The sequence below is a fragment of the Cryobacterium tepidiphilum genome (assembly GCF_003716325.1).
Taxonomy (GTDB): Bacteria; Actinomycetota; Actinomycetes; order Actinomycetales; family Microbacteriaceae; genus Cryobacterium; species Cryobacterium tepidiphilum.
The window spans coordinates 57672-108932 of record NZ_RDSR01000009.1; the positions used below are offsets into that span (position 1 = coordinate 57672).

The 51261-nt window shown below is 70.1% G+C and carries 43 protein-coding genes, 1 tRNA gene and 2 riboswitches; of the genes, 31 read left to right on the top strand and 13 right to left on the bottom strand.

The annotated features are described in order from the left end of the window. Window positions 1-131: 131 nt before the first annotated feature. Window positions 132-1118 (bottom strand): metallophosphoesterase, encoded by a 987-nt coding sequence (locus EEJ31_RS07200; RefSeq protein ID WP_199727300.1) that lies wholly within the window; start codon window positions 1116-1118, stop codon window positions 132-134. Continuing rightward, on the bottom strand, window positions 1115-3733 hold the full coding sequence (locus EEJ31_RS07205; RefSeq protein WP_233563783.1) for a transglycosylase domain-containing protein: 2619 nt from the start codon (window positions 3731-3733) through the stop codon (window positions 1115-1117). The genes EEJ31_RS07200 and EEJ31_RS07205 overlap by 4 nt, the downstream gene beginning before the upstream one ends. Window positions 3734-3837: 104 nt before the next feature. Here EEJ31_RS07205 and EEJ31_RS07210 point away from each other — a divergent pair, with 104 nt between their 5' ends. The 3 genes from EEJ31_RS07210 to EEJ31_RS07220 all read left to right on the top strand — a co-directional run bounded on the left by EEJ31_RS07210 (window position 3838) and on the right by EEJ31_RS07220 (window position 5302). After that, on the top strand, window positions 3838-3996 hold the full coding sequence (locus EEJ31_RS07210) for a DUF4177 domain-containing protein (protein WP_233563784.1): 159 nt from the start codon (window positions 3838-3840) through the stop codon (window positions 3994-3996). A gap of 1 nt (window position 3997) precedes the next feature. Beyond that, entirely contained in the window at window positions 3998-4468 is a 471-nt protein-coding gene (locus tag EEJ31_RS07215) for a RidA family protein (RefSeq protein ID WP_123045628.1), read from the top strand. 96 nt (window positions 4469-4564) lie between these two features. Beyond that, on the top strand, window positions 4565-5302 hold the full coding sequence (locus EEJ31_RS07220) for a sulfite exporter TauE/SafE family protein (RefSeq protein WP_233563785.1): 738 nt from the start codon (window positions 4565-4567) through the stop codon (window positions 5300-5302). 51 nt (window positions 5303-5353) lie between these two features. Here EEJ31_RS07220 and EEJ31_RS07225 read toward each other — a convergent pair whose 3' ends face one another. Both EEJ31_RS07225 and acs read right to left on the bottom strand, forming a co-directional pair. Continuing rightward, on the bottom strand, window positions 5354-6604 hold the full coding sequence (locus EEJ31_RS07225; protein ID WP_123045629.1) for an acyltransferase family protein: 1251 nt from the start codon (window positions 6602-6604) through the stop codon (window positions 5354-5356). Window positions 6605-6982: 378 nt separating this feature from the next. After that, a complete protein-coding gene (gene acs / locus EEJ31_RS07230; RefSeq protein WP_123045630.1) occupies window positions 6983-8932 on the bottom strand; it encodes an acetate--CoA ligase in 1950 nt (649 codons plus the stop codon). A 655-nt stretch (window positions 8933-9587) separates the two neighbouring features. Here acs and EEJ31_RS07235 point away from each other — a divergent pair. The 5 genes from EEJ31_RS07235 (at window position 9588) to EEJ31_RS07255 (ending at window position 12898) form a co-directional block, all read left to right on the top strand. Then, a complete protein-coding gene (locus EEJ31_RS07235; RefSeq protein ID WP_233563786.1) occupies window positions 9588-10772 on the top strand; it encodes a TadA family conjugal transfer-associated ATPase in 1185 nt (394 codons plus the stop codon). Further along, entirely contained in the window at window positions 10769-11797 is a 1029-nt protein-coding gene (locus EEJ31_RS07240) for a type II secretion system F family protein (RefSeq protein ID WP_123045631.1), read from the top strand. Before EEJ31_RS07235 ends, EEJ31_RS07240 begins: the two co-directional genes overlap by 4 nt. Before the next feature lie 135 nt (window positions 11798-11932). Next, complete coding sequence (locus tag EEJ31_RS07245; RefSeq protein ID WP_123045632.1) at window positions 11933-12133, top strand: DUF4244 domain-containing protein; 201 nt, start codon at window positions 11933-11935, stop codon at window positions 12131-12133. Then, on the top strand, window positions 12114-12479 hold the full coding sequence (locus EEJ31_RS07250) for a TadE family type IV pilus minor pilin (RefSeq protein WP_267897610.1): 366 nt from the start codon (window positions 12114-12116) through the stop codon (window positions 12477-12479). Before EEJ31_RS07245 ends, EEJ31_RS07250 begins: the two co-directional genes overlap by 20 nt. Further along, window positions 12455-12898, top strand: coding sequence for an Rv3654c family TadE-like protein (locus EEJ31_RS07255; protein ID WP_233563787.1), 444 nt, complete (start codon window positions 12455-12457; stop codon window positions 12896-12898). Before EEJ31_RS07250 ends, EEJ31_RS07255 begins: the two co-directional genes overlap by 25 nt. 32 nt (window positions 12899-12930) lie before the next feature. Here the strand turns inward: EEJ31_RS07255 and EEJ31_RS07260 are convergent, their stop codons facing one another. Beyond that, window positions 12931-13176 (bottom strand): hypothetical protein, encoded by a 246-nt coding sequence (locus EEJ31_RS07260; RefSeq protein WP_123045635.1) that lies wholly within the window; start codon window positions 13174-13176, stop codon window positions 12931-12933. 168 nt (window positions 13177-13344) lie between these two features. Between EEJ31_RS07260 and topA the strand changes: the two genes are divergently transcribed. The 16 genes from topA (at window position 13345) to EEJ31_RS07340 (ending at window position 30608) form a co-directional block, all read left to right on the top strand. After that, a complete protein-coding gene (gene topA, locus EEJ31_RS07265; RefSeq protein WP_123045636.1) occupies window positions 13345-16302 on the top strand; it encodes a type I DNA topoisomerase in 2958 nt (985 codons plus the stop codon). Next, entirely contained in the window at window positions 16299-16916 is a 618-nt protein-coding gene (tmk, locus tag EEJ31_RS07270; protein ID WP_123045637.1) for a dTMP kinase, read from the top strand. Before topA ends, tmk begins: the two co-directional genes overlap by 4 nt. Window positions 16917-16975: 59 nt before the next feature. Next, a riboswitch (TPP riboswitch) is annotated at window positions 16976-17083 on the top strand. Continuing rightward, window positions 17083-18447, top strand: a complete 1365-nt coding sequence (locus EEJ31_RS07275; protein WP_123045638.1) for an MFS transporter — start codon at window positions 17083-17085, stop codon at window positions 18445-18447. (Overlaps the previous riboswitch by 1 nt.) 110 nt (window positions 18448-18557) lie before the next feature. Next, window positions 18558-19337, top strand: a complete 780-nt coding sequence (locus EEJ31_RS07280) for an SDR family NAD(P)-dependent oxidoreductase (RefSeq protein ID WP_158603922.1) — start codon at window positions 18558-18560, stop codon at window positions 19335-19337. Between the two features lie 60 nt (window positions 19338-19397). Next, window positions 19398-20609, top strand: coding sequence for a DNA polymerase III subunit delta' (locus EEJ31_RS07285; protein ID WP_123045640.1), 1212 nt, complete (start codon window positions 19398-19400; stop codon window positions 20607-20609). Window positions 20610-20646: 37 nt separating this feature from the next. Next, complete coding sequence (locus EEJ31_RS07290; RefSeq protein ID WP_123045641.1) at window positions 20647-22182, top strand: alpha/beta hydrolase; 1536 nt, start codon at window positions 20647-20649, stop codon at window positions 22180-22182. Window positions 22183-22295: 113 nt separating this feature from the next. Then, window positions 22296-22371, top strand: a tRNA-Thr gene (locus tag EEJ31_RS07295). Between the two features lie 99 nt (window positions 22372-22470). Then, window positions 22471-23454 (top strand): Gfo/Idh/MocA family protein, encoded by a 984-nt coding sequence (locus tag EEJ31_RS07300; RefSeq protein WP_123045642.1) that lies wholly within the window; start codon window positions 22471-22473, stop codon window positions 23452-23454. Between the two features lie 50 nt (window positions 23455-23504). Then, window positions 23505-25307 carry a D-alanyl-D-alanine carboxypeptidase gene (locus tag EEJ31_RS07305; RefSeq protein WP_233563788.1) on the top strand — a complete coding sequence of 601 codons (1803 nt, stop codon included), beginning with the start codon at window positions 23505-23507 and terminating at the stop codon, window positions 25305-25307. Between the two features lie 45 nt (window positions 25308-25352). Continuing rightward, entirely contained in the window at window positions 25353-25964 is a 612-nt protein-coding gene (locus EEJ31_RS07310) for an isochorismatase family protein (RefSeq protein ID WP_123045643.1), read from the top strand. Window positions 25965-26068: 104 nt separating this feature from the next. Beyond that, the gene (locus EEJ31_RS07315) at window positions 26069-26419 is read left to right on the top strand and encodes a hypothetical protein (protein ID WP_123045644.1); all 351 of its coding nucleotides are present in this window, start codon (window positions 26069-26071) and stop codon (window positions 26417-26419) included. A gap of 48 nt (window positions 26420-26467) precedes the next feature. Beyond that, on the top strand, window positions 26468-26776 hold the full coding sequence (locus tag EEJ31_RS07320) for a DUF7882 family protein (RefSeq protein WP_123045645.1): 309 nt from the start codon (window positions 26468-26470) through the stop codon (window positions 26774-26776). A 49-nt stretch (window positions 26777-26825) separates the two neighbouring features. After that, window positions 26826-27623, top strand: a complete 798-nt coding sequence (locus EEJ31_RS07325) for a TrmH family RNA methyltransferase (protein ID WP_123045646.1) — start codon at window positions 26826-26828, stop codon at window positions 27621-27623. Window positions 27624-27837: 214 nt separating this feature from the next. Then, window positions 27838-29022: a thiolase family protein gene (locus EEJ31_RS07330; RefSeq protein WP_123045647.1), complete on the top strand. Its 1185-nt coding sequence runs from the start codon at window positions 27838-27840 to the stop codon at window positions 29020-29022. 1 nt (window position 29023) lies between these two features. Next, window positions 29024-29791 carry a 3-hydroxyacyl-CoA dehydrogenase gene (locus EEJ31_RS07335; protein WP_123045648.1) on the top strand — a complete coding sequence of 256 codons (768 nt, stop codon included), beginning with the start codon at window positions 29024-29026 and terminating at the stop codon, window positions 29789-29791. 151 nt (window positions 29792-29942) lie between these two features. Continuing rightward, the gene (locus EEJ31_RS07340; RefSeq protein WP_123045649.1) at window positions 29943-30608 is read left to right on the top strand and encodes a hypothetical protein; all 666 of its coding nucleotides are present in this window, start codon (window positions 29943-29945) and stop codon (window positions 30606-30608) included. 108 nt (window positions 30609-30716) lie between these two features. On the opposite strand, the gene EEJ31_RS07345 is transcribed toward EEJ31_RS07340, so the two are convergent. Continuing rightward, complete coding sequence (locus EEJ31_RS07345) at window positions 30717-32159, bottom strand: XRE family transcriptional regulator (RefSeq protein WP_123045650.1); 1443 nt, start codon at window positions 32157-32159, stop codon at window positions 30717-30719. Window positions 32160-32409: 250 nt separating this feature from the next. Between EEJ31_RS07345 and EEJ31_RS07350 the strand changes: the two genes are divergently transcribed. Both EEJ31_RS07350 and EEJ31_RS07355 read left to right on the top strand, forming a co-directional pair. After that, complete coding sequence (locus EEJ31_RS07350; RefSeq protein ID WP_123045670.1) at window positions 32410-34242, top strand: phosphoenolpyruvate carboxykinase (GTP); 1833 nt, start codon at window positions 32410-32412, stop codon at window positions 34240-34242. 70 nt (window positions 34243-34312) lie between these two features. Then, window positions 34313-37426, top strand: a complete 3114-nt coding sequence (locus EEJ31_RS07355) for an alpha-mannosidase (protein ID WP_123045671.1) — start codon at window positions 34313-34315, stop codon at window positions 37424-37426. Between the two features lie 165 nt (window positions 37427-37591). Here the strand turns inward: EEJ31_RS07355 and EEJ31_RS07360 are convergent, their stop codons facing one another. Then, window positions 37592-39658, bottom strand: coding sequence for an ABC transporter ATP-binding protein (locus tag EEJ31_RS07360; RefSeq protein ID WP_123045651.1), 2067 nt, complete (start codon window positions 39656-39658; stop codon window positions 37592-37594). Window positions 39659-39779: 121 nt separating this feature from the next. Then, entirely contained in the window at window positions 39780-41147 is a 1368-nt protein-coding gene (locus EEJ31_RS07365) for an MFS transporter (RefSeq protein WP_123045652.1), read from the bottom strand. 188 nt (window positions 41148-41335) lie between these two features. Here EEJ31_RS07365 and EEJ31_RS07370 point away from each other — a divergent pair, with 188 nt between their 5' ends. Next, on the top strand, window positions 41336-41773 hold the full coding sequence (locus EEJ31_RS07370) for a DUF2269 family protein (protein ID WP_123045653.1): 438 nt from the start codon (window positions 41336-41338) through the stop codon (window positions 41771-41773). Window positions 41774-41890: 117 nt separating this feature from the next. On the opposite strand, the gene ribH is transcribed toward EEJ31_RS07370, so the two are convergent. From ribH to ribD, 4 genes are read right to left on the bottom strand one after another with little or no spacing between them, the layout of a single operon-like run. Next, on the bottom strand, window positions 41891-42367 hold the full coding sequence (gene ribH, locus EEJ31_RS07375) for a 6,7-dimethyl-8-ribityllumazine synthase (protein WP_123045654.1): 477 nt from the start codon (window positions 42365-42367) through the stop codon (window positions 41891-41893). Continuing rightward, a complete protein-coding gene (gene ribA / locus EEJ31_RS07380; protein WP_123045655.1) occupies window positions 42364-43626 on the bottom strand; it encodes a GTP cyclohydrolase II in 1263 nt (420 codons plus the stop codon). The genes ribH and ribA overlap by 4 nt, the downstream gene beginning before the upstream one ends. Continuing rightward, complete coding sequence (locus tag EEJ31_RS07385) at window positions 43623-44399, bottom strand: riboflavin synthase (protein ID WP_407643215.1); 777 nt, start codon at window positions 44397-44399, stop codon at window positions 43623-43625. The genes ribA and EEJ31_RS07385 overlap by 4 nt, the downstream gene beginning before the upstream one ends. Then, a complete protein-coding gene (gene ribD / locus EEJ31_RS07390; RefSeq protein ID WP_123045656.1) occupies window positions 44400-45431 on the bottom strand; it encodes a bifunctional diaminohydroxyphosphoribosylaminopyrimidine deaminase/5-amino-6-(5-phosphoribosylamino)uracil reductase RibD in 1032 nt (343 codons plus the stop codon). An 80-nt stretch (window positions 45432-45511) separates the two neighbouring features. Continuing rightward, window positions 45512-45642: riboswitch (FMN riboswitch) on the bottom strand. Between the two features lie 461 nt (window positions 45643-46103). On the opposite strand from ribD, the gene EEJ31_RS07395 reads away from it, so the two are divergent. Beyond that, window positions 46104-46994 carry an endonuclease domain-containing protein gene (locus tag EEJ31_RS07395; protein WP_123045657.1) on the top strand — a complete coding sequence of 297 codons (891 nt, stop codon included), beginning with the start codon at window positions 46104-46106 and terminating at the stop codon, window positions 46992-46994. 179 nt (window positions 46995-47173) lie between these two features. Here EEJ31_RS07395 and EEJ31_RS07400 read toward each other — a convergent pair whose 3' ends face one another. Continuing rightward, complete coding sequence (locus EEJ31_RS07400) at window positions 47174-48148, bottom strand: sugar-binding transcriptional regulator (protein WP_123045658.1); 975 nt, start codon at window positions 48146-48148, stop codon at window positions 47174-47176. A gap of 107 nt (window positions 48149-48255) precedes the next feature. Here EEJ31_RS07400 and EEJ31_RS07405 point away from each other — a divergent pair, with 107 nt between their 5' ends. The 3 genes from EEJ31_RS07405 to EEJ31_RS07415 form a co-directional block, all read left to right on the top strand. Next, the gene (locus tag EEJ31_RS07405) at window positions 48256-49959 is read left to right on the top strand and encodes a glycerol-3-phosphate dehydrogenase/oxidase (protein WP_199727301.1); all 1704 of its coding nucleotides are present in this window, start codon (window positions 48256-48258) and stop codon (window positions 49957-49959) included. Between the two features lie 149 nt (window positions 49960-50108). Further along, window positions 50109-50849 carry an MIP/aquaporin family protein gene (locus tag EEJ31_RS07410; protein ID WP_267897611.1) on the top strand — a complete coding sequence of 247 codons (741 nt, stop codon included), beginning with the start codon at window positions 50109-50111 and terminating at the stop codon, window positions 50847-50849. Between the two features lie 63 nt (window positions 50850-50912). Then, window positions 50913-51261: FGGY family carbohydrate kinase (locus EEJ31_RS07415; RefSeq protein ID WP_267897612.1), on the top strand; the 349-nt coding region annotated here is incomplete at its 3' end.

The following is a 51261-nucleotide window of genomic DNA, read 5'->3' on the forward strand; positions in this document are numbered from 1 at the left end:
GCCAGTGCTGACAGCATCCGTTGGCCCTAAGCCTCGACCGGCAGTTGCGCGGGTTGAACGCCGCTACGCTCGTTGAATTCAGCCCGCGAAGCGGCGTTCAACCCGCGCACCGCGAATTCGCGGACGACGGGTCAGAACGAGCCGGCGGTGAGGGTGAGGAGCGTCGCCTCGGGCGGGCAGGCGAAGCGCACCGGCGCGTAGATCGACGTGCCGAGGCCGGCCGAGACGTTCAGGTACGCGGTGCGCAGGCCCTGGTGCCAGAGGCTCAGCCCCTTCACCTGCTTGCGCGGGATGTCGCAATTGGTCACGAGCGCGCCGAAGCCGGGAACGCAGACCTGGCCGCCGTGCGTGTGCCCGGCGAAGATCAGCTGCGCGCCGTGGTTCACGAACGAGTTCAGCACCCGCTGGTACGGCGCGTGTGCGACGCCGACGGTCACCGTGGGGCGCGGTTCGGCCGCAACGGATGGGTCGGGCCAGGTCTCGTCGGAGAGCGGGTCGTTCGCGCGCAGGTCGTCGATCGCGCCCGTGATCACCTCGAGGCGGTCACGCCCCACGTGCGGGTCGTCGACCCCGAAGAACTCGAAGTGCGTGCCGCCCAGGTCGAGGGCGCCAGCCTTGTTGTTCAGGTCGACCCAGCCGAGGTTCTCGAACACGCCGAGCAGGCGGTCGATGTCGAGCCGCTCCACCTCGGGATGCACCACCGAGGGGCCGCCGAAGTACTTCAGCGGGTTCTTCGGCTGCGGTCCGACGTAGTCGTTCGAGCCGTTCACGAACACGCCCGGCACGCCCTCGAACGGGGCGAGGGCGTAGGCGATGCCACGGATGCCGTCGGCATGGCCCAGGTTGTCGCCCGTGTTCACGATGAGGTCGGGTTTCAGGTCGGCCAGCGCGCGGATCCAGTCCTGCTTGTCGGTCTGCCAGGGCGCCATGTGCAGGTCGGACAGATGCAGCACGCGGATGCTCTCCGCCCCCGGCGGCAGCACCGGCACCGTCACCTCGCGCAGCGTGAAGTCGTTGCGCTCCACGAGTGCTCCCCAGGCGAAGGCGCCGAGGCCGGCCGCGCCGACTGCGCCTGCAGTCAGCGCGGCCACCTTGCCGCCGAGGCGGAGGGCGCTCAACCCTTCTTGTCCTTCGGCTTCGTGGGCTCCTTGGTCGGCTCCGGAGCCTTGGTCGCCGTCGGCTTGGGCTCCTCCTTCGGCGGGGCGACGTAGTGACCGATGGTGATGGTCACGTTGCTGCCGGGCCTGGCCTCGTTCCCGCCGCCGGGCGACTGCGAGATGACGACGCCGTCCTGCGACTTGTCGCTGGTGTCCTTCGTCTCGGTCGAGACGCCGAACCCACTGAGAACGCCGCGAGCGGCCTGCTCATTCTGCCCGGTGACATCCGGAACGACGGTCAGCGAGCCGTTGCTGGTGTAGATCGTGACGGTCGAACCGCGGCCCGTGATGCCCGACGGGTCGGTGCCCGTGACGGTGCCCTTCGGCAGCGAGGAGTCGACGTCGCCGCCCACCATCGGGTTGAAGCCGGCCTTGTTCAGCGCGGACTGGGCCTCGGAGACGGACATGCCGCGAACGTCGGGGATCGAGACCTGCGGGGCCTGGATGACGTCCGGTGCCGGCTCGGGGAAGTCGTCTCCGCCGTACTTGGCGTTGGCGACCGACATGATGTCGGGCCACATGCGGTGACGAGCCTCTGCGGCGCGGCCGCTGTCGAAGAACACTTCGCGTTGGTTGAGCACGTGGTGGCCCTCGCCCTTCAGGCCCACGAGACCCACGACGGTGGCAACCTTGGTGCTGGCGCCGTTCATCCACGTGTCCACGTTGCCGTCGGTGGTACCGGTCTTGCCGATCATCGGCACCTTGGGCTCGGTGGCGTAGTACGACGACGTCGCGGTTCCGGCGTCATCCGTCATGACCTTGCCCATGGCGTAGGTGAGGCCGGCATTGAGCTTCTTGTCGATGGCCTGGTGGCACTCGGACTTCGGAATCGGCAGCTCCTTGCCCTCCGGGCCGATGATCTTGTCGATCGCGATCGGAGTGCAGACCTTGCCCTTGTTGGCGATGCCCGCGTAGGCGGTGACCATCGTCAGCGGCGCGATCTCGTTGGTGCCGAGCACGGTGCCAGCCGACTGCTTCAACGGGTCGCCGTCGGCGCGGTGCACTCCGAAGTCCTTCGCCGTGTTGGCGATACCGCAGAGGTCTAGCTCCTTCGCCATGCCGATGAAGGCGGTGTTGATCGACCGCTCGGTGGCGTACAGGGCTGTGTAGTCCGAGCCGGTCTCGCCGTCTTCATCGTTCTGCGGGCTGAAGCCCTGGGCATCATAGTTCTGGGTGCCATGGCAGCTGTCGCGGAAGTCGCCCCAGTTGTCGCGGTACGCGGAATCGGTGTGCTCCTTCAGCGTGTGGCCTTCTTTCAGCCACTCCGCGAGAGTGAAGACCTTGTACGTCGATCCGGGCTGGAACCCGCTCGAGCCGCCGAAGCCGACATCCGTGTTGTAGTTGATCGGCGAGTACTTGTCGCTCTTCGCCAGCACGTCGGGGTCCTGGCTGTAGATCTTGTTCTGCGCCATCGCGAGGATGCGACCGGTTCCGACCTGCACGCTGGTGGCGAGGGCGGCCTCGTTCCAGCCGTCGTAAGTCATCGGAACGTTCTTTTTGATGGTCTTGACGGCCGCGTTCTGCACGTCGAGGTCGAGCGTCGTGTACACGTCGAAGCCGCCGCGGCGGAAGTTCTGCTGGCGGGTCTCTTCGTCTTTGCCGAAGGTCGGGTCGGTGCGGAGGATGTGGGTCACGTAGTCGCAGAAGTAGGCGTTCGCCTTGGCCGAGGCGCAGCCGGTGCTCGGCGGCGTGATCTTCGGCTCGATCTTGGTGGCGATCGCCTCGTCGTGCTGCTTCTCGGTGATCTTCCCGTACTTGAGCATCTCGTCAAGGATGTAGTCCCGGCGCGACTTGTTGTCGGCGTATCCGTTGGCCTTGCCGTTGGTCGGGCTGTCGGGGTTGTCGAGCTGGAACTTGACGGGGTTGTTCACGATGGCCACGAGGCTTGCCGCCTGCGGCAGCGTCAGCTTGGACGCGCTCGTGTTGTAGTAGTAGTTCGCCGCCGACTCGATGCCGTAGACGGTGCCGCCGAAGAGGGCGATGTTGAGGTACCCGTTGAGGATCTCGTCCTTCGAGTACTCCTTCTCAACGCCGATCGCGTAGCGCATCTCCTGGAGCTTGCGCTCAGCGGATGTCTCGGTCGCGTCGGTGTAGCAGGCGTTGCGCTTCTCTTCGTTGCTGATGAGCTCGCACTTCTGCACCAGCACGTTCTTCACGTACTGCTGGGTGATGGAGGAGCCGCCACGGGTGCGGCCGGTGGCGACCGTCTGCACAGCGCCCTTGATCGTGCCGCCGATGTCGATGCCGCCGTGCTCATAGAAGTGCGGGTCCTCGCCGGCGACCGCAGCATCCTTCACGAACTGGTTGATCTGGTCCCAGCCGACCTCGACGCGGTTCTGGTCGTAGAAGGAGGCAAGCAGCACTTTGCCGCCGTCGTCTTTCTTCGCGTAGATGTTGCTCTTCTGCGAGAGCTGGTCGATCTTGAGGTACTCGGGCAGGTTCTCGAAGACGTTCATCGTGTTCGTCGCAGCCATGCCGGACACGGCCAGGGCAGGGGTGACAGCGACGGTGACGAGCACGCCGGCGATGGCGCTCATGCCGACGAAGCCAAGAAGCCCCCCGACCCAACGACCCATCGAACGATTTTTGGCAGACATAGGATTGAGCGTAAGGGACGAAGCTGAAAATCCACCTGAATGGGAGAGCCATGCCTGCCTGGGAATACCTCACGACGCCGTTGATGATTCATAACACTGCGGCCATCCTCAACAACTGGGGAGCCGACGGCTGGGAGCTGGTGCAGGTCGTCACCGGTCCCGAGGGCGGACTGGTCGCCTATCTGAAGCGCCCGCTGGCGTCGGCGACGACGGATGTCGACGCATCCGCTGTGGGGGCCTGACATGTCGATGATCGAAACCCGCCTGGCGGAGCTGGGCATCGAATTACCCGAGGTCGTGCCGCCCGTGGCCGCCTACGTGCCGGCGATCGTCTCGGGCACGCTCGTCTTCACCGCGGGTCAGCTGCCGATGGTGGCGGGCAAGCTGCCCGCGACCGGCAAGGTCGGCGACGGCGAGGGTCTCGTGCCGGCCGATGACGCGCGCCAGTATGCGCGCCAGTCGGCGCTCAACGCCCTCGCGGCCATCAAGGCGGTGATCGGGTCGCTCGACCGGGTGACGCAAGTGGTCAAGGTGACGGGCTTCGTCGCATCCGACCCGTCGTTCACCGGGCAGCCGGGTGTCATCAACGGCGCCTCCGAGCTGCTCGGCGAGGTCTTCGGCGACATCGGCGTGCACGCGCGGTCGGCCGTGGGGGTTTCGGTGCTGCCGCTCGATGCGCCCGTCGAGGTCGAGCTCATCGTCTCGTTCGCGTGACCAGCCCGCGAACTGAGCGTTGCCTCGACCGTACGACGTTGACCCCCGCCGCGTGTCGCAACTCACCGTTCGCGGCGGGGGAACGCCGGTGATCTCGTGCTGATCGCGCTCGTGGTCGTCGCCGTGATCTTCGGTGCCGGCGCACAGCGCATTGCAGGCATGGGATTCGGGTTGGTCAGCTCGCCGTTTCTGGTGCTGCTGCTCGGTCCCTTCGACGGGATTCTTGTGATCAACGCCTGTGCCCTGGTGATGGCGGCGCTCGTGCTGGCCCGGGTCTGGCGGCATGTGGAGTGGCGGCGGTACGTGCTGCTGGTGGTGCCGGCCTTGATCGGCGTGCTGCCCGGGTCGTGGCTGGCCGCGACGCTGCCGGGACCGATTCTGTCGGTGTCGATCGGGGTGCTGCTGATCCTCGGGCTGATCGCGTCGCTCGTGGCGTCGCGGTTCAACGTCACGGTGACGGGCGTCGTGCCCGCCGTGGTGGCCGGCCTCACCTCTGGGGCGATGAACTCGGCGGCGGCCGTCGGCGGCCCGGCCATCGGCATCTACGCGGTGCTCACCCGCTGGCACCAGCGGCCGTTTGCGGCAACGCTGCAGCCGTACTTCTTTACGGTGGGCTTCACGTCGCTGGCCACGAAGCTGTGGTTCTCGGGCGAGAGCGTCACGTCGCTCCTGGCCTGGTGGGAGTGGCTGACCATCCTCACGGCACTTCTGGTCGGCCTTACCGTCGGCGACCGGCTGAGCAAGCGCATCAGTCACGACGCCGCGCGCACCGCGGTGATCGTGATCGCGTTCGGGGGCGCGATTGTCACGATCATCCACGGGCTGCTGGCCTGAGCTCGGGTCGGCGGAATCGCAGTGACGAGAAGCAGTGACCGGTAGCAGGGCCTAAAGGCCGGGCGCGGGGCGGTTCTGCTCGGGGTGGGAGCGGCCGAAGGCGCCGCTGACGGCCTCGCCGGCGCGCACGCCCAGGCGCTGCGCCGGCTGCTCCACCCAGCGCGTCATCAGCTGAGCGAAAACCAGGCTGAGCGGCACCGAGCACAGCGCCCCCAGCCACCACCGCTCCGGCCCGAACAGCGTGGCGAACGTCACCACGATCGGGAAGTGCACCAGGTAAAGGCTGAAGCTCACCCGGCCCAGCCAGAGCAGCGGCCGGGTTGTCAACGGATGCTGCAGCACCGGCCACAACGCGACGCACGCGACCACAAGGAAGGCGCCGGGCACTCGGAGCGAGAGTGTCACGTCGCCCCAGAACCCCGTGAGCACCTGGCGTAGCAGCCAGTGCAGGATGAGGAGGAGCGGGCCGAGCAGCGTGAGGCCGATCCACGCGGCCGTGCCGGCAGGGCGACGGGCGAGCGCGGCGCCGCGCTCGCGGAGCTCGTCGTAGTGGGCGGCGAGGAGCCCGCCGAGCGCGAACGCCGGGAGGAACATGAGCGGCTCGATGCCGGTGACGTAACCGGTGGTCGCGACGGCGGTGAGCAGCAGGGCCCAGAAGGCAACCCGGCGGCGGCCGCGCATCGCCAGGGCCAGCACCACGAACAGCGGCAGCAGCAACGAGAACCACATCTCCCAGACCAGCGACCACAACGGCGGGTTCACGTCGGGACGTTCCGCGAGGCCCACGATGCTCGCCTCCCGCAGGAAGTTCCCGAGGCTCAGGTCGGCATCGGCCTGCCGGGCCAGCCACGGCCCGGCGGACGGGTCGCCGGTGCGCGGCACCAGCGCGATCCAGAGTCCCGCGAGCAGGATCGAGACGAGCACGGGAAGGGCCAACCGGATCACGCGGCGCGGGTAATAGGCGAGCCAGGCGTATCCGTTGCCGCGGATGACCGCCCCGAGGGGCGAGCGCACCAGCACGAAGCCGCTCAGCACGAAGAAGACCAGCACGAACTCCGGGCCGGCGACGACGATCTTGAGCGGCGAGAGGGTGGCCCACCAGCCGACGGAGGCGAACTCCACACCCCGGCTGGACCGGTATGCCTCAGAGATGGCCGGCACCGTCATCGAGACGTGGTGCACGAGCACGACGGCGGCGGCGACCCCGCGCAGCGCGTCGAGGGCGTGCAGTCGCCCGACGGAGCCGCTCGGGCGCTGGCCCGCGCCCGTGCCGGCCGCTGCACCTGCCCTCGTGCCTGCCACGCTTCCACCCTAGGCGTGCACTGCTCGCCCCGGCACGTCGCGCCCCCCGCCCCCCTCTCCCCGTCGATAACTCCGGGGATCCGCCGCGCGGGCGCGGCAGGGCCGCGCGTCTACGGGCATCCCGACCGTCCGTCCGCAATTCCTCCGGAGTTAGCAGCGCCGGTCCTCCGGAGTTAGCAGCGCCGGGCGGGCGGGCGGGAGCGCCGGGTCGGGGTCGGGCCGCTCCAATGCTCCCGCCGATCCCCGTCGCTAACTCCGGGGATCGGCCGCGCGGGCGCACGTGTGCCCGCGTGTCTATGCGGCAGCCTGTCGGTCCGTCCGCGATTCCTCCGGAGTTAGCGGCGCCGAGCGGGCGGGGGTAAGCGTCGCGGCCCCCGCCTACTTCATCGCGTCGGTGATGACCTGCATGATCGCGGTGTCGGCGAGCGTCGTGGTGTCGCCCACCTCGCGGCCCTCGGCGACGTCCCGCAGCAGCCGCCGCATGATCTTGCCCGAGCGGGTCTTCGGCAGCTCGTTGACGACGAAGATCTGCCGCGGCCGCGCGATCGCGCCGATCTGCTGCGCCACGTGGGCCCGCAGGATCTCGGCCACGTCGCCGGCGGAGGCGGCATCCGTTTGGCTGGCCTTGATGATCACGAACGCCACCACCGCCTGCCCGGTCGTCTCGTCGGACGCCCCGACGACGGCCGCCTCGGCGGTCAGCGGATGCGCCACCAGCGACGACTCGATCTCTGCCGTCGAGAGGCGGTGGCCCGAGACGTTCATGACGTCGTCGACGCGTCCGAGCAGCCAGAGGTCGCCGTCGTCGTCGAGGCGCGCGCCGTCGCCGGCGAAGTACTTGTCGCCGAACTTCTCCCAGTAGGTCTCCTTGAAGCGATCCGGGTCGCCCCAGATGCCGCGCAGCATCGACGGCCACGGCTCTGTGACGACGAGCAGGCCACCGTTGCCCTCGCCGACGGGCGTGCCGCTGTCGTCGAGCACGTCGATCGAGATGCCCGGGATGGGCACCTGCGCCGACCCGGGCTTCAGCGACGTGATGCCCGGCAGGGCGGAGACCATGATGGCGCCGGTCTCGGTCTGCCACCAGGTGTCGACCACCGGCGTCTTGCCTGCGCCGATGACCTCGCGGTACCAGACCCAGGCCTCGGGGTTGATCGGCTCGCCCACCGAGCCCAGCACGCGGAGGCTCGAGAGGTCGAACTTCTGCGGAATCTGCCGGCCGAGCTTCATGAAGGTGCGGATGGCGGTGGGTGCGGTGTAGAGGATCGAGACCTTGTACTTCTCGATGAGTTCCCACCAGCGGCCGGGGTGCGGGGTGTCGGGGGTGCCCTCGTAGAGCACCTGGGTGGCGCCGCTGGCGAGGGGACCGTAGACCACGTAGCTGTGCCCGGTGACCCAGCCGACGTCGGCCGTGCACCAGTAGACATCCGTTTCGGGGTGCAGGTCGAACACGGCCTGGGTGGTGAACGCGGTCTGCGTGAGGTAGCCGCCGCTCGTGTGCAGGATGCCCTTCGGCTTACCCGTCGTGCCGGAGGTGTAGAGGATGAACAGCGGGTTCTCGGCCGGGAACGGCTGCGCCTCGTGCTCGGCGGGTGCGGCGGCCATCTCGTCGTGCCACCAGAGGTCGCGGTCGGTCCAGTCCACGTCCTGGCCGGTGCGCTTGACGACGAGCACGTGCTCGACGGATGTCCCGTCGCCGCCGGTGAGGGCCGCGTCGACGGCTGGCTTCAGGCTCGAGGCCTTGCCCTTGCGGTAGCCGCCGTCGGCGGTGATGACGAGCTTGGCGTTCGCGTCGTCGATGCGCGAGCGGATGCTGTCGGCGCTGAATCCGCCGAAGACCACCGAGTGCACGGCGCCGATGCGGGCGACCGCGAGCATGGCGATCACGGCCTCGGGGATCATGGGCAGGTAGATCGCGACCCGGTCGCCGGCGCTGATGCCGAGTTTCGTGAGCACGTTCGCGGCCTTCTTGACCTCGGCGGTGAGCTCCGCGTAGGTGAGCGTGCGGGTGTCGCCGGGCTCACCCTCGAAGTGGAAGGCGACGCGGTCGCCGTTGCCGGCCTCGACGTGACGGTCGAGGCAGTTGTACGCGACGTTGAGCTCTCCGTCGTCGAACCACTTCGCGAACGGCGGGTTGGACCAGTCGAGGGTGCGCGTGAACGGGGTGTGCCAGTGCAGGAGCTCGCGAGACCGGTCGGCCCAGAAGGCCAGGCGGTCGGCCGCGGCATCCGTGTAGAGCTGCTCGGTGGCCACCGCCTGCGCGGCGAACTCGGGGGAGGGCGGGAATCGGCGCGATTCGTCGAGCAGGTGATCGATCTGGGTGCTCATATATCTACTGTCGCTCCTTTGCGAGGCGATGGGCGGATGCGCGGGGCTTGTCACGCGACGGACAAAACCTTACTCTCGTCGGCGCCGGGGCATTCTTCGGGTGACGTGGGAGGTCATCTTCGGACAATCTCCCGCGAGTTTTCGGCTCGCGGCGGCGCCTTTTCCGCGTCTTTTCGGGGCGTTTCGAGGGGTGCCCATGCCCCCCAAGCAGTTGCCCTCGAAAATGGGGGCAAATGACCTTGGTTTTGACGACGCGTCGGCATACACTGATCCGAGTCGGACGAAAGTCCAGACCCGTGACGCGCTTTTTCCCCCCAATTCGCGCGTTGCCGAGGCGGTACCCGTTCCCCCCAATGGGTACCGCCCCCTTCTCTTTAAAGCCACCGTCGCCGGACGTGCCGCCGTCGCCCGCCCGACGCTCGCGCGCCCCGCGCCCGACGCTCGCGCGCGCCGCGTGTGAGGGGCCAGCTTTACCTAGTCCGGGCCGGCTGGCACTAGGTAAACGCGACCCCTCACGGGCTGAGTGGGCCACGAGTGGATGTGACGTTGGGTCGCGTTCTCGTCGGCGTCCTCCACAGGCGAGCGGGTGGCGGTGGCTGTCCCGAGGTCAGCGGGACGAGAAGAAGCGGTGCCCGTGCGCCCGTACGGTGTGCGCATGACCATGCCGTTCGTCGCCGTTCCGTCGTTCGCGACGGCGAGGTCCCCGGCCGACGCGGACGGCACCGGGAGGATCGTGCCTGCCAGCGCCGACGAACGCATCGCCCCCTGGGATACCGACGATGACCGGGCGCAAACGGACAGTTCGCTCGACGGCGTGGCGCTCCACGGAGCTGACCACGGAACCCCTGCGCTCGCCGGCAATCAGTGCGACGTGTCCGCGCTCGGGCCGCTCGCGCCGTTCGCCGCCGAGCCCGGCGTGACCGACCTGTTCGTGAACGGGGAGTCCGGCCTGTGGGTCGACGACGGGCGCGAGCTGCGGCACCGGAACGAGTGGGAGGCCGACGAGCGGCAGGCGCGCGAGCTCGCGGTGGGGCTCATCGCGCGGGGCGGCCGCCACATCGACGAGGCCAGCCCGTGTGTGGATGTGAGGCTGGCCGGCGGCATCCGTGTGCATGCGGTGTTGCCGCCGGTCTCGAGCACCGGCACGCTCATCTCGATCCGGCTGCCGCGCGCGGCCGGCCTCAGCCTGAACCGGCTGGTCGACGCCGGGTTGTGCGGAGACGGAGAGCGGCGCGAGGCGCTGCGCGAACGGCTCCGCACGACGGTGATGCGCCGCGAAAACCTGCTGATCACGGGCGCCGCCGGCACCGGCAAGACGACCCTGCTGGCGGCGCTGCTCGGGGAGGCGCCCGCCCACGAGCGCATCGTCGTCATCGAGGACGTGGCGGAGCTGCACATCGCGCACCCGCACGTCGTGGCACTCGAGGCCCGGCAGCCGAACCTTGAGGGGGCGGGACGCATCGGCGTCGAGTCGCTGGTGCGCGAGGCATTGCGGATGCGCCCGGACCGGCTCGTGGTGGGGGAGTGCCGGGGTGCGGAGATCCGGGAGCTGCTCGGCGCGCTCAACACCGGGCACGACGGCGGCGCGGGAACGATGCACGCCAACTCGCTCACCGACGTGCCGGCCCGCCTCGAAGCGCTGGGCGCGCTCGCCGGGCTGGGCCCGGAGGCCGTGGCGCGGCAGACGGTCAGCGCGTTCGACCTCGTGCTGCACCTCGAGCGCCGCGACGGGCTGCGTCGTCTTGCGGCCGTGGGCCGGTTCGCTGTGGGGGAGCGCGGAACGCTCACGGTGGAGGAGGCCGACGCGCTGACCGACGACGCTTCGGGGCCGGGCTGGTGATTCGGTTCCGCCGGCGGCAGAGTGCCCCTGACCCGCCGGTCGACGAGGTGGCCGCTGTCACGCAGCGTCTCGCAGTTCTGCTCTCGGCCGGGGTGTCGCCGGCGTCGGCCTGGACGTACCTGCTGCCGGCGGAAGCCGCACCCGACGCTGCGGACGGGGCGGGAAGCGCCGCCAATCCGGAGGTGGGCCGGCGGGATTCGGGAAGGGAGGCCGCGCGCGGGGCATCTCCGGTTGTTCATGCTGCCGCGCTCGCCGGCGCGGCAGGCGGGAACGTGGCCGACGCCGTGGCCGCGGCGGCGCATCCGTTGCCCGGCGCGGAGCGGCACGCCTGGCTCGCGCTCGCCGCGGCCTGGGCGGTGGCGACGGAGGCGGGGGCGCCGCTGGCGGGATCCCTGCGGGAGCTTGCCGCCTCGTTTCGGCAGCTCGGCCAGCTGCAGCGCGATGTGGGCGTCGCCCTCGCCGGCCCGGCGGCGACAGCCCGTGTCGTGCTCACCCTGCCCGTGGTCGGCCTGGGCTTCGGCATTCTGATGGGGTTCGACACCGTGCACGCGCTCGTCGCGACCCTGCCCGGCCTGTTCTGCCTCGCCGCCGGTGCGGCACTCATCGCGATTGGCGCGCGATGGAACCGGCGTCTGGTGCGGCGGGCGCAGGCGACGGATGCCGCACCCGGCCTGGCGCTCGACCTCACCGCGATCGGCATGGCCGGCGGCGCATCCGTTGCCCGGGCCCGTGAGCTGGTGGCGACGGCCATCGACCGTTACGAGCTGTCCGCAGGCGACGCGGAGGTGACGGTCGCGGCCGTGCTCGACCTCGCCACCCGCGCCGGTGTGCCCGCCGCCGAGCTGCTGCGGAGCGAGGCGGAGCAAGTGCGGAGGGCCGCGCGCAGCGAGGGGCAGCGGCGGGCTGAGACCCTCGCCGTGGCGCTGATGCTTCCGCTGGGGCTGTGCGTGCTGCCGGCGTTCATGCTCGTGGGTGTGGCGCCGCTGCTGCTCGGCGTCCTGGCCTCCACGTTCGCGGTGCTGTAGCCGTCCTCCACAGCCGCCAGGCCGCGCGGGTTGTGCACCGAACCCGTGGGCTCGGGGCCGGGCTGGCGCGGGCGGGGCAGGCTGGACCTGCTCGCGCCACCACGATCGCGTCGACGGACGCAGAAGGAGTGAACCATGCTGAGAAGACTGGTGAGGCGCGTGCTCGAGCGGCTGAGACTCCGCACGCCGAGCGAGGAGGGTGCCGCGACGGCCGAGTACGCCGTTGCGACGATGGCGGCGGTCGGGTTCGCCGGCCTCCTCATTGTCATCCTGCGGAGTGACGAGGTGCGGGGGATCCTCACCGACCTGGTGCGCAGTGCGCTCACGGTGGGGTAGGCCACTCCGGCGCGGGGAGACGGGCAGTGTCACGGCTGAGTTCGCGACCGTCATGCCCGCGGTCATGCTCGTGCTGGCCGCCTGCCTCGGTGCCGTGCAGGTCGCCGGCCAGCACGTGCGCATGACGGATGCCGCCGCCAGCGCCGCCCGGTCGTTGGCGCGCGGCGACGGGGTGGACGCGGCGACCGCGATCGCCCGGCAGAGCGTCGGCAGCGTGACGCTGGGCAGCGACCATCAGGGGCAGTTCGTGTGCGCGCGCCTGAATGCGCCGAGCGCGTTCCTGCCGTTCGCGGCCGCGGGCCTGCGATTGGAGGCGTCCTCGTGCGCGCTCGCCGGCGTCCCGTGAACGACCTCGGCTCGGGATCGGTCCTCGCGGTCGCCATCCTCGGCGCCTGCCTGCTCCTGACAGCGGTCTTGGTGCCGGCGCTCGCGATGCTCGCGCTCGGGCAAGGCGTGCAGGGCGCAGCGGATGCCGCGGCACTCGCCGCCGCCGACACTGCCTCCGGGGCGGTACCCGGGATCCCCTGCGAGGCCGCCGCGGCGGCGGCGGCGCTCAACGGGGCAACCGTTGCCGCCTGCAGGGTCGACGACCTGATAGCCACCGTCGCGGTCGAGCGCAGGGTTGCCGGCTTCCGGCTCGGCGCCGAGGCGCGCGCGGGGCCACCCCGCGCGAACCCGGAACGCGCGAACCGGGAACGCGCGTTCAAGGGACCGCGGGTGGAAACTAACGCGAGCTGCGACTCCTGCGAGCTGCGACTCCTGTGAGCTGCGACTCCTCTATAGAGAAAGGAGCAGTACTATTCGAAGACGGCCTCAAGGAAGCGGTAGGCAACCGCCGTCGGTTGCTCGGAGCCCTCCCCGTCGAACTCGAGGTCGGCGCCTCGCACATACAGGTACCGTTTTCCACTGGTACCGGTGGGGATCTCGATCCTCGGTTGCGGATCGCCGGACTCCAGGAACTCGGTCCTGATCGTCTTACCCTCGAGCGGGCCGTTCATCAGCTTCGCCGTGTAGGTTCCGTAGGTTTGCTCCGTTGCAGCCATACCCCCATTGTCCTCAGCAAACGGCAAGAGGCAAGGGTTTGCGCCGTGAGGGCGTCGGTGCGCGCTGCACGCGGAAACCGGCGGCCACGAATTAGGCGGGTACTCCATTCGTATGTGTATGGTGTGCCTTGGTCCTCGAACGGGACCTTGACATTTAAGAGGAGTCTGGTGCCAGGCACGAAGAAGCTGGTCATCGTCGAGTCACCGACGAAGATGAAGTCGATCGCAGGATATTTGGGCGACGGCTACGAGGTGCTGTCCTCGGTGGGCCACATTCGGGACCTGATCGAACCCAAGAACCTGCCGCCGGAGCTCAAGAAGGGCCCGCTAGGCAAGTTCTCCGTCGACGTCGAGAACGGCTTCGAGCCGTATTACGTGGTGTCCGACTCCAAGAAGAAGACGGTCGCCGAGCTCAAGCGCGCGCTGAAGAACGCCGACGAACTCCTCCTCGCAACTGATGAGGATCGCGAGGGTGAGGCCATCGCCTGGCACCTCCTGCAGGTGCTCGCCCCGAAGGTGCCCGTGCGCCGCATGGTGTTCCACGAGATCACCAAAGACGCGATCCTCCAGGCCAAGGACCACACCCGCGACCTCGACACCTCGCTCGTCGACGCACAGGAGACCCGTCGCATCCTCGACCGCCTTTACGGCTACGAGGTCTCCCCGGTGCTGTGGCGCAAGGTGGGCCCCGGGCTTTCGGCCGGCCGCGTGCAGTCGGCGGCGACGCGCCTCGTGGTCGACCGGGAGCGTGAACGCCTGGCCTTCGTCTCGGCGAGCTACTGGGACCTCACGGCCCTGCTCGCGGCATCCGTCGGCGACAGCGCCGGCGCCGACGACACGTTCGACGCCCGTCTGGTTCGCCTGAACGGGGAGCGCATCGCCACGGGCAGCGACTTCGACGACCTGGGCCAGCTCAAGCCGAAGGTGAGCGCGGCGACGCTCGACGAGGCATCCGCCCTCGCCCTCGCCGACGCCCTCAAGGCGCCCGAGGTCGCCGTGACGGTGACCAAGGTCAGCTCCAAGCCGTACCGTCGCAGCCCGGCCGCGCCGTTCACCACCTCCACGCTGCAGCAGGAGGCCGCGCGGAAGCTCCGGTTCACCGCCCGCCAGACCATGAGCGTGGCGCAGTCGTTGTACGAGAACGGCTACATCACCTATATGCGCACCGACTCTCCGTCGCTGTCGCAGCAGGCGATCACCGCGGCCCGCACACAGGCGGCCGCGCTCTACGGGCCCGAGACGGTGCCCGACAAGCCGCGCCTGTACAAGGGCAAGAGCAAGAACGCGCAGGAGGCCCACGAGGCGATCCGCCCCTCCGGCGACACCTTCCGCACGCCGGCGTCGCTGTCGTCGAGCCTGCGCGGCAACGACTTCAAGCTCTACGACCTGATCTGGAAGCGCACGGTGGCCTCCCAGATGGCGGATGCGACGGGGTCGACCGCGTCGGTCACCATCGAGGCCGGCCCCACGGGCGACGCCGCTCACCCGAAGGCCTCCGGCGCGCTCGCCGAGTTCGCCGCCAGCGGCACGGTCATCACGTTCCGCGGCTTCATGCTCGCCTACGAGGAGTCCCGCGACGAGGAGCGCAACGCGCCGCAGGACGCCAAGGAATCCAAGCTGCCGCCGCTGACGGAAGGCCAGAAGCTGGGGATGCGCGAGGTGGAGGCCAAGGGCCACGAGACCACGCCCGCCGCCCGGTACACCGAGGCGAGCCTCGTGAAGAAGCTGGAAGAGCTCGGCATCGGCCGGCCGTCCACCTACGCGTCGATCATCTCCACCATCACCGACCGCGGCTACGTGCGGCTGCGGGGCCAGGCGCTCGTGCCCAACTGGATCGCGTTCTCGGTGGTGCGCCTGCTGGAGGACTACTTCGGCGACCTCGTGCAGTACGACTTCACCGCCGAGATGGAGAACGACCTCGACCGCATCGCCGACGGCGAGGCGGAGCGGGTCGACTGGCTGAACAGCTTCTACTTCGGCTCCGCCAAGCACCGGGGACTCCGCCAGGTGATCGACAACCTCGGCGAGATCGACGCGCGCGCCGTCAACTCGGTGCGCATCGACGACGACATCACGCTCCGCATCGGCAAGTACGGCCCCTACCTCGAGGTCGTCGATCCGCAGGCCGCCGCGGATGCCACCCCGCGCCGGGTGAACATCCCCGAGGACCTCGCCCCCGACGAGCTCACCCCCGCCAAGGCGCGCGAACTCGTCGACGCGCCCGTGCTGACCGACCGCGTCGTGGGTGTGAACCCGGAGAACGGCAAGAACATCGTGGCCAAGGACGGCCGGTTCGGCCCCTACGTCACCGAGCTCGATCCGGAACCCGAGGCGACCGAGGCGGAAACCGGCGAGACCGTGAACCCGGCCACCGGCGAGGTGACGAGCGCGGACGCCGACAGCGCCGACGCCAAGCCGAAGAAGAAGGCCGCCGCGAAGAAGGCGCCGGCCGCGCCGAAGCCGCGCACGGCATCCCTGTTCAAATCGATGGACCTCGCGACCATCGACCTCGACACCGCCCTGGCGCTGCTGAACCTGCCGCGCGTCGTCGGCCTCGACCCGGAATCGGGCGAGGAGATCACCGCGCAGGGTGGCCGCTTCGGCCCGTACCTGAAGAAGGGCACCGACACCCGCTCGCTCACGAGCGAGGACCAGATCTTCGAGATCGACCTGCCCGGTGCCCTCGAACTGTTCGCGCAGCCCAAGTACGGCGCCCGCCGCGCCTCCAGCGCGCTCAAGGAGTTCGAGAAGCCCGACCCCGACAGCGGTAAGGCCATCAAGATCAAGGACGGCCGCTTCGGCGCCTACGTGACCGACGGCGTCACCAACGCCACGATTCCCAAGGCCGAGTCGATCGAGGACGTCGACTACGAGCGGGCCGTGCAGCTGCTCGCCGACAAGCGTGCCAAGGGTCCGGCGACCAAGAAGGCTCCCGCGAAGAAGGCCGCCGCCAAGAAGGCGCCGGCCAAGAAGACAGCGACCAAGAAGGCGCCCGCCAAGAAGACAGCGACCGGCACGGCGAAGAAGGCGACGGCCAAGAAGACGAATGCGTCGGCAGCGGATGCGAAACCCGCCGCCAAGAAGACCACGGCCCCCGCCACGAAGAAGGCGACCGCGACGGAGTGAGCGGTCTTTTCATCACGTTCGAGGGCGGCGACGGCTCGGGCAAGTCGACGCAGGCCGCGCTGCTCACCACCTGGCTTGAGGGCCAGGGGCGCAGTGTGGTGCGCACCCGTGAGCCGGGCGGCACGGATGTCGGCACCCGGATCCGCGAGATCGTGTTGCATCACCGCGGCGAAGTCTCGCCCCGGGCCGAGGCGCTGCTCTACGCGGCCGACCGCGCCCAGCACATCGCCACCAAGGTGCGCCCGGCCCTCGATCGGGGCGCCGTGGTGATCCAGGACCGGTACCTCGACTCCTCCGTCGCATACCAGGGCGCGGGCCGGGTGCTCGGCGCCACCGAGGTGCGCGACCTGTCGCTCTGGGCGGTCGAGGGACTGCTTCCCGACCTCACGATCCTGCTCGACCTCGACGAGTCCGTCGCGCGCACCCGGCTGGACGCCGCCGACAAGGTGTTCGACCGGCTCGAGGCTGAGAAACAGGAGTTCCACGGCCGGGTCCGGGCGGCGTTCCTCGACCTCGCCGCCGCCGAACCCGACCGCTTCCTCGTGCTCGACGCCGCGGCATCCGTCGAGAGCCTGGCCGACAGCATCCGTTCGCGGGTCGCCGCCCTGCTCTAAGAAAGGCGTCATATAAGGCCATGAAGGCCGCCGCGACGACACGCTACTGCTACGGTTTTCCTGATCCACACGGGGGCCCCGGCAGGGGCTGAGATCGGGCTGGTGCTGCCTGCGACCGTTGAACCTGTCTGGGTAATGCCGACGAAGGAAGCAGGGCAAGACGTCCATGGAATCTGTCGAAGTGTTGAACGCGCCCACGGTGAGTCGAGCCGACCGCCTGGACCGCCTGCCGTTCACGAAACGCCACACCCGGCTGCTGTTCGGCTCCGGGGTCGGCTGGGCTCTCGATGCGCTCGACGTCGGCCTGATCTCGTTCGTCATCGCCCAGTTGTCGATCACCTGGAGCACGGACGCCTCGGCGCTCTCCTGGGTCGCCTCGGCCGGCTTCGCCGGCATGGCCATCGGCGCCGCTCTCGGCGGCCTCCTCGCCGACCGCCTCGGGCGCCGCAACGTGTTCGCCCTCACCCTGCTCATCTACGGGATCGCCACCGGACTCTCCGCGCTGTCGTGGTCGGTGGGTGTGCTGCTGGTGCTGCGGTTCATCGTGGGCCTCGGGCTCGGCGCCGAACTGCCGGTCGCGTCGACGCTCGTCAGCGAATTCGCGCCCCGGCGCATCCGTGGTCGCGTCGTCGTCATCCTCGAAGCGTTCTGGGCGGTCGGCTGGATCGGGGCGGCCGTGCTCGGCTACCTGGTCATCCCGACGAGCGAGAACGGATGGCGCTGGGCGCTTCTGATCGGCGCCGCGCCCGCCGTCTGGGCGGTGCTGGTTCGCCTGCGGCTCCCGGAGTCCGTGCGATTCCTGGAAGGTGCGGGGCGCCACGACGAGGCCGAGACGATCGTGCGGGAGTTCGAGACGGAGGCCGGCGTCGCCTCTCCACCTGCGGAAGGCGGTGCCGGCACGCACGCCGGCGCCGCCCCGGCTGCACTGCGTAGCCGCCTCGCGGGCTTGTTCGCGCCTGAACTGCGGCGGCGCACCCTCGCCGTGTGGCTGGTGTGGGCGGCCGTCAACTTCGCCTACTACGGGGCCTTCATCTGGCTCCCGAGCATTCTCGTCGCCGCTGGATTCCCCCTGGTGCGATCCTTCGAATACACCCTCATCATCACGCTGGCGCAGTTGCCGGGATATGCGGCATCCGCTTATCTGGTCGAGAAATGGGGCCGCCGGCTCACCCTCGCGGTGTTCCTCCTCGGCTCCGCAGGGTCGGCCGTGCTCTTCGGGTTCGGCGCGGTGAGCGGCTCGGTCGCGCAGATCATCGCGGCCGGAATGCTGCTGTCGTTCTTCAACCTGGGCGCGTGGGGCGCCCTCTACGCGGTCACGCCCGAGATCTACCCGACCGCGCTGCGGGGCACGGGAGCCGGCTGGGCGGCCAGCGTCGGACGGATCGCGTCGATCGCGGCGCCGCTCTCCGTGCCGCCGCTCCTCGCCCTGGGCGGAGCGCCGGTTCTGTTCCTCGTCTTCGGCGTGGTCTTCGTGATCGCGGCAGTCGGCGCGTTTCTGCTTCCCGAGCTCAAAGGCGCCGCGCTGTCGTAACTTCCGCCGCGGATGCCTTGGCGGGCGGCTCGATCCGGACTTGACTGGCGACGGTAAGCCGGGACCGTGACGAGTGGGAGCAGACGATGGATCTAAGGAATCGCCGAGGCGTGATCACCGGGGCCGGAAGCGGCATCGGACGAGAGCTCGCCGTCGAGTTCGGCAGGCGAGGCGGGGATCTCCTGCTGGTCGGTCGTCGTCAGGAGACGCTCGATGAGACGGCGGAACTCGTTCGGAGCGCCGGTGGCGCCGCCTCCATCCTGGAGCTGGACGTCACGGCGCCGGGCGCCGCCGAACGCATCCAGGCGGCGGCGGCCTCGCCGGACCTTCTGGTCAACAACGCCGGCAACGTGCGGGCCGGGCGGTTGGATGAGCTGCCGGAGTCGGACATCCACGCGATGATCGACCTCAATCTCACGGCCCCGATCCTGCTCACGCGGTCGCTCCTTGGCCCGTTGCGTGCCGCCGGCAGCGATCGCGGCAGCATCATCCTGAACATCTCCAGCGGCATCGCCCTCGTCGGGATGCCGTTCTATACCGTCTATGCCGCGACGAAGTCGGGCATTGCGCACTTCGGTGAGGCGCTTCGGCGCGAGCTGCACGGCACCGGCGTGCATGTGGCGACCGCCTACCCCGGGGCGACGGCGACGCCCATGATGGACAGTTCTACGGCGGGGGAGGATCTCGGGTTCGGCCGGCGTCCTGTCGAGGATGTCGTGGCCGATGTGCTCGCCGCACTGGAGTCGGGGGCGCACGAGATCAATACCGCATTGCCCACCCGGCGGAAGATGCAGGACCTGAACGTCACCGATCCGCTCGCGGTCGATGCGGCACTCGCGCCTCGCCTCGGCGCGTTGGAGGAGGCGACGCGCGAGCACCGCAGCATGTAGCGGGCCCGCCTCCCGCAGAAGTGTCAGGGCTGTGTCAGGGGCGACCGGTAGCCTTGCATCATGACGGTGTGGGACGACCTGACGGGCCAGGCGGAGGCTATCGCGGTGTTCCGCGCGGCCGCCGAGCGCCCCGGCGTCGCCGTCGCCATGGCCGACTCGTCAGCGTCTGACGGGCAGGTCCTGACCGCCCCGCCGGCCACCGACGACCACTCCTCCATGACCCACGCCTGGCTCATCACCGGGCCGCCCGGGTCGGGGCGCTCCAACCTGGCGTTCGCGTTCGCGACGGCGCTGCTCGGCCCCGGCACGCCCGAGGGCGACGAGGCCGCGAGACGACAGGTCGAGGCGCGCACGCACCCCGACCTCATCCTGCTCTCCACCGAAGGCGTCATCATCAAGATGGACGCGGTCAAAGAGGCGGTCGCGCGCTCGCAGTACTCGCCGTCGGTCGGCCGCTACCGGGTCGTCGTCGTCGAAGACGCCGACCGCATGGTCGAGCGCACCTCCAACGTGCTGCTCAAGGCGCTGGAGGAACCGCCGGAGCGCACGGTGTGGATACTCTGCGCGCCCAGCGAAGCGGACCTGCTGCCCACCATCCGGTCGCGCGTGCGCACCGTTCGCCTGCGGGTTCCGTCGGTCGACGACGTAGCGGAGCTGCTGCAGCGCCGCGACGGCGTCGACGCGGTCACCGCTGAGCGCGCCGCCCGGCATGCGCAGAGCCACATCGGCATGGCGCACCGCCTCGCGACGAGCCCCGAGGCCGAGACGCGACGTGAGGAGACCCTGCGGGCGGCCCTCGGCATCCGCTCGGTCTCGGCCGCCGTCAACGGGGCCGCGCGCATGATCGCGATCGCCGGCGACGACGCGAAGGCCATCACCCTGGAGCGTGACGCCGAGGAGCGTAAGGCCGTGCTGCGCTCCCTGGGGCTCGACGAGGGGCAGGCGATTCCCGCGCGCCTGCGCGGCCAGCTCAAAGACATGGAAGACGACCAGAAGCGCCGCGCCACCCGGAGCCTGCGCGACGGCATCGACCGCATCCTCGTCGACCTGGCCTCGCTCTACCGCGACATTCTCATGGTGCAGCTCGGGCGGGAACAGGCGGTGATCAACCGCGAACTCGCTCGCGAGGTGACGGATGCCGCGGCAGCCGCCACCCCGTCGGCCACACTGGCCACCATGGACGCCATCACCCTCGCCCGGCAGCGCATCGAGGCGAACGTGGCCCCGGCACTGGCGCTCGAGGCCATGCTGGTCTCGGCGATCCGCCGATGAGCGCGCCCGCACCGACCAAGATCAAGAAGAGGTTCCCGTGAGCAAACGCCTCCGAATCGTGCCGGCGATCGCCGCCGCCCTCGCGCTGGGCCTCGGCCTGAGCGGCTGTGCCCCGTGGTCGGTGCCCACCGCGCCCGCGCCGGCCACCTCCACACCCACCGGCGAGAAGGTCGACCCGGCGCTCGAGACCTTCTACCACCAGTCGCTCAGCTGGAAGGGCTGCGGCGACGGCCTGCAGTGCGCCACCGCGAAGGCGCCGCTCGACTGGTCCGACCCCGGGTCGGGCGCCGTCGACCTGGCGCTCGTGCGGCACCAGGCGACCGGTGAGCGACTCGGGTCGCTGCTGGTGAACCCCGGCGGACCCGGCGCATCCGGGTACGACTTCATCAAGGACTCGCTCGACTACGCCACCGACGACAAGCTGCAGGCCGGGTACGACATCGTGGGATTCGACCCGCGGGGCGTCGGCCGCTCCTCGGCGGTCGCCTGCTACGGGCCGAAGAAGATGGACGAGTACCTCTACGGTATTCCACAGGCCGAGCGCGGCACCGACGCGTGGATCGCCGAGCTGGAGGCGTCCGCCAAGGACTTCGCATCCGCGTGCAAGCAGAAGACCGGCGCGCTGCTCGGCGACGTCGACACCGTGAGCGCCGCCCGCGACCTCGACCTGCTGCGCGCGGTGCTCGGCGACGCGAAGCTCAACTACCTCGGGTACTCCTACGGCACATTCCTCGGCGCCACCTACGCCGGCCTGTACCCGGAGAAGGTGGGGCGGCTGGTGCTCGACGGTGCCGTCGACCCGTCGACGACCAACTTCGAGGTGACGAAGACCCAGGCCGAGGGGTTCGAGAGCGCGCTGCGCGCCTACCTCACCGACTGCCTCGCCGGCCAAGACTGCCCGTTCTCGGGGTCTGTCGACGCAGCCATGGACACCATCGGGTCGCTCCTCGACTCCGTTGATCGCAGCCCCATCGCCGCCGGCGACGGCCGACAGCTCGGCTCGAGCGCGCTGCTCACCGCTATCATCTACCCGCTGTACGACGCCACCGCATGGTCGTACCTCAGCGACATGTTCGCCAGCGTGCTGCGCGGTCAGGCCGACTACGCGTTCCAGTTTGCCGATGCCTACAACGGCCGCGCCGACGACGGCACCTACAAAGACAACTCCACCGAAGCGTTCACCGCCATCAACTGCCTCGACTACAACTACAACGACGACCCGGCGTCGATGCGGGCGGAGGCGGCCAAGATCGCGAAGGCGGCGCCGGTCATCGGCCCGTACATGAGTTACGGCGACATCACCTGCGCGAACTGGCCGTATCACTTCACCGGAAAGCGCACCGAGATCCACGCCCCCGGTGCCGCGCCGATCCTCGTCGTCGGCACCACCAACGACCCGGCGACCCCGTATGTGTGGGCGAAGAGCCTGGCCGAGCAGCTCGACAGCGGGCACCTCGTGACGTACACCGGCGAGGGGCACACGGCGTACAACAAGTCCAACGCCTGCGTGAACAACGCCGTCGACGCCTACTTCCTCAAGGGCACGGTCCCCGCCACCGACCCGCGCTGCTGACGCGGCGCGCGCGGAACCGTCGCCCCGCCTGCGCCGTGTTCACGAAGGTCGCCAAGACCCGCTAAGCTTGGATGCTGTGTCACCGGGCTTCCCGCGAGGGAGGACCAGGACCCGCCGCCTTAGCTCAGTCGGTAGAGCGATTCACTCGTAATGAATAGGTCATCAGTTCGATTCTGATAGGCGGCCCCAGTAATAACGCGGGAAGCAGACCCAGCGGTCGGAACCCGATAGCAACGGGCATAGCAACCGGCAGTCGTCAGAGGGTCACGCGCGGGTAGGCTCCTGTGCATGACTGACGCACTGCGATGGGGCATTCTGGCCACGGGCGGCATCGCCCACTCGTTCACGAACGATCTGGTGCTGAACGGGTTCCAGGTGCAAGCGGTCGGGTCCCGCTCCCAGGCGTCCGCCGACGCATTCGCCGCCCGGTTCGGCATCCCGACGGCCCACGGGAGTTATGAAGACCTCGTCGCCGACCCCGACGTCGACATTGTCTACGTGTCCACGCCGCATCCGTTTCACGCCGACACCGCAGCCCTCGCCCTGAACGCCGGCAAGCACGTGCTCGTCGAGAAGCCCGTCACCCTGAACGCCGCGGAGGCGCGTCGCCTCTTCGACCTCGCCGCGAGCAAGAACCTGCTCGTGCTCGAGGCGATGTGGACCCGGTTTCTGCCGCACATGGTGCGGATCCGCGAGATTCTCGCGGCGGGCACCCTCGGCGACGTGCACACCCTGCTCGCCGACCACACCCAGCTGCTCTCCAACGACCCCGCGCACCGCCTCAACGCGCTGGAACTCGGCGGCGGCGCCCTGCTCGACCTTGGCATCTACCCGATCTCGTTCGCCTCGGCGCTGTTCGGGCGCCCAGAGAGCATCCAAGCCAGCGCGACCTTCAAGAAGACCGGGGCTGATGCGCAGGTCGCCACCATCTTCCGCTACGCCGGAGGCCAGATCGCCACCACCCTCTCGGCCAGCGACACCACGGGGCCCAACCGCGCCACGATCCTCGGCACGGAGGCCCGCATCGAGATCGACCACGTCTGGTACTCGCCCACCACGTTCCAAGTGATCAACAGCCACAACGAGGTGATCGAGTCGTTCACGGCCGAGGTCACCGGCCGGGGCATGCAGTTCCAGGCCGCCGAGGCCGAGCAGCTCGTTCGCGCCGGCAAGACCACGAGCGACGTCCTCCCCGCCGACGAATCGATCGCGATCATGGAGACGCTCGACGAGATCCGCGCCCAGATCGGGCTCCGCTACCCGGGCGAGTAGCGGCCCCCTTCCCGGCCTCTTCCCACATTCCGCCCACGTAAAATGCAGGGGTGGATGACGAGCAACAGCCAGACGACGAGACGCCCGCAGGTCCCGCCGAGGGGGCAACGGATGCTTCGCCCGCCGGCTCGACGACGCCCGCCGGTGCCGGCTCGGCGACGCCCGCCGGCAACTCCGACACCCCTGCCGGCTCCGACCCGGCCTCCGACCCTGAGTCGCCGGCCGACGCCGACCTGGCCAGCGTAGACGTCGCATCCGCCGACACCCGACCCACCCGACGCCTGCCGAAGGTGGACGCGGACGGGGCATCCGTTGCCGGGGGCGACGACTTCGATGCGCTGCTGTTCCGCTCCGACGCACCCACGGCCGACGCTCGTGATGCGCGGGCTACCGGGCCCATCGTTACCGCCGACGGCGAGGTGCTGCACGGGCCGCCCGCCGCCACCCATGCCGCAGCCGGCACGGGAGGCGCAGGCTCACGTTTCCCCCGGGGACTGGCCGCAGCGGCCGCGCTTGTCGCCTTCGCGATCCTCGGCACCGGCGCGGTCTACGCGGGAAACGCCACGGCCGAGCGCGCCCCCGTGGCCGCGGTCAGCACCCCCACCCCCGACCCCGTGCGGAGCGCCCCCGCCGCAACGGCCGAGCCCGCGCGCATCCGCACCTGCTCGGTCGCCGATCTCGCCGCCGATCCCCGCTTGGGAGAGCTCCAGGCACAGGTGCGCAACGCCAAGACCGGCGAGGTGCTCTTCGATCGGGGCGGCGACACCGCCTCGCGCACCGCGAGCGTGCTGAAGGTGCTGACCTCGGCCGCCGCGCTCAGCGTGCTCGGACCCGACTACCGGGCCGAGACGACGGTGGTCAAGGGCAGCGAGCCGGGGAGCGTCGTGCTCGTCGGCGGCGGCGACCTCACCCTCACCCGGCTCCCGGTCGGCCAGGAATCGACCTACATCGGCGCCGCGCACCTCGAAACCCTCGCCGAACTCACCCGTGCCGCCTGGGACGCCGACCCCGCCAACCAGGGCCAGCCGATCACGTCGCTGGTGCTCGACGCATCGCTGTTCGGCGATCCGGACTGGCAGCCCAGCTGGAACACCAAGGAACGCGTCGACGGGTACATGCCGAAGATCACCGCGCTCGAAGTGGACGGTGACCGGGACGACCCCACCGCCGACGTGTCGCCGCGCAGCGACGATCCCGTCGGGCGCGCCGGAGACGCCTTCGCCGAGGCCCTCGGCGGCGGCCTCGACGTGACGCGCGGCACGGCGCCGGAAGGGGCGAAGGAGCTCGCCTCGGTGCAGTCGCAGCCCGTGTCGACGCTGATCCAGCAGGCGCTCCTCGTCTCCGACAATGCGCTCGCCGAGATGCTCGCGCGCCTCACCGCCATCAAGCAGGGCGCCGGCAACACCTTCGACGCGCTCCAGGAGTCGACACTGGCCGGCCTGCAGCAATACGGGATCGACACCACGGGCATCGTGATCGCCGACGGCTCCGGATTGAGCGACGACAACGCCGTCCCACCGTCGTACCTCACCCAGCTCTTCATGAAGATCAACGCGCGCGACGGCGACCTCGGCTACATCTACGACGGGCTGCCGATCGCCGGAGAGACCGGCTCCCTCTCCTACGACGACCGGTTCACGGGCGACAACGCCGTGGCCGACGGCTCCGTCTTCGCCAAGACGGGCTGGATCGACACCGGCTACACACTCGCCGGCATCATCCACGCCGACGACAACACCGACCTCACCTTCGCCCTCTACGCCCTCGGCGACGTGAGCGACGACGCGAAACAAGCCATCGACACCCTCGCCGCCGCGTTCTACCGCTGTGGCGACAACCTCTCGGACAATTAGGCTCGGCAGTACCGGCGGCCACCCTCAACACGGCAAGGAGCGACCATGGCGCGAGCGCTTTTCATCATCGACGTGCAGAACGACTTCACCGAGGGAGGAGCCCTCGGCGTCGACGGCGGCGCTGCCGTTGCGGCCGGCATCTCCCAGCTGCTGGCCGAGCATCCGGACTATTACGACGACATCCTCGCCTCCCGGGACTGGCACGACCCTGACAACGACAACGGCGGGCACTTCGCGCGCCCGAACGAACCCGACTATGTGACCACCTGGCCCGTGCACTGCGTCGCGGGCACCCCGGGGGCCGAATATCACCCCGCGCTCACAACCGACAGCGTCTCCTTCCACATCCGAAAAGGCCAGGGCAAGCCGGCCTACTCCATCTTCGAGGGCACCACCGATGCCGGTGAGAGTGTCGGTGACCTGCTCATCGAGCGCGGCATCACGGATGTCGACCTGGTCGGCCTGGCCACGGACCACTGTGTGCGCGCCTCGGCGCTCGACGCCATCGAGCACGGTCAGCATGTGCGGATCCTCATCGACCTCATCGCCGGCGTCGCTCCTGAACCGAGCGAGCGGGCCCTCGCCGAGCTCGCCCACGCCGGGGCGGAGCTCGGGGCGTCAGCCGTGTTGGTGGGGCAGCGCGAGAGCGAGCGCTGACCGCCGGGCGGGCGCACCCCGGTCGGCGTGTCGTATCCGATCACCGGGTCCGGTCAAAGGTCAACCCATTGCGGCACCCGACCGACCGAGGCAGGGTGGGCGTTATGAAACGGGTTTCGTACGCGGGCGAGTCGTTCCTGACTCCGGACACCGTCGCTGACGCGCTCGTGGACCTGACGGCGGCGCTGGGCCGCGTGCAGAAGGCAGAAGCCGTGGAGCTGCCTGCGGTCGACGACCAGGGGCGCAGCCAGCCGGTGCGGCTGGTGCTGGGGCCGGCCAGCCAGATCCTCGCCGTGCACGAAGACACCCGCTACGCGGAGCCCGACGTCGGCGACACCGTCGAGCGGCTCGTCGCCAAGACCCGGCAGACGGATGCCCGCAATGTCGCCATTGTCGCGCCTGCGGCCGTGTCCACCTCGGCATTCTTCGACCTTGACGACGTAGACTCGGCGTAGTCACCCGAACGGGTGGCTTTCTTGGCGTTGGGAACACAGAAGGTCACCATGGGGAAGCTGATTTACGGGTCGCCGGGCACTGCAATTGAAATTGAGGACCGTGCCCTCGCGCACCTCAAGGTGGCCATGCTCGCCAAGCTTCGCCGCGACGAGAAGTTCGCGCTGTCATGGCAGCACGGCGCCGAGGGCGGCGGTGGCCGCAGCACCGTCTGGGTGCACCCCTCGATCCCCCTGCAGTTCATCTTCAACGGCGGCAAACAGCCCACGCTGAACAAGGCGTGGGTGGAACTGCTGGTCGAGACCGCGAACAGCGGGTCCGGCATCCAGCTGCTGCCCGAGCCCGTCGACGCCGAATAGCGCTTCGCTGCGCCAGCCTGGATACGGCACGCACCCGTAGGCTTTACCGGTGCCCGTCATCCAGATCAGCGACCTCACCGACCCGCGACTGGCCGACTACTCGCACCTCACCGACGTCGCGCTGAAGAAGGCGCGCGGCACCGAGCACGGTTTGTACCTGGCCGAGTCGGCGCTGGTGCTTGAGCGTGCGCTCCGGGCCGGACACACGCCGCGGTCGGTGCTCGCCCTCGGCGGCACGGTCGACGAAGCCGTCGCGCTCGTCGGCGAGGACGTCACCGTCTTCTCCGGGCCGGGGGAGCTGCTCGCGGAGCTCACCGGCTACATCCTGCACCGCGGCCTGATCGCCTCCATGCACCGGCCCGCGCTGCCCGACCCCGACGAGTTGCTCGACGGCGCTCGCCGCATCGTGATCCTCGAGAACGTGGCCGACCCCACCAATGTGGGCGCCATCTTCCGTTCCGCCGGGGCGATCGGCGCCGACGCGATCCTGGTGACGTCCCGCTGCTCAGACCCGTTCTACCGCCGGGCCATCCGCGTCTCGATGGGCACCGTGCTGCAGGTGCCGTGGACGCGGGTCGGCGACTGGAGCCCGACCCGCGCCCTGCTCAGCCGGCACGGCTTCCATGTGGCGGCTCTGGCGCTCACAGCGGATGCCGTGAGCCTGCGGGAGTTCACCGGCCGCTCCCACGAGCGGCTGGCCCTCGTGCTCGGCGCCGAGGGGCCCGGACTCACCGACGACGCGCTCGCCGCCGCCGACACGGTGGTGCAGATCCCGATGAAGCACGGCATCGACTCCCTGAACGTGGCCGCCGCGAGCGCCGTCGCCATGTGGGCGCTCTCCGGCTGAACTGCACCGTCACCCGCCCGCACTTTCCACCCCGGAGCGCCCCGCTCCTCCGGCGCTAACTCCGGAAGTTCTTCTGTCGGGAATCGGGGGAGGCCGACGTGCCGCGGTCGTCCGCGGTACTTCGTCGGCCGGGCGCCATATTCTCCGGAGTTAGCGACGCGGGGCGGCGGACACCGGTCTGGGCGGTCGAGTCGCCCCGGCCTAGGCTGGGGGCATGAGCAGCGACGCCGTCATTGTGGATGTCATTCGCAGCCCCTCGGGGCGCGGCAAGCACGGCGGCGCGCTCGCCGGCGTGCACCCGGCCGACCTCCTCGCCCAGGTGCTCACCGCGCTGCTCGCGCGCAACGACCTCGACCCCGCCCTCGTCGACGACGTGATCGGCGGATGCGTCACCCAGTCCGGCGAGCAGAGCATCAACATCACGCGCACCGCGTTGCTGTCGGCGGGCTTCCCCGACTCGGTTCCCGGCGTCACCGTCGACCGGCAGTGCGGTTCCAGCCAGCAGGCGGCCACCTTCGCCGCCCAGGGCGTGATCGCGGGCAGCTATGACATTGTGATCGCATGCGGCGTGGAGTCGATGAGCCGCAACCCGCTCGGCTCGAACGCCGGCAGCGCCGACCCGCACGGCGCCCTCCTGCACGCGCGCTACCCCGGCGGGCTCATCGGGCAGGGCGTCTCCGCCGAGCTCGTCGCGCAGAAGTGGAACCTCGGCCGCGACGAGCTCGACGCCTACGCCGCCCGCTCGCACCGCCTCGCCGCCGAGAACGAGGCCGGCGGCTTCTTCGACGCGGAGATCGTCCCGATCACCACCCCCGACGGCAGCGTCGTCGACCGCGACGAGACCATCCGCCCCGGCACCACGAAGGAGGGCCTCGCGTCGCTGAAGCCCGCCTTCCACACCAGCGCACTCTCCGAGCGGTTCCCCGACATCGACTGGAAGATCACCGCCGGCAACTCGTCGCCGCTGACCGACGGCGCATCCGCTGCCCTGATCATGAGCGCCGACCGCGCCGCGAGCCTCGGCCTCACGCCCCGCGCCCGGTTCCGCGGGTTCGCCGTCGCCGGCAGCGACCCCCTGCTCATGCTCACCGGGGTGATCCCGGTAACCCAGCGCATCCTCGAGCGCACGGGCCTCGGCCTCGCCGACATCGACGCCTTCGAGATCAACGAGGCCTTCGCATCCGTGCCGCTGGCCTGGCAGCGCGAGCTCGGCGCCGACCCCGAGAAGCTCAACCCGCGCGGCGGCGCCATCGCCCTCGGCCACGCGCTCGGCTCCTCCGGCACGCGCCTGCTCGGCACGCTGCTCACCCATCTCGAGGCGACGGACGGCCGCCTCGGCCTGCAAGCGATGTGCGAGGGCGGCGGCATGGCCAACGCCACCATCATCGAGAGGCTCTGACATGCTGATCCACGGATGCTCCGCCCTCGTCACCGGCGCCGCCTCCGGACTCGGGTTGGCCACCATTACCGCCCTGCACGACGCCGGCGCGTCGGTCGTGCTGCTCGACCTCCCCGGCGCTCCCGGCGACGACATCGTCACCGCGCTCGGAAGTCGCGCCGTCTTCGCCCCCGGCGACGTCACGAGTGCGGCCGACGTGCACCAGGCCGTCGACGCCGCGACCGCCCTCGGCCCGTTGCGCATCGTCGTGAACTGCGCCGGGATCGCCTCCGGGGCCCGCACGGTGGGCCGGGAGGGCCCGCAGCCGCTCGAGGACTTCGAGCGGGTCGTGCGGGTGAACCTCGTCGGCACGTACAACGTGGTGCGCCTCGCGGCGGCCGCCATGCAGGAGACCGAGCCGGTGGGCCTCACGCCGGAGCGTGGCGTGATCGTGAACACGGCATCCGTCGCGGCATTCGAAGGCCAGATCGGGCAGGCGGCCTACGCCGCGTCGAAGGGCGCCGTCGCGGCGATGACGCTGCCGCTCGCCCGCGAGTTCGCGGCCACACTCATCCGGGTGATGGCCATCGCGCCGGGCACCTTCGACACCCCGATGCTGCGCGGCCTGCCGCAGCAGGTGCGGGATTCCCTCGGGGCCCAGGTGCCGCATCCGTCGCGCCTCGGCGACCCGGCCGAGTACGCCGCGCTCGTGCGGCACATCGTGGAGAACCCGATGCTCAACGGCGAGACGATCCGGCTCGACGGGGCCATCCGCATGCAGCCGCGGTAGCGCACCGCAGCGAAGCTGGGAAATCGCCTACTGTTCCGTCGAGGATCTTTCACGTTTGCCAGAACGCTCCTACCGTCGGTTCCGGGCCCGCTTCTTCGGGTAACTGCCCGCAGACGACCGCGGACCGGGGGACGATCTGGAAGGTGAAAACATGAAGAAGTCAGTCCTCGCTGCCGGTGCGGCCGCGGCGGGAATCGTATTCGCGGTGACCGGGGCGGCGGCCTTCCCTGCGTCGGCCAGCCACCACGCCAACGCGAACAAATCGCACCGCTATGTTGCGGAGCTCGCGCCCCTGAACGCGGGCCAGCACATGGTCTCGGGCGACAGCGGCGAACAGACGGTGTGGATTCCCACAACGGATGCCACGGCCGACATCCGCATCAAGGCCGACGACTTCCGCATCACGGTTCGCGCTCGCGGCGTCACGCCCGGCACCCTGCACCCGCAGCACATCCACGCGGGCATGCAGTGCCCCACGATGGCAGACGATGCGAACCACGACGGCTTCGTCGACGTGATCGAGGGGCTGCCCAAGTACGGGCCGATCCTCGTCTCGCTCGACAGCGACCTGAACGACTTCGGCATGTCGCTCGACTTCCCGACCGCCGACGACCGGGGCACCTACCGCTACCGTGAGACGGCGTCGATGTCGGCGCTCGAAGACGGGATCATGGGGCCGCTGGACGTCGACACCCGGCACGTCGTCATCCACGGCGTCGACCCGTCCACCCCGCTGCCCGACACGGTCGCCTCGCTCCCCGGCCTGCCCGCGTGGGCGACGCTCCCCGTCGGCTGCGGCGAGATCGAGCTGCGGTAACCGCACGCGCCTCATCCGCCGAGACGGACACGAGCGGTCGACACGGACAGGCGCACCTGTCCGCGTCGACCGCAACTGGCCGTCTCGGTGGGGCAACGGATGCCGCGACTACTCCGCGGCGTGCGCCTCGAGGAACTCGTAGACCTCGGTGTCGTCCACGCCGGGGAACGTGCCCGACGGCAGCGGGGAGAGCACGTGCGCGTGCAGGCGTGCGCTCGGCCAGGCCTTGCCGGTCCAGCGCTCGCTGAGCTCGGAGCCGGGCCGCCGGCAGCAGGATTCGTCGGGGCAGCGGGACACGGCCCGCTGCGTGGTCTCGCGTCCCCGGAACCACTTCGCCTGCCCGAACGGCACCCCGATCGTGATCGAGAACTCGTCGGAGTGCGTTGACCCGGTCTGCGTGGCGCACCAGAACGTGCCAGCGGGGGTGTCGGTGTACTGGTAGAACTCGGTGGTGCGGTTGTGCCTCGCGAACGACGACCGCGCACCCCACTGCTTGCACACGAACTGGCCCTCGATCGAGCCGGTCACGTCGGCCGGCAGCGGTAGGCCGTCGTTCTCGTAGCCCTTCTGCAGGGCGCCGTCGCCGCTGACCCGCAGGAAGTGCAGCGGGATGTCGAGGTGCGTGGTGGCGAGGTTCGTGAACCGCAGCGCGGCGGCCTCATGGGTGACGCCGAACGCGTCACGGAAGTCCTCCACGGCGAGTTCCCGCTCGCTCTTGGCCTGCCGGAGGAACGTGAGGGCCGCCTCGCGCGGCATCAGGCAGGCGGCGGCGAAGTAGTTGATGTCGAGCCGCTGGCGCAGGAACTCCGCGTAGCTGCCCGGCCGTTCGTGCTGCAGCAGCCGGTGCGCCATGGCCTGCAGCGCCATCGACCGCAGACCGTGCCCGCCCGGGATGGACGCCGGCGGCAGGTAGATGCGCCCGTTGGCCAGGTCGGTCACCGACCGGGCCGAGTTCGGCAGGTCGTTCACGTAGATCAGGTCGAATCCGAGCTGCTCGGCCATCACGCTGACCTCGCGGTGCGTGAGGGCGCCCGACAGGTGCCCAGCGGCCCGCACCCGCTCCTCGGCCAGCTCCTCGATCTCGGGCAGGTAGTTGTTGCGCGCGCGCATGTAGTCGCGCAGCTCGGTGTTGGCGCGGCGCGCCTCCTCCGGCGTCGCGATCGCCTCCCTGGCGCGGCGCGCCAGTTCCCGGTGCAGGCCGACGAGCGCCTCGAGAGCCGCCTCCGGCATCCCCTTCGTCACCTTCACCTGCGGCAGGCCGAGCGTGGCGTACAGCGGATTCTGCTGCGCCCGCGCCAGTTCCAGCTCGAGCGCGGACCGCGGGTTCGGCGCCTCCTCGCTCAGCAGCTCCGCGAGGGGAACACCGAGCGCCGCGGCGATGTCCTTCGTGGTGCCGAGCTTCGGCTCGCGGCGGCCGTTCTCGATGAGTGAGAGCTGGCTGCCCGCGAGCCCCACCCGCTGGCCCAGCTGGTCGAGCGTGAGTCCGCGTTCGGCGCGGTAATGACGGATGCGATGACCCAGCGTCATCAGGTGGCTCTCGTCGACGTCCATTCCTTAACGTTACCGAAAGATTCGGTGTTCTTAACAGCGTTGAAGGCTATTCCGGAGGCGTTTATCGGCGGATCGTTAAGGAAAGCCCCACTTTTCACGACGACGAGGAGCCGAGCCGATGACGATTGCACCCTTCCGCCGATTCACGCATTCCGGCAGCGCCAGCCGAAGCCACGCAGCACGGGCCGCCGCGCACGAGAGTGCACCGGTCCCCGCACCGCCCGTGCAGGACGTGCCGATGCCCGTACCCATGGACGGCACGCGTCGCGGCACGCCGACGCATCCGCTGGGCACCAGCGACCCCCGCCTGCAGGAGTGGGTCGACGAGGTGGCCGCCCTCACACAGCCCGATGCCGTCGTCTGGTGCACCGGGACGGCCCACGAGGCCGACGCGCTCGCGAAGCAGCTCGTTGCCGACGGCACCCTCATCCGTCTGAACCCGGAATGGCGCCCCAACAGCTTCCTCGCCCGGTCCGACCCCCGCGACGTCGCCCGCGTGGAGGACCGCACCTTCATCTGCAGCACCGACCCCGACGACGCCGGACCCACCAACAACTGGGCCGACCCGGCCGAGATGCGCACAGAACTGCGGGGCGTCTTCGCCGGCAGCATGCGCGGGCGCACGCTGTACGTCGTGCCGTTCTCGATGGGCCCGCTCGGCGGGTCGATCTCGCAGCTCGGCGTGGAGCTCACCGACTCGCCGTACGTGGTGCTGAGCATGGGCATCATGACGCGCATGGGTGACCCGGTGCTGCGGCTCATCGAAGCCGGCACCCCGTGGGTGCGCACCGTGCACAGCGTCGGCGCTCCGCTCGTCGACGAGCACGGCGTGCGCACCGCCGACGTGCCCTGGCCGTGCAACGACACCAAGTACATCGTGCAGTTCCCCGAGACCCGCGAGGTGTGGTCGTTCGGGTCGGGCTACGGCGGCAACGCCCTGCTGGCCAAGAAGTGCTTCGCGCTCCGCATCGCATCCGTCATGGCGCGCGACGAGGGCTGGCTCGCCGAGCACATGCTGCTGATCAAGGTGACCTCGCCCGAGGGGCGGAGCTACCACGTCGCGGCCGCGTTCCCGTCGGCGTGCGGCAAGACCAACCTCGCCATGCTGAAGCCCACCGTGCCGGGCTGGAGTGTGGAGACGATCGGCGACGACATCGCCTGGCTGCGCCCCGGCGACGACGGACGGCTCTGGGCGATCAACCCCGAGGCCGGCTTCTTCGGTGTGGCACCGGGCACGGGCGAGCGCACGAACCGCACCGCCGTCGACATGCTCTGGGGCAACACCATCTTCACCAACGTCGCCCTCCGCGACGACGGCGACGTCTGGTGGGAGGGGCTCACCGAGACGCCGCCGGAGCACCTGATCGACTGGCAGGGCAACGACTGGACGCCCGACTCCGGCCGCCCGGCCGCGCACCCCAACTCCCGGTTCACCGTGTCGGCGGCGCAGTGCCCGTCGATCTCCGACGACTGGGAGGCCGTCGGCGGCGTTCCGATCGACGCGATCCTCTTCGGCGGGCGCCGGGCCACGAACGTCCCGCTCGTGACGCAGGCCCGCGGCTGGAGCCACGGCGTGTTCATGGGCGCCACGATCTCGTCGGAGCAGACCGCCGCGGCCGAGGGAACCGTCGGCGAACTCCGCCGCGACCCGTTCGCGATGCTGCCGTTCTGCGGCTACAACATGGCCGACCACTGGGCGCACTGGCTGCGCGTGGGGGAGACGCTGGGTTCCAAGGCGCCGAAGGTTTTCCAGGTGAACTGGTTCCGCAAGGGCCACGACGGGTCGTTCCTGTGGCCCGGGTTCGCCGAGAACTCGCGCGTGATCGAGTGGATCATCCGCCGCGTCGAGGGGACCGCGGGCGGCGTGGACACGCCGGTCGGGCTGGTGCCGGGCGCGGGCGACCTCGACATCGACGGGCTCGAGCTCACACCGGATGCGATCACGCAGCTCTTCGAGGTCGACCACGCGTCGTGGCTCGACGAGGCCGACCTCACCGAGGAGTTCTTCGGGCGCTTCGGCACCCGCGTGCCGGCCGCGCTGCGCGCCGAGCTCGCGAGCCTCCGCTACCGGCTGCGCCAGTAGCGCGCCGGGCGGCCCCGTGCCTGCGCACGGGCAATAGGCTCGACTCACTCCGAACGACGAGGTGAGCGACATGCATGACGACAGCGCGCGCGTGCAGGCGCGCCTCGACCGGTTCGTGCGTGAGCGGATGCCGCGGGCGCTGTACCGCGCCGCGTCACCGCTCACGATCGAGGCGTGGGAGGCGCCGGGGGAGCCCGTGCCGTTCGCGGAGGCCGTGCGGCAGGACTTCCGCCCGTTCGCCGCCGGCACCGACTGGGGCCGCGCGTGGGGCACCACCTGGTTCCACCTGACCGGCGTCGTCCCCGACGGGTGGGCCGCCGCGGCTTCGACCGGCGAGGTGGCGCTCGAGGCCGTCGTCGACCTCGGCTTCACCGCCGAGGTGCCCGGCTTTCAGGTCGAGGGCACGGCGTACACGGCAGACGGCGCGATCGTGAAGGCGGTCGAGTCGTTCAACCGCTGGCTCCCGCTCAGCCCCGGGGGCCCGATCGACCTCTACATCGAAGCCGCCTCGAACCCCGACATCGCGCAGGCGTGGACGTTCACGCCGACCCCCGACGGCGACCTGGCGACAGCGCGGCCGGGCCACCGCTACACGTTCCGGCAGGCGGATGTCGCGCTCCGGGACATCCCGGTGTGGGAACTCGCGCAGGACATCTGGACCCTTGACGGCCTGCTGCGGGAGCTGCCCCTGATCGATGCGCGACGCGCTGACCTCGTGCGCGCCCTCGACCGGTGCCTCGACGCGGTCGACCCCGACGACGTGGCGGGCACGGCATCCGCTGGTCGTGCCGAACTCGCCGGCGTGCTGGCGAGCCCGGCCACCGCGAGCGCCCACCGGCTGCACGCCGTGGGCCACGCGCACATCGACAGCGCGTGGCTGTGGCCCACCCGGGAGACCGTGCGGAAGGTGGCGCGCACGTTCTCGAACGTGCTCGCCCTGGTCGAGGAGAACCCGGACTTCGTGTTCGCCGCCTCGTCGGCGCAGCAGTACGCCTGGCTGAAGGAGCACTACCCGGAGCTGTTCGAGCGGGTGCGGGCGGCGGTGGCCGCGGGCAGCATCGTGCCGGTCGGCGGCATGTGGGTCGAGTCCGACACGAATCTGCCGGGCGGCGAGGCGCTCGTGCGGCAGTTCGTCGCCGGCAAGCGGTTCTTCCTCGAGGAGTTCGGCGTGGAGCCGGAGGAGGTGTGGCTGCCCGACTCGTTCGGCTACTCGGGGTCGGTGCCGCAGATCGCCGCAGCCGCCGGGATGCGCTGGTTTCTCACCCAGAAGCTCTCCTGGAACGACACCAACGTGTTCCCGCACCACACCTTCCGGTGGGAGGGCCTCGACGGCACGCGCATCTTCACGCATTTCCCGCCGGTCGCCGACTACAACGCGCAGCTGTCGGGCGCGGAGCTCGCCCGCGCCGCGCGGGTGTTCGCCGAGAAAGGCCACGCCAACACGTCGCTGATCCCGTTCGGCTGGGGCGACGGCGGAGGCGGGCCGACCCGGGAGATGATCGCGGCGGCCCGGCGCACGGCCTCGCTCGAGGGCTCGCCGAGCGTCACGCTCTCCTCGCCGCGCCGGTTCTTCGAGGCCGCGGAGGCCGAGTACCCGGCGCCGCCCGTGTGGTCGGGCGAGCTCTACCTGGAGTTCCACCGGGGCACCTACACCTCGCAGGCGAGGACGAAGCGGGGGAACCGGCGAAGCGAGCACCTGCTGCGTGAGGCGGAGGTGTGGGCGGCCACGGCATCCGTTCGCGGGCTCGCCGACTACCCGTACGACGCCCTCGAGACCGCGTGGCACACCGTGCTGCTGCAGCAGTTCCACGACATCCTGCCCGGGTCGTCGATCGCGTGGGTGCACCGGGAGGCGGAGCGGAACTACGCGGCGCTCGCGGTGACGCTCGAGGGGCTCATCGAGTCGGCGTTGCGGGCGCTCGCCGGCAGCGGGGCGGCGACGCTCGTCGCCAACGCCGGCCCGTACGCGCTGGAGGAGGTGCCGGCGCTCGGCGGGGCTCCGGGTGACCGTTCTCCCGGTGAGGGGTCGCACGTCGACCTTCCCGAGGCCGCGGGAGGTCGATTCGCGATCCCTCACGCGGCGGGTGCGGCTTCTGCCACCCGGGTGGGCGAAAGCATCCGGCTGCGCAACGACCGGGTGCTTGTCGTCATCGACGCCGATGGCCTCTTCACCTCGGTCATGGACCTCGCGAACGCCCGGGAGCTCCTCGCGGAGGGCGCCCGCGGCAACCTGCCGCAGCTGCACCGCGACGTGCCGGCCAAGTGGGACGCCTGGGACCTCGACGCGAACTACCGGCGAACGGTCACCGATCTGACCGCCGCCGACAGCGTCGCGATCGTGTCCGACGGCAGCGACGGCTACAGCGCGCACGTGCGCGTGGAGCGGAGCGTGGGCGCCTCCCGCATCACCCAGGACATCACCCTCGCCCCCGGCCGGGCGGCCATCGACATCGGGGTCGCCATCGACTGGCACGAGCGGCAGAAGCTGTTGAAGCTCGCCTTCCCGCTCGATGTGCACGCCGACCGGGCCGCCTCCGAGATCCAGTTCGGGCACGTCTTCCGGCCCACGCACACGAACACGTCGTGGGATGCCGCCCGGTTCGAGACCGTCGCGCACCGCTGGGTGCACGTGGGCGAGCCGGGCTACGGCGTCGCGATCGCGAACGACGCCAGCTACGGGCATGACATCACGCGAACAACGGATGCCGCCGGTCACCCGGCGACGACGGTGCGGCTCTCGCTGCTGCGCGCGCCGCTCTACCCCGACCCCGACGCCGACCAGGGTGAGCACAGGTTCCGCGTCGCGCTCGGCGTGGGCGCCGGCATCCCTGACGCCGTCGCGGAGGGGTACCGGTTGAACCTGCCGCTCCGCACGCTGACCGGCGTCGCCGATCCCTCCATCGAGCCGCTGTTCAGCATCGACAACCCCGCGGTCGTGATCGAGGCGGTGAAGCTTGCGGAGGACCGCAGCGGCGACGTGGTGGTGCGCCTCTACGAGGCGCACGGTTCCCGGGCGCTGGCCACGCTCATCCGCTCGTTCGATGCAGCGGATGCAACGGAGACCGACTTGCTGGAGCGCCCGCTTGGCCGGCCGCGCGCCGTTGTCGGTGCCGCGGGCGCGGAGACGACGCTCGAACTGCGGCCCTTCCAGCTGGTCACGCTCCGCTTCGCGCGCCGATCCTGAGGCTCCGCCCGTGCCGCCCGTCGCCCCGTGGCTAACTCCGGAAATCCTTCCCGGGGCGGTCGGCACCGCCGCACTCCTCCGCCACCCCAGGGCGGGGCGACCGCTGTTCTTCCGGAGTTAGCGACACCGCGGGCGAGCGACGGGCAACGGATCCGCGGGCCGGGGCTAGACCAGCAGCTGGTGCTTGGCGAGGTCGCGGTAGAGCGGCGTGGACCGCACGAGCTCGGAGTGCGTGCCGGTGCCGACAACCCGCCCGTGGTCGAGCACGACGATCTGGTCGGAGTCGACGACCGTCGACAGCCGGTGCGCGATCACGATGAGGGTGCGGTTCTCGGCGACCGCGTCGATCGCCGCCCGCATCTTCTGCTCGTTGACGCCGTCGAGGCTCGACGTCGACTCGTCGAGCAGCAGGATCGGCGGCGCAGCCAGCAGCGCGCGCCCGATGGCAAGGCGCTGGCGCTCGCCGCCGGAGAGCATGACGCCGTCCTCGCCGACCGCCGCATCGAGCCCGGCCGGGTCGCGCTCCAGCACCTCGGTCAGGTTCACGGCATGCAGCACGGCGATGCAGTCCTCGTCGGTGGCGTGCGGTGACGCGAGCGTGAGGTTGTCGCGGATCGAGCCGGCGAGCACGGGCGCGTCCTGCTCCACGTAGCCGATCTGGCCGCGCAGCTCGGCACGGTTCAGCGCACGGATGTCGACACCGCCGAGTCGCACCACGCCGGAGGTGGGGTCGTAGAAGCGCTCGATCAGCGCGAGGATCGTGCTCTTGCCGGCGCCGGAGGGGCCGACGAGCGCGGTGCGGAGGCCCTTCGGCGCGGTGAAGGAGACGCCGCGGAGCACCTCGCGGCCGGAGCCGGCGGCGGCTTCGGCCGAACCCCCGGTCCGGGCCTCGGCGACGGCGGTCTCGATGACCGAGGCGTCGCCGGCCGGCAGGGCCACGGCATCCGTTGCGGCGTCGTCGTCGTCGGCGGCGTCGGCGGGCGCGGCCGACGCGTAGGCGAAGCGCACGTTCTCGAAACCGATCGCGGCCTCGGTGTCGGAGCCGGGGAGGGCGGCCAGGGGAGCGACGTCGCGATCGGACTCGTCCTCGCTGGGAAGGTTGATGATCTCCTCGATGCGGCCGAGTGCGCCGAGGGCCGAGTTGACCGAGGTGACGGCGCCGAACGCCTGGCCGAGCGGCATGATCATCATGAACAGGAAGATGATGAACGCCACCAGGTTCGCCACGGTGATGGCGCCGCTGGCGACGCGGAACCCGCCGACGCCCAGCACGACGAGGAACGACACCTGCATTGCGATTCCGGCGATCGGCACGACGAGCGCCGAGATCTTCGCCACACGGATGCCCATGTGCCAGGCGCCCCGCGCGTCGGCCTCGACGGCCTCGATCTCGCGCTCGGTGGCGTTGGAGGCGCGCACGGTGCGCACGGCGCTGATCGACCGTTCGACGCTGGAGGCCAGCTCGCCGACCTTGGCCTGCGCGGCGTGGCTGGCCACCCGGATGCGCGCCGACAGCAGCACGACCGCGACCACCGAGACGGCGATCACGAGCGCCGTGAGCCCGAGCAGCACCGGGTCGATGACGAGCATCGCGATCAGCGCGCCGATGAAGGTGAGCGAGCCGCCGATCGCCTCGACGAGGCCCTGCGTGAGCACGGCGCGCAGCAGGGTGGTGTCGGAGCCGACGCGCGACACGAGGTCGCCGGTGCGGCGGGTGTCGAACTCCGCGATGGGGAGGTGCAGCATCCGCCGGATGAGCCGCCGCCGGCTGGAGAGCACCACGCCCTCGCCGGTGCGCTGCAGCAGGTAGTGCTGGTAGCCGCTGATGAAGCCGGAGATCACGACGAGAGCGATGAGCGCCCAGACCAGGCTGCCCAGCGGATGCCCCTGGCCGACGATGTCGATGACCTGGCTGACCAGGAGTGGCTGGGCGAGGTTCGCTGCCGCGCCGATCACGCTCAGCACCGCGACGAAGCCGAGCACCTTCTTGTGCTCGAAGAGGTAGGGGAGGAGCTGGCTGAACCGGGCGCGCGGCCCGGCGGCGTCACGGGCGCGGCGCTCGGCACGGCTGAGGCGCCCCGGGGTGGAGGGGCGGCCGGACCCGGCGCTCGTGCCGCGCGGCGCGCGGCCGCTGCCCGTCGCCGTTCCCGCGCCGCCTCCGCCGGAGGAACCGGACGGGTGCGGTGCGGTGGCGCCCGTGGCGCCGGGGGTCGTGCGGGTGCTCGTGCTCACTGCCGAAGTTTAACCCGTGTGAATTTGTTGTTCGCTGGGAGCGGCATCCGCTGCCCTGCCGCCTGAAACGCGACAGGGCGCCGCGACCGGAGTCGCGGCGCCCTGGGAGGACCGGGATCGGTCAGTGGTTGATGTCCACGTCCTTGGTCTCGGTGCCGAGCAGGAGCGCCACCAGGGTGATGACCCCCATGACGGCGAGGTACACGCCGACGAGGAACGGGCTGCCGTTGCCGACCTGCCATAGCCAGACCGCGATGAACGGGGCGACCGCGGCGCCGAGGATCGAACTCACGTTGTACGAGACGCCGGAGCCGGTGTAGCGCACGTTCGTCGGGAACAGCTCCGGGAGCAGGGCGCCCATGGGGCCGAAGGTGAGCCCCATCAGCGCAAAACCGAGGATGAGCCAGGCCATCACGCCGACGAAACCGGCGGAGAGCAGCGGCACCCAGATGAGGCCGAACACGATGATGCCGGCGGTGACCCAGATGAGCGTCTTGCGGCGTCCGAACCTGTCGGCCCAGGGTCCGGAGACCATGGTGAAGATGCCGAAGAAGACGACGCCGACGATGAGCATGAGCACGAACGAGTTGTAGCTGTAGCCGAGGCCCGGGAGTTTCGACGCATCCGTTGGCTCGATGGGCGCACGGCCGTAGCTCAGCGAGTACGTGGTCATCAGGTAGAAGAGCACGTAGGTGGCGAGCATGAAGAAGGTGCCGAGGATGAGCTGGCGCCAGTGCGTGCGCACGGCCGCGGCGAGCGGGAGCTTGACGACCTTGCCGGCCGTGACGGTGTTCGAGAACGCCGGGCTCTCCACGAGGCGCAGCCGCACCCAGAGGCCGACGATGACCATGACGGCCGAGAACAGGAACGGGATGCGCCAGCCCCAGGCGAGGAACGCGTCGGAGGGGCGGGTCGGGTCGTCCGACGGCAGCACGGCGGCGATGATGAGGAACAGGCCGTTGGCGATGATGAAGCCGATCGGGGCGCCCATCTGCGGGAAGGTGCCGTACCAGGCGCGCTTGCCCGCCGGGGCGTTCTCGGTCGCGACCAGGGCGGCGCCGCTCCACTCGCCGCCGAGCGCGAAGCCTTGGGCGAGGCGCAGCACGACGAGCAGGAACGGGGCGAGCCAGCCGACCGTGACGTAGGTGGGCAGCACGCCGATGAGGAAGGTCGCGATGCCCATGGTGAGCAGGGCCGCGACGAGCGTGGTCTTGCGGCCGACCTTGTCGCCGAGGTGCCCGAAGAAGACCGAGCCGAGCGGGCGGGCGACCATGGCGGCGCCGAAGACGGCGAACGAGGCGAGCAGGGCCGTCGTCGCGTTGCCGGTGGGGAAGAACAGGTGCGGGAAGACGAGCACGGCTGCCGTCGCGTAGACGTAGAAGTCGTAGAACTCGATGGTCGTGCCGATGAGGCTGGCGAGAATGACCCGGCCGCGAGGGTTGGCGGGGGTCGCCGCCACCAGGGGCACGGATGCGGTTGAAACTGACATAGAGGGGGTGTGGCTTTCGAGAAAAAGGGCGTGAAATGGCACGGATGCGCGAGCGTCGGTCAGGCGTCACGGGCACGGTCCGGGAAGAGGGCGTCCTTGTGGGAGGCAGAAGATAGCCTAAGCGAGCTGGGAATCGGCAACGAATCCGTCATCCGTCAGCGATCTGTCAGGGTCGATAGGCTGGCAGCATGGACACTCTCTTCAACGTGCTGCACGTCGTCAGCGCCGTTTTCATCGTCGGCCCGATGGCGATCCTGCCGATGACCGCGATGCGCGCGGTGCGCGCGGGCAACGGCGCGCAGGTCGCCCTGCTGGCCAAGTCGACCAGCGTGTTCAGCCTGCTCTCGGTCGTGGTCGCGCTGCTGGGTTTCGGCCTCGTCGGCATGGCGGATGAGAAGTTCGACCTGTCGGTGACCACGCCCTGGGTGCTGTGGTCGATCATCCTCTACGTCGTCGCCCTCGGGCTCACGCTGTTCCTGGTCGTGCCGACCATGCGCACGGCGGCCGAGGCGCTCGAGGGCTCAGCGGATGCCGGCGACGCCCGCTATCCGGCGATCGCGGCCGGCAGCGGCGTGGCGTCGCTACTCCTCGTGGCCGTCGTCGTGCTGATGGTCTGGAAGCCGTAGCGCCGCGACGCGTGGGCCCGCCCCTGCCGCGCGGGTTGAACGCCGCTGCGCGGGTTGAATTCAGCCCGCGCAGCGGCGTTCAACCCGCGCATCACGGCGTGAGAGCTGGAAGCGGCGTCAGACCGTGGAGCGGAGGTCGGCCAGGAGCCGGGCGGTCGCGATCGCGGCCAGGGCGGCCTCCTCGCCCTTGTCCTCCTTCGAGCCGGGGAGCCCGGCACGGTCGATGCCCTGCTGCTCGTCGTCGAGGGTGAGCACGCCGAACCCCACGGGCTTGCCGGTGTCGAGCGCCGCGCGGGTGAGGCCATCCGTTGCCGCCGCCGACACGTACTCGAAGTGCGGGGTGCCGCCACGGATGATCACGCCCAGCGCGACCACGGCATCCGCCCCGCTCTCGAGCGCCACCTTGCTGGCGACCGGCAGCTCGAAACTGCCCGGCACGCGCACGAGCGAGTAGTCGGCGCCGGAGGCCTCGAGGGCGCGGGTGGCGCCCGCGATCAGGCCGTCGGTGATCACCTCGTGCCACTGCCCGGCGATGATCACGATCCGAAGGCCGGTGCCGTCGGTGTTGATCTCGGGGGATCCTGCGCCGCTCATAGTGTGGTTCCTTTCACGATGTCTTCTTCCCTGATGTGGTGGCCCATGCGGTCGCGCTTGACCGCGAGGTAGCCCTCATTCTGCGGGCTGACGCCCACGACCAGCGGCTCGCGCTCCGACACGGTGACGCCGTGCTCCTCGAGCGCGCGCACCTTGAGGGGGTTGTTGGTGAGCAAGCGGATGCCGCTGACGCCCAGGTCGCCGAGGATCGCCGCGGCCGCGCCGTAGTCGCGGGAGTCGGCCGGGAGCCCGAGCGCGAGGTTCGCGTCGAGGGTGTCGAGACCGTCCTCCTGCAGCTTGTAGGCGCGCAGCTTGTTGATGAGCCCGATGCCGCGACCCTCGTGCCCGCGGAGGTACACCACGACGCCGCCGTCGACCTGGATGCGGTCGAGCGCGGCGTCCAGCTGCGGGCCGCACTCGCACTTGAGCGAGCCGAGCGCCTCGCCGGTGAGGCACTCGGAGTGCACCCGCACGAGCGCGCCCTCGCGCGGGTCGCCGGCGATGACGGCCACGTGGTCGGCGCCGGTCATGCGGTCGCGGTACGCGCGCACGCGGAACGCGCCGTGCGTGGTGGGGACGGTGGTCTCCACTTCGAAGTCGACGCGCGCCCCCTCGTGCACGGGCGCGGGGGAGGCGGCCGCGGCGCCCTCGACGTGCTCATCGAGGTAGCCGATGAGCTCCGCGATCGTGATCACCGGGAGGCCCTCGCGCTCGCCGAGTTCGATGAGGCCGGGCAGGCGCATCATCTCGCCGTCGTCGGCCACGATCTCGGAGATCGCCGCGACCGGCACGAGGCCGGCGAGCTTCATCAGGTCGACGGCGGCCTCGGTGTGGCCGTCGCGTTCGCGCACGCCGCCGTCCTTCGCTCGGAGCGGCAGGATGTGCCCGGGCCGGTTGAGACTGGCCGGAATCGACTCAGGGTCGGCCAGCACCCTCAGCGTGTGCGCCCGGTCGGCGGCGCTGATGCCGGTGCTCAGCCTGTCGGCCGCGTCGACGCTCAGCGTGTATGCGGTGCCGCGGGGGTCTTCGTTGTCGAGCACCATGAGCGGAAGGTCGAGTGCGTCGGCGATCTCGTTGGTCATGGGCGCGCAGATGAACCCCGACGACACGCGCACCAGCCAGGCGATCCACTCCTGGGAGGCGAGCTGCGCCGAGATAATGACGTCGCCCTCGTTCTCGCGGCCTTCGTCGTCGGCCACGATCACCGGCTTGCCGAGGCGGAGCGCCGCCAGGGCGGTGGGGATGTCGGACAGGCTCATGAGGCGCTCCCTGTGGGTGCGGGTGCGGATGCCGGGGGCTGCGTCGGCGCGGACGGTGCGGGTGTGGCGGATGCCGGGGGAGCCGGCGGCGCGGCGGGGGCCGGCGGCGCGGCGGGGGCCGGCGCGATCGACGAGACGAACGCGGGGCCCGCCCCGGGCGCCCCCGCGGTGGCGAGGGCCAGCATCCGTTCGATGTGGCGCGCGACGATGTCGGTCTCAATGTTGACGCGGTCGCCCACGACGCGCTCGCCGAGGGTGGTGGCGGTGAGCGTCTCGGGGATGAGCGACACCTCGAACCACTGCTCGGGGGCGTCGGCGGGGCTGATGCTGCTCACCGTGAGGGAGACGCCGTCGATGGCGATGGAGCCCTTGCCGGTGACCAGCGGGGCGAGCTCGGGGTTGAGGGTGAACCGCAGGACGCGCCAGGCCTCGCCGGGGGTGACGGCGAGCACGCGGCTGGTGCCGTCGATGTGTCCCTGCACGATGTGGCCGCCGAGGCGGTCGCCGACGAGGGCGGCGCGCTCGAGGTTGACCGGGTCGCCGACGCGGGCGGTGTCGAGGGTGGACATGGCGAGGGTCTGCGCCATGACGTCGGCGGTGAAGGCGTCAGCGGTGCTCTCGACGACGGTGAGACAGACGCCGTTCACGGCGATCGAGTCACCGTGGCCGACCCCCTCGAGAACCCGGGAGCCCTGGATAGTGAGGCGAGCGGCATCCGCTGTGGTCACGATCGCGGCGATGCGGCCGTGTTCTTCGATGATTCCGGTGAACATTCAGTGCTCGACTTTCGGTGCGGGGCGGGCGGTGAGGAGCAGGTCGTCGCCGAGGCGGTCGACGGCGGCGAGCTGCAGGCGGCGCTGCTCGCCGATGGTGGTGACGCCGATGTCGCCGAGGGCGAGCCGGCCGCCGCCGAGGAGGGTGGGGGCGAGGTAGACGAGGTATTCATCGACGAGGCCGGCGGCGACGAAGGCGCTGGCGAGCGTCGGGCCGCCCTCGATGAAGACGCGACGGATGCCGCGCTCGCGCAGGTCGCGCAGCAGGCCGGGCAGGTCGTCGCCCGGGTGGAACAGCGGCGCGAGCGGGTGGCGCCGCAGTTGCGCGCCCGCCGGGAGCGCGCGGCGGCCGACCACGACCGGGAGCGGCTGGGTGGGGAGCAGGCCGCCGGTGTCGTCGCGGGCGGTGAGCGCCGGGTCGTCGGCGAGGGCGGTGCCGGTGCCGACGACGATGGCGCCGGCGGCGGCGCGGCGGCGGTGCACGTCGGCGCGGGCGGCGGGTCCGGTGATCCATTGGCTCGAGCCATCGGCGGCGGCGGCTCGGCCGTCGAGGCTGGACGCCCACTTGAGGGTGACGAACGGGCGGCCCAGGCGCGCGGCGACGAGCCAGTCCTCGATCAGGTGCGTGGCGGCATCCGTGAGCACGCCCGTCTCGACCGCGACGCCGGCCGCGCGCAGGCGGTCGGCGCCGCCCGCGGAGTGCTCGCCGGGGTCGGCCACGGCGTAGACGACGCGCGCGATGCCGGCGTCGATGAGGGCGACGGCACACGGGCCGGTGCGGCCGGTGTGGTTGCAGGGCTCGAGGGTGACGACGGCGGTGGCGCCGCGCGCGGCGCCCGCGGGGAGCTTCGCCAGGGCGTCGACCTCGGCGTGGGGCGTGCCGGCGCCACGGTGCCAGCCCTCGGCGAGCGGGGTACCGTCGGGGGAGAGGATGACGCAACCGACCTGCGGGTTCACGCCGGTCGCCGGTCCGCGGGTGGCGAGGTCGAGGGCGCGGTGCATCGCGTTCTCGATGCTTGCTGCCTCGGCCATCCGCTCCTCGTTCGTCTGTGACGAACTCCGGGGATGGGCGTCGCGAATACGCGAAACCCGTCGTTCGGCCTGCCGAACGACTCGTGCGCCTCCCATCCGGACTTTCACCGTCGGTGCTGGAATCTCACCAGCTCAACCGTCTCGCCCGGGGGCGACACGGCTCGCGGACTTTCACCGCCGGTTCGGACTCTCACCGACCCCGGAGCACGTTTCTTCTACAGTTATAGCGCAACGCCCCCGCCGCCGTTTTATTCCCCGCCCCCTCCGCATGCGTTTCCCGCGCTAGCCCCCCCGCTAACTCCGGTAATTCGACCCGGCTCCCCTCTCGAGCCCGCGGGAAACAGGCCGCTGCCTCACCCCGAGTGCAGGCGTCTCCGGAGTTAGCGGCAGGGCGCACGTCCGCGGGTGCGGCATCCTGAGCGCGCGAGTAAGGCGGCCGTCCTGAGCGCCTGAGCGGGTGTGGAGCCGGCCGACCAGCCCGTCTCAGCCACCGCCCGTCGCTAACTCCGGCGATCCGACTGTCACCGCTACCCGCCTCGGCCGAAACGCGGACGAAACAGGCGCTGGTCATGAATACGTCCGGAGTTACTAACAGGGGGGCGTGCACGAGCAGTTTTCCCCAGATAGCACTGCCGGGACCGATCAGACGCCTGAGCTCTGAATGCTGTCGGCATGACATGGATCGAAGCCTTCCGCGACGGCGACCTTCGCGTCGCCACGACTGCTCAACTTCTCGCCGCTGGCGCAACAAGCAAGTCGCTGCACGCTGCCGTTGACAACCAATATCTGGTGCGTGCAAGGCGCGGGCAGTACGTTCTCCCCGGCACTGACAGGCACATCCTCGAAGCGGTCCGGCTCGGTGGAAGACTCGGATGTATCGCTGCCCTCGCCGACGGCGGCGTTTTCGCCTTCGATGCCTCCACGACTCACATCCATCTGCCACCGCATGCCACGAGACTTCGTTCGCCGCACGATCGATTCCAACCTCTGAACAGGGCCAATCGCAAGGGCGTGCAGCTGCATTGGGACCGGCTCACCGACATCACGGGTGGCAGCGAGTACGCTGTCGGACTTCCCGACGCGCTCATTCAGTCGTTCCGTTGTCAGGAGCCTCGATTCGCGCTCGCTTCGCTCGACAACGCTCTCCATTTGGGACTCGTGCGGCCGTGGCAGGTTCCAGGAATCTTCGCCGAACTTCCAGAGCGACTTCGATACCTGGAGCAGCTGGTCGATGGCAGGAGCGAGGCGGGCCAGGAGACGGTGCTTCGACTCCTGATCCACCAGGCCGGGTGGGCATTCGAGATTCAAGTGGAGATAGGGGGTGTGGGCCGGGTCGATATCGTGGTTGAGGGATGCGTCGCGGTCGAAGCGGACAGCCGGGCCTTCCATGACGGGTGGGACAAGCATGTGAGGGACCGGACCCGGGACCGCGATCTCGCCATCGCCGGTTATTCGAGCTACCGGGCCCTATATCGGGACATCATGTACCACCCCGAGCTTGTGGTTGCGGCCATCGCGGGCCTGCTCGCCGCGAACAACCACTGCCGCACCTTCATCGTTTAGCGCTACCTGGTGCGTGCCGTCATTAACTCCGGAAGGTCTTCTTCGCGTCGGCCGGCGCGGGCAGTGATTCGGGCCGATCGTGGGCGCGGAGGATGGGGCGCGGCGGGATTTCCGGAGTTAGCGACGGGGCGACGGTGCGCGGGGCCGGCGTCGAGACCGCCGCAAGGGGAACGGCCGGGTCAGGGGGCGGAGACGAGCGCGCGGGCCATGCCCTCGTCCACGTAGAGGTCGGTGATCAAGTCCGCGGCGAGGGCGCCGCGGAGGCTCTCGAGCTTCGAGCTGCCCGACACGACGCAGATGCGGCGCGGCGTGCGACGGAGTACGGCGAAGTCCGGCCCGCTGCTGCGATCGTTCAGCGGGATGCCGTCGGCCGACCCGTCGGCGCGGAAGAACACGGTCGCCACATCGCCGACCACGCCCGAGGCGCTGAGCGAGGCGTAGTCCTCCTCGCTCAGGTACCCGCCGGCGTAGACGTGGCTCGGCACGTTCGAGAACGGTGAGCCGAGCCCGAACAGGGCCACGTCCATGCGCCCCTGCATCTCGAGCAGCCGGGTCACGGTGCGCTCCCGCCAGAGCGCCTGCTTCGTCGATGGGTCGTCGAAGAACGCCGGCACCGGGAACTGCTGCACGTAGGCGCCGAAGGCGTCGCCGAACCGCCGAAGGATCTCGCTCGCGTAGGCGATACCGGTGGTGCGCATGTTGCCGGCCCCGTTCAACTGCACGATCTGCGAGTTGTGCGTGGGCTTGGGGATGACGTGCCGGCTGATGGCGCTCATCGTGGAGCCCCACGCGATGCCGAGCGTCATGTTGGAGTCGAAATACTGGCCGAGAATTCGTGCAACGGAGAGGGCGACGCGCTCCAGCCGATCGGCGTCGTTGGTGTGGTTCGGCACCGGCACCACGTGCGCGGCCACCCGGTACCGGTCGAGGATCTCCTTCTCCAGGTGGCTGGGGGCATCCAGCGGCGAGTGGATCTGGATGTCCACGAGCCCGCTCGCCCTGGCCTGGCTCAGCAGCCGCGAAACCGAGGATCGGGAGGTGTGCAGCTCCCGGGCGATGGCATCCATCGTGAGGTCCTGCATGTAATACAGGTGCGCGGCCGTGAGGGCGTCACGCATCCGGTCGGGGTGGATCGCCTCGCCTGCAGTCGACATCCTCACTCCTTGCACATATGTTCAGCCAGCTTGAAACATTGTGCCACGGATGATGGGATCGCACTGTTCGCATGACGACGAACGACGACGAACAGAGATTGAAGATAATGATGCGCTCTTCACAGTCAGACCTCCAGACTCGGCCGCGCGCCCAGGTGCTCATCATCGGAGCCGGCATCAACGGCATCGCGACGTTCCGCGACCTCGCCCTGCAGGGCGTCGACGTGGCGATCGTCGACAGGGGCGACTACGTCTCCGGGGCCTCCAGCGCCTCCTCGCACATGATCCACGGCGGCATCCGCTACCTCGAGAACGGCGAGTTCCGCCTGGTCAGGGAATCGGTCGCCGAACGCAACTCCCTGATAAAGATCGCGCCGCACTACGTGAAGCCACTGAAGACGACCGTGCCGATCTTCTCCACCTTCTCCGGCGTGCTCTCCGCCCCGCTGCGCTTCCTCACCCACCGGCAGGGAAAGCCGCAGGAGCGCGGCGCCCTGCTGATCAAGCTCGGCCTGTCGCTCTACGACTCGTTCTCCCGCGACGGCGGCTCGGTGCCCCGCCACGAGTTCCGGGGCGCGAAGGCGTCGCTCGCGCAGCTGCCCGCGCTCAATCCAGACCTCAAGTACACGGCGACGTACTTCGACGCCTCCATGCACGACCCCGAGCGCCTCGCCCTCGACGTGCTGCGCGACGGGCTCGCCGCCGGCCCGCACGCGCGCGCGGCCAACTATGTCGAAGCGATCGCAACGGATGCCGCCGGCGTGCGCCTGCGCGACACGGTGACCGGCGAGGAGTTCGCCGTCGAGGCATCCGTCGTCGTGAACGCCAGCGGACCCTGGACCGACCTGACCAACCGGTCGCTCGGCCAGCCGAGCGCGTTCATGGGCGGCACGAAGGGCTCGCACATCGTGCTCGACAACCCCGAGCTCCTCGCCGCGACCGGCGGCCGGGAGATCTTCTTCGAGCACAGCGACGGCCGCATCGTGCTGATCTACCCGCTCAAGGGCCGCGTGATGGTGGGCACCACCGACCTCGAGCACGACATGACGAAGCCGATCCGATGCACCGAGGACGAGGTGGACTACTTCTTCGAGCTCATCGCGCACGTTTTCCCAGGCGTTCCGGTCGACCGTTCGCAGATCGTCTTCCGCTTCGCCGGCGTGCGCCCGCTGCCCCGGCACGACGACGAGGCCCCGGGCTTCGTGTCCCGCGACTACCGCATCGAGTCGCGGCCGCTCGGCGACGGTCCCACGACCGTGCTCAGCCTCGTCGGCGGCAAATGGACCACCTTCCGGGCGCTCGCCGAGCACCTGAGCAACGATGTGCTGGCGCTCCTCGGCATGCGCCGCGTGGTGTCGACCGAGGGCGTGCCCATCGGCGGCGGTCGTGACTACCCGGTGACGGATGCCGCGCGCCGGGTCTGGCTCGCTACGCACGGTGACGAGGTGGGCGCCGCCCGCGCCGCGCAGCTGCTGGAGCGGTACGGCAGCCGCGCGGCCGACGTGATCGAGTTCCTCGTCGACGCGCCCGACGCGCCGCTGGAGAACAATGCCGACTACTCGCGCCGAGAGATCGAGTACCTCGCCCGCACCGAATCGGTCGTGCACCTCGTTGACGTGCTGCTGCGCCGCACGAGCATGGCGTTCGTCGGCGGCCTGTCGCTGGCCCTCCTGAACGAACTCGCCGACCTGGTCGCGCCCGTGCTGGAGTGGGACGCCGGCCGGAAAGCCTCCGAGGTGGCGCTCGCCGGGGAGGTGTTGAGGGACGCGCACGGCGTCGAACTCGCGCCGCGGACAGCGATGGCCGGCTGACGGGACTCCGCAGAATCTGCACGAACGTGCAGTGAAAACCGCTCAAGCCGATTGTTTCTTCGTGGCCCGGCTCGATACGGTTTCAAAGACTCGCGATCTGCGAGCGTGGTACATCCATCTGGAAGGTCAAAGTGGACAATTTAGGAATCGTGTTCCTGTCTGAGGTCGTGGGCACGGCGATGCTGGTGCTGCTGGGTTGTGGCGTGGTGGCGAACGTCGCCTTGGCGCGGAACAAGGGCCTGGGCGGTGGGTTCCTGATGGTGAACATCGGGTGGGGCCTGGCGGTGTTCGCCGGTGTGATCGTGGCCTACAACTCGGGTGCGCACCTGAACCCTGCAGTGACGTTGGGCCTGGTGGCGTCGGGGGCGTCGGAGTTCGGTTCCGGTGTGCCGGTGAATGTCCTGTCCATCCTCGCGTACATCGCCGCGGAGCTGATCGGTGCGATCCTCGGTGCGGTGCTGGTGTGGCTGGCCTACAAGCAGCACTTCGATGAGGAGCCGGAGCCGGCGAGCAAGCTGGGCGTCTTCTCGACCGGGCCGGCGATCCGTTCCTACGGCTGGAACCTCGTGACGGAGATCATCGGCACGTTCGTGCTGGTGTTCGTCGTGATCGCGTTCGGCCACAACGGTGACGCGGGCGGCCTCGCGGCGCTCGGCGCGTTGCCGGTGGCGTTGCTGGTCATCGTGATCGGCACGTCGTTGGGTGGCCCGACCGGGTATGCGATCAACCCGGCCCGTGACCTCGGCCCGCGCATCGCGCACTGGTTCCTGCCGATCAAGGGCAAGGGTTCCTCCGACTGGGCCTACGCCTGGGTCCCCGTCGCCGGCCCCATCATCGGCGGCGTACTGGCCGGCTGGGCCTCGCTGGCCCTGCTGCCGGTCCTGGCGTAGGCGGCAGCATCCGTCGTCTTGTTTCACCCTCACTCACCCGCTGAATAACGAAGGAGTTAACCCATGGGCAACTATGTTCTGGCGATCGACCAGGGAACCACGAGCACGCGTGCGATCATCTTCGACAAGTCGGGGTCGATCGTGTCGACCGGGCAGAAGGAGCATGAGCAGATCTTCCCGAAGGCCGGGTGGGTCGAGCATGATCCGAAGGAGATCTGGGACAACACGCGCGAGGTGATCGGGCAGGCGTTGTCGAAGGCGAACCTGACGAGGCACGACCTCGAAGCGGTGGGGATCACGAATCAGCGGGAGACCGCGGTGGTGTGGGACAAGACGACGGGTGAGCCGGTCTATAACGCGATCGTGTGGCAGGACACCCGCACGCAGCCGATCGTGGACCGGTTCGCGGCCG

What these genes read in the sequence shown, in the direction of transcription:
- EEJ31_RS07205 (WP_233563783.1), bottom strand. Translation starts at nt 3,733, where the DNA reads ATGGGTCGTTGGGTCGGGGGGCTTCTTGGCTTCGTCGGCATGAGCGCC.
- EEJ31_RS07210 (WP_233563784.1), top strand. Translation starts at nt 3,838, where the DNA reads ATGATTCATAACACTGCGGCCATCCTCAACAACTGGGGAGCCGACGGC.
- EEJ31_RS07215 (WP_123045628.1), top strand. Translation starts at nt 3,998, where the DNA reads ATGTCGATGATCGAAACCCGCCTGGCGGAGCTGGGCATCGAATTACCC.
- acs (WP_123045630.1), bottom strand. Translation starts at nt 8,932, where the DNA reads ATGAGCACCCAGATCGATCACCTGCTCGACGAATCGCGCCGATTCCCG.
- EEJ31_RS07235 (WP_233563786.1), top strand. Translation starts at nt 9,588, where the DNA reads ATGACCATGCCGTTCGTCGCCGTTCCGTCGTTCGCGACGGCGAGGTCC.
- EEJ31_RS07245 (WP_123045632.1), top strand. Translation starts at nt 11,933, where the DNA reads ATGCTGAGAAGACTGGTGAGGCGCGTGCTCGAGCGGCTGAGACTCCGC.
- EEJ31_RS07260 (WP_123045635.1), bottom strand. Translation starts at nt 13,176, where the DNA reads ATGGCTGCAACGGAGCAAACCTACGGAACCTACACGGCGAAGCTGATG.
- EEJ31_RS07275 (WP_123045638.1), top strand. Translation starts at nt 17,083, where the DNA reads ATGGAATCTGTCGAAGTGTTGAACGCGCCCACGGTGAGTCGAGCCGAC.
- EEJ31_RS07285 (WP_123045640.1), top strand. Translation starts at nt 19,398, where the DNA reads ATGACGGTGTGGGACGACCTGACGGGCCAGGCGGAGGCTATCGCGGTG.
- EEJ31_RS07300 (WP_123045642.1), top strand. Translation starts at nt 22,471, where the DNA reads ATGACTGACGCACTGCGATGGGGCATTCTGGCCACGGGCGGCATCGCC.
- EEJ31_RS07310 (WP_123045643.1), top strand. Translation starts at nt 25,353, where the DNA reads ATGGCGCGAGCGCTTTTCATCATCGACGTGCAGAACGACTTCACCGAG.
- EEJ31_RS07315 (WP_123045644.1), top strand. Translation starts at nt 26,069, where the DNA reads ATGAAACGGGTTTCGTACGCGGGCGAGTCGTTCCTGACTCCGGACACC.
- EEJ31_RS07320 (WP_123045645.1), top strand. Translation starts at nt 26,468, where the DNA reads ATGGGGAAGCTGATTTACGGGTCGCCGGGCACTGCAATTGAAATTGAG.
- EEJ31_RS07330 (WP_123045647.1), top strand. Translation starts at nt 27,838, where the DNA reads ATGAGCAGCGACGCCGTCATTGTGGATGTCATTCGCAGCCCCTCGGGG.
- EEJ31_RS07335 (WP_123045648.1), top strand. Translation starts at nt 29,024, where the DNA reads ATGCTGATCCACGGATGCTCCGCCCTCGTCACCGGCGCCGCCTCCGGA.
- EEJ31_RS07340 (WP_123045649.1), top strand. Translation starts at nt 29,943, where the DNA reads ATGAAGAAGTCAGTCCTCGCTGCCGGTGCGGCCGCGGCGGGAATCGTA.
- EEJ31_RS07345 (WP_123045650.1), bottom strand. Translation starts at nt 32,159, where the DNA reads ATGGACGTCGACGAGAGCCACCTGATGACGCTGGGTCATCGCATCCGT.
- EEJ31_RS07350 (WP_123045670.1), top strand. Translation starts at nt 32,410, where the DNA reads ATGGACGGCACGCGTCGCGGCACGCCGACGCATCCGCTGGGCACCAGC.
- EEJ31_RS07355 (WP_123045671.1), top strand. Translation starts at nt 34,313, where the DNA reads ATGCATGACGACAGCGCGCGCGTGCAGGCGCGCCTCGACCGGTTCGTG.
- EEJ31_RS07365 (WP_123045652.1), bottom strand. Translation starts at nt 41,147, where the DNA reads ATGTCAGTTTCAACCGCATCCGTGCCCCTGGTGGCGGCGACCCCCGCC.
- EEJ31_RS07370 (WP_123045653.1), top strand. Translation starts at nt 41,336, where the DNA reads ATGGACACTCTCTTCAACGTGCTGCACGTCGTCAGCGCCGTTTTCATC.
- ribH (WP_123045654.1), bottom strand. Translation starts at nt 42,367, where the DNA reads ATGAGCGGCGCAGGATCCCCCGAGATCAACACCGACGGCACCGGCCTT.
- ribA (WP_123045655.1), bottom strand. Translation starts at nt 43,626, where the DNA reads ATGAGCCTGTCCGACATCCCCACCGCCCTGGCGGCGCTCCGCCTCGGC.
- EEJ31_RS07385 (WP_407643215.1), bottom strand. Translation starts at nt 44,399, where the DNA reads ATGTTCACCGGAATCATCGAAGAACACGGCCGCATCGCCGCGATCGTG.
- ribD (WP_123045656.1), bottom strand. Translation starts at nt 45,431, where the DNA reads ATGGCCGAGGCAGCAAGCATCGAGAACGCGATGCACCGCGCCCTCGAC.
- EEJ31_RS07395 (WP_123045657.1), top strand. Translation starts at nt 46,104, where the DNA reads ATGACATGGATCGAAGCCTTCCGCGACGGCGACCTTCGCGTCGCCACG.
- EEJ31_RS07400 (WP_123045658.1), bottom strand. Translation starts at nt 48,148, where the DNA reads ATGTCGACTGCAGGCGAGGCGATCCACCCCGACCGGATGCGTGACGCC.
- EEJ31_RS07405 (WP_199727301.1), top strand. Translation starts at nt 48,256, where the DNA reads ATGATGCGCTCTTCACAGTCAGACCTCCAGACTCGGCCGCGCGCCCAG.